General features: G+C 56.5%; 56 protein-coding genes and 1 pseudogene (2 of these 57 only partly in view). 32 read left to right on the plus strand and 25 right to left on the minus strand.

Features of this window, described 5'->3' with window-relative positions:
* Positions 1–80, minus strand: partial view of an accessory factor UbiK family protein gene (locus tag AACY26_RS10725; RefSeq protein ID WP_339513813.1) — the beginning only. Its footprint begins 187 nt before the window's first position; only the first 80 of its 267 coding nucleotides appear in the window; its start codon is at positions 78–80; its stop codon lies off the left edge, out of view.
* Between the two features lie 406 nt (positions 81–486).
* Here AACY26_RS10725 and glnK point away from each other — a divergent pair, with 406 nt between their 5' ends.
* The 4 genes from glnK to sutA all read left to right on the plus strand — a co-directional run bounded on the left by glnK (position 487) and on the right by sutA (position 4,225).
* Positions 487–825, plus strand: coding sequence for a P-II family nitrogen regulator (glnK, locus tag AACY26_RS10730; protein ID WP_003096476.1), 339 nt, complete (start codon positions 487–489; stop codon positions 823–825).
* A 38-nt stretch (positions 826–863) separates the two neighbouring features.
* Positions 864–2,180 (plus strand): ammonium transporter, encoded by a 1,317-nt coding sequence (locus AACY26_RS10735; protein ID WP_339513814.1) that lies wholly within the window; start codon positions 864–866, stop codon positions 2,178–2,180.
* Positions 2,181–2,255: 75 nt separating this feature from the next.
* On the plus strand, positions 2,256–3,506 hold the full coding sequence (locus tag AACY26_RS10740; protein WP_339513816.1) for an ammonium transporter: 1,251 nt from the start codon (positions 2,256–2,258) through the stop codon (positions 3,504–3,506).
* Between the two features lie 380 nt (positions 3,507–3,886).
* Complete coding sequence (sutA, locus tag AACY26_RS10745) at positions 3,887–4,225, plus strand: transcriptional regulator SutA (protein WP_339513818.1); 339 nt, start codon at positions 3,887–3,889, stop codon at positions 4,223–4,225.
* Positions 4,226–4,279: 54 nt separating this feature from the next.
* Here sutA and AACY26_RS10750 read toward each other — a convergent pair whose 3' ends face one another.
* From AACY26_RS10750 to lptM, 6 genes are read right to left on the minus strand one after another with little or no spacing between them, the layout of a single operon-like run.
* Positions 4,280–4,993, minus strand: coding sequence for an HAD family hydrolase (locus AACY26_RS10750; RefSeq protein WP_339513820.1), 714 nt, complete (start codon positions 4,991–4,993; stop codon positions 4,280–4,282).
* Positions 4,990–5,886, minus strand: a complete 897-nt coding sequence (gene xerC / locus AACY26_RS10755; RefSeq protein WP_339513821.1) for a tyrosine recombinase XerC — start codon at positions 5,884–5,886, stop codon at positions 4,990–4,992. The genes AACY26_RS10750 and xerC overlap by 4 nt, the downstream gene beginning before the upstream one ends.
* Before the next feature lie 41 nt (positions 5,887–5,927).
* Positions 5,928–6,626 (minus strand): DUF484 family protein, encoded by a 699-nt coding sequence (locus tag AACY26_RS10760; RefSeq protein ID WP_339513823.1) that lies wholly within the window; start codon positions 6,624–6,626, stop codon positions 5,928–5,930.
* Complete coding sequence (dapF, locus tag AACY26_RS10765; RefSeq protein WP_339513825.1) at positions 6,623–7,453, minus strand: diaminopimelate epimerase; 831 nt, start codon at positions 7,451–7,453, stop codon at positions 6,623–6,625. The genes AACY26_RS10760 and dapF overlap by 4 nt, the downstream gene beginning before the upstream one ends.
* A 4-nt stretch (positions 7,454–7,457) precedes the next feature.
* Positions 7,458–8,705: a diaminopimelate decarboxylase gene (gene lysA / locus AACY26_RS10770; RefSeq protein WP_339513827.1), complete on the minus strand. Its 1,248-nt coding sequence runs from the start codon at positions 8,703–8,705 to the stop codon at positions 7,458–7,460.
* Positions 8,706–8,714: 9 nt separating this feature from the next.
* On the minus strand, positions 8,715–8,840 hold the full coding sequence (lptM, locus tag AACY26_RS10775) for an LPS translocon maturation chaperone LptM (RefSeq protein WP_010489282.1): 126 nt from the start codon (positions 8,838–8,840) through the stop codon (positions 8,715–8,717).
* 180 nt (positions 8,841–9,020) lie between these two features.
* Between lptM and AACY26_RS10780 the strand changes: the two genes are divergently transcribed.
* The 4 genes from AACY26_RS10780 to rnk all read left to right on the plus strand — a co-directional run bounded on the left by AACY26_RS10780 (position 9,021) and on the right by rnk (position 11,383).
* Positions 9,021–10,064, plus strand: coding sequence for an AraC family transcriptional regulator (locus tag AACY26_RS10780; protein WP_339513830.1), 1,044 nt, complete (start codon positions 9,021–9,023; stop codon positions 10,062–10,064).
* A 198-nt stretch (positions 10,065–10,262) separates the two neighbouring features.
* The gene (gene cyaY / locus AACY26_RS10785; RefSeq protein ID WP_010489287.1) at positions 10,263–10,595 is read left to right on the plus strand and encodes an iron donor protein CyaY; all 333 of its coding nucleotides are present in this window, start codon (positions 10,263–10,265) and stop codon (positions 10,593–10,595) included.
* Entirely contained in the window at positions 10,585–10,785 is a 201-nt protein-coding gene (locus tag AACY26_RS10790) for a DUF1289 domain-containing protein (RefSeq protein WP_339513832.1), read from the plus strand. The genes cyaY and AACY26_RS10790 overlap by 11 nt, the downstream gene beginning before the upstream one ends.
* Before the next feature lie 190 nt (positions 10,786–10,975).
* Entirely contained in the window at positions 10,976–11,383 is a 408-nt protein-coding gene (gene rnk / locus AACY26_RS10795; RefSeq protein WP_010489291.1) for a nucleoside diphosphate kinase regulator, read from the plus strand.
* Between the two features lie 64 nt (positions 11,384–11,447).
* Here the strand turns inward: rnk and AACY26_RS10800 are convergent, their stop codons facing one another.
* From AACY26_RS10800 to AACY26_RS10820, 5 genes are all read right to left on the minus strand, one after another.
* The gene (locus AACY26_RS10800; protein ID WP_339513835.1) at positions 11,448–14,300 is read right to left on the minus strand and encodes a class I adenylate cyclase; all 2,853 of its coding nucleotides are present in this window, start codon (positions 14,298–14,300) and stop codon (positions 11,448–11,450) included.
* 95 nt (positions 14,301–14,395) lie between these two features.
* A complete protein-coding gene (locus AACY26_RS10805) occupies positions 14,396–16,414 on the minus strand; it encodes an EAL domain-containing protein (protein WP_339513837.1) in 2,019 nt (672 codons plus the stop codon).
* A gap of 283 nt (positions 16,415–16,697) precedes the next feature.
* Positions 16,698–16,943, minus strand: a complete 246-nt coding sequence (locus AACY26_RS10810; RefSeq protein WP_339513839.1) for a TIGR02647 family protein — start codon at positions 16,941–16,943, stop codon at positions 16,698–16,700.
* A 122-nt stretch (positions 16,944–17,065) separates the two neighbouring features.
* Complete coding sequence (locus tag AACY26_RS10815; protein WP_339513841.1) at positions 17,066–17,785, minus strand: substrate-binding periplasmic protein; 720 nt, start codon at positions 17,783–17,785, stop codon at positions 17,066–17,068.
* Between the two features lie 118 nt (positions 17,786–17,903).
* Positions 17,904–18,173, minus strand: a complete 270-nt coding sequence (locus tag AACY26_RS10820; RefSeq protein ID WP_339513843.1) for a hypothetical protein — start codon at positions 18,171–18,173, stop codon at positions 17,904–17,906.
* A 139-nt stretch (positions 18,174–18,312) separates the two neighbouring features.
* Between AACY26_RS10820 and AACY26_RS10825 the strand changes: the two genes are divergently transcribed.
* Entirely contained in the window at positions 18,313–18,984 is a 672-nt protein-coding gene (locus AACY26_RS10825) for a glutathione S-transferase family protein (protein WP_339513845.1), read from the plus strand.
* Between the two features lie 59 nt (positions 18,985–19,043).
* Here AACY26_RS10825 and argH read toward each other — a convergent pair whose 3' ends face one another.
* The gene (gene argH, locus AACY26_RS10830) at positions 19,044–20,438 is read right to left on the minus strand and encodes an argininosuccinate lyase (protein WP_339513847.1); all 1,395 of its coding nucleotides are present in this window, start codon (positions 20,436–20,438) and stop codon (positions 19,044–19,046) included.
* Between the two features lie 329 nt (positions 20,439–20,767).
* Here argH and AACY26_RS10835 point away from each other — a divergent pair, with 329 nt between their 5' ends.
* The 9 genes and pseudogenes from AACY26_RS10835 to AACY26_RS10875 all read left to right on the plus strand — a co-directional run bounded on the left by AACY26_RS10835 (position 20,768) and on the right by AACY26_RS10875 (position 29,858).
* Positions 20,768–21,847: a sensor histidine kinase gene (locus tag AACY26_RS10835; protein WP_339513849.1), complete on the plus strand. Its 1,080-nt coding sequence runs from the start codon at positions 20,768–20,770 to the stop codon at positions 21,845–21,847.
* Entirely contained in the window at positions 21,844–22,590 is a 747-nt protein-coding gene (locus AACY26_RS10840; RefSeq protein ID WP_339513851.1) for a LytR/AlgR family response regulator transcription factor, read from the plus strand. Before AACY26_RS10835 ends, AACY26_RS10840 begins: the two co-directional genes overlap by 4 nt.
* A gap of 95 nt (positions 22,591–22,685) precedes the next feature.
* Positions 22,686–23,624 (plus strand): hydroxymethylbilane synthase, encoded by a 939-nt coding sequence (gene hemC / locus AACY26_RS10845; RefSeq protein WP_339513853.1) that lies wholly within the window; start codon positions 22,686–22,688, stop codon positions 23,622–23,624.
* Positions 23,625–23,665: 41 nt separating this feature from the next.
* Positions 23,666–24,346, plus strand: a pseudogene (locus tag AACY26_RS10850) (uroporphyrinogen-III synthase); the annotation flags it as partial.
* Between the two features lie 63 nt (positions 24,347–24,409).
* On the plus strand, positions 24,410–25,549 hold the full coding sequence (locus tag AACY26_RS10855) for a uroporphyrinogen-III C-methyltransferase (protein ID WP_339514109.1): 1,140 nt from the start codon (positions 24,410–24,412) through the stop codon (positions 25,547–25,549).
* Positions 25,546–26,793, plus strand: a complete 1,248-nt coding sequence (locus tag AACY26_RS10860; RefSeq protein WP_339513855.1) for a heme biosynthesis HemY N-terminal domain-containing protein — start codon at positions 25,546–25,548, stop codon at positions 26,791–26,793. Before AACY26_RS10855 ends, AACY26_RS10860 begins: the two co-directional genes overlap by 4 nt.
* A 174-nt stretch (positions 26,794–26,967) precedes the next feature.
* On the plus strand, positions 26,968–27,459 hold the full coding sequence (locus AACY26_RS10865; protein WP_339513857.1) for a disulfide bond formation protein B: 492 nt from the start codon (positions 26,968–26,970) through the stop codon (positions 27,457–27,459).
* 378 nt (positions 27,460–27,837) lie between these two features.
* The gene (gene rsd / locus AACY26_RS10870; protein ID WP_339513859.1) at positions 27,838–28,311 is read left to right on the plus strand and encodes a sigma D regulator; all 474 of its coding nucleotides are present in this window, start codon (positions 27,838–27,840) and stop codon (positions 28,309–28,311) included.
* A gap of 419 nt (positions 28,312–28,730) precedes the next feature.
* Positions 28,731–29,858, plus strand: coding sequence for an AlgP family protein (locus tag AACY26_RS10875; RefSeq protein ID WP_339513861.1), 1,128 nt, complete (start codon positions 28,731–28,733; stop codon positions 29,856–29,858).
* A 4-nt stretch (positions 29,859–29,862) separates the two neighbouring features.
* On the opposite strand, the gene AACY26_RS10880 is transcribed toward AACY26_RS10875, so the two are convergent.
* Complete coding sequence (locus AACY26_RS10880) at positions 29,863–30,327, minus strand: TIGR02444 family protein (protein ID WP_339513863.1); 465 nt, start codon at positions 30,325–30,327, stop codon at positions 29,863–29,865.
* A 50-nt stretch (positions 30,328–30,377) separates the two neighbouring features.
* On the opposite strand from AACY26_RS10880, the gene AACY26_RS10885 reads away from it, so the two are divergent.
* The 5 genes from AACY26_RS10885 to AACY26_RS10905 all read left to right on the plus strand — a co-directional run bounded on the left by AACY26_RS10885 (position 30,378) and on the right by AACY26_RS10905 (position 36,152).
* Positions 30,378–32,294 carry an ATP-binding cassette domain-containing protein gene (locus AACY26_RS10885; RefSeq protein ID WP_339513865.1) on the plus strand — a complete coding sequence of 639 codons (1,917 nt, stop codon included), beginning with the start codon at positions 30,378–30,380 and terminating at the stop codon, positions 32,292–32,294.
* Positions 32,295–32,451: 157 nt separating this feature from the next.
* Complete coding sequence (gene rhtB, locus AACY26_RS10890; protein WP_339513867.1) at positions 32,452–33,084, plus strand: homoserine/homoserine lactone efflux protein; 633 nt, start codon at positions 32,452–32,454, stop codon at positions 33,082–33,084.
* An 80-nt stretch (positions 33,085–33,164) separates the two neighbouring features.
* Positions 33,165–33,503, plus strand: a complete 339-nt coding sequence (locus AACY26_RS10895; protein WP_339513869.1) for an enhanced serine sensitivity protein SseB C-terminal domain-containing protein — start codon at positions 33,165–33,167, stop codon at positions 33,501–33,503.
* 240 nt (positions 33,504–33,743) lie between these two features.
* Complete coding sequence (locus tag AACY26_RS10900; RefSeq protein WP_339513871.1) at positions 33,744–35,645, plus strand: FTR1 family protein; 1,902 nt, start codon at positions 33,744–33,746, stop codon at positions 35,643–35,645.
* A gap of 51 nt (positions 35,646–35,696) precedes the next feature.
* Positions 35,697–36,152 carry a YaiI/YqxD family protein gene (locus AACY26_RS10905; RefSeq protein ID WP_339513873.1) on the plus strand — a complete coding sequence of 152 codons (456 nt, stop codon included), beginning with the start codon at positions 35,697–35,699 and terminating at the stop codon, positions 36,150–36,152.
* A gap of 31 nt (positions 36,153–36,183) precedes the next feature.
* On the opposite strand, the gene AACY26_RS10910 is transcribed toward AACY26_RS10905, so the two are convergent.
* Both AACY26_RS10910 and elbB read right to left on the minus strand, forming a co-directional pair.
* Positions 36,184–36,654, minus strand: a complete 471-nt coding sequence (locus tag AACY26_RS10910; protein WP_339513875.1) for a thioesterase family protein — start codon at positions 36,652–36,654, stop codon at positions 36,184–36,186.
* Positions 36,655–36,770: 116 nt separating this feature from the next.
* Positions 36,771–37,430, minus strand: coding sequence for an isoprenoid biosynthesis glyoxalase ElbB (gene elbB / locus AACY26_RS10915; protein WP_339513877.1), 660 nt, complete (start codon positions 37,428–37,430; stop codon positions 36,771–36,773).
* A gap of 337 nt (positions 37,431–37,767) precedes the next feature.
* Between elbB and AACY26_RS10920 the strand changes: the two genes are divergently transcribed.
* Complete coding sequence (locus tag AACY26_RS10920) at positions 37,768–39,003, plus strand: sterol desaturase family protein (protein ID WP_339513879.1); 1,236 nt, start codon at positions 37,768–37,770, stop codon at positions 39,001–39,003.
* 13 nt (positions 39,004–39,016) lie between these two features.
* Here the strand turns inward: AACY26_RS10920 and AACY26_RS10925 are convergent, their stop codons facing one another.
* Positions 39,017–39,613, minus strand: a complete 597-nt coding sequence (locus tag AACY26_RS10925; RefSeq protein WP_339513881.1) for a DedA family protein — start codon at positions 39,611–39,613, stop codon at positions 39,017–39,019.
* Between the two features lie 272 nt (positions 39,614–39,885).
* Between AACY26_RS10925 and hemB the strand changes: the two genes are divergently transcribed.
* Both hemB and ppk1 read left to right on the plus strand, forming a co-directional pair.
* The gene (hemB, locus tag AACY26_RS10930) at positions 39,886–40,899 is read left to right on the plus strand and encodes a porphobilinogen synthase (RefSeq protein ID WP_339513883.1); all 1,014 of its coding nucleotides are present in this window, start codon (positions 39,886–39,888) and stop codon (positions 40,897–40,899) included.
* A gap of 18 nt (positions 40,900–40,917) precedes the next feature.
* Positions 40,918–43,119, plus strand: coding sequence for a polyphosphate kinase 1 (gene ppk1, locus AACY26_RS10935; RefSeq protein WP_339513885.1), 2,202 nt, complete (start codon positions 40,918–40,920; stop codon positions 43,117–43,119).
* Here the strand turns inward: ppk1 and ppx are convergent.
* From ppx to AACY26_RS10965, 6 genes are all read right to left on the minus strand, one after another.
* Positions 43,106–44,608, minus strand: coding sequence for an exopolyphosphatase (gene ppx, locus AACY26_RS10940; RefSeq protein ID WP_339514111.1), 1,503 nt, complete (start codon positions 44,606–44,608; stop codon positions 43,106–43,108). The two genes, ppk1 and ppx, sit on opposite strands and share 14 nt — an antisense overlap.
* 171 nt (positions 44,609–44,779) lie before the next feature.
* A complete protein-coding gene (locus tag AACY26_RS10945; RefSeq protein ID WP_339513887.1) occupies positions 44,780–45,277 on the minus strand; it encodes an ureidoglycolate lyase in 498 nt (165 codons plus the stop codon).
* A complete protein-coding gene (locus tag AACY26_RS10950; protein ID WP_339513889.1) occupies positions 45,274–46,005 on the minus strand; it encodes an amino acid ABC transporter ATP-binding protein in 732 nt (243 codons plus the stop codon). Before AACY26_RS10950 ends, AACY26_RS10945 begins: the two co-directional genes overlap by 4 nt.
* Positions 45,992–46,642 (minus strand): amino acid ABC transporter permease, encoded by a 651-nt coding sequence (locus AACY26_RS10955; RefSeq protein WP_339514113.1) that lies wholly within the window; start codon positions 46,640–46,642, stop codon positions 45,992–45,994. The genes AACY26_RS10950 and AACY26_RS10955 overlap by 14 nt, the downstream gene beginning before the upstream one ends.
* Entirely contained in the window at positions 46,639–47,304 is a 666-nt protein-coding gene (locus tag AACY26_RS10960; protein ID WP_339513891.1) for an amino acid ABC transporter permease, read from the minus strand. The genes AACY26_RS10955 and AACY26_RS10960 overlap by 4 nt, the downstream gene beginning before the upstream one ends.
* Before the next feature lie 30 nt (positions 47,305–47,334).
* Complete coding sequence (locus AACY26_RS10965; RefSeq protein WP_339513893.1) at positions 47,335–48,120, minus strand: transporter substrate-binding domain-containing protein; 786 nt, start codon at positions 48,118–48,120, stop codon at positions 47,335–47,337.
* 284 nt (positions 48,121–48,404) lie between these two features.
* Between AACY26_RS10965 and AACY26_RS10970 the strand changes: the two genes are divergently transcribed.
* From AACY26_RS10970 to AACY26_RS10990, 5 genes are all read left to right on the plus strand, one after another.
* Complete coding sequence (locus AACY26_RS10970; RefSeq protein ID WP_339513895.1) at positions 48,405–49,112, plus strand: FadR/GntR family transcriptional regulator; 708 nt, start codon at positions 48,405–48,407, stop codon at positions 49,110–49,112.
* 117 nt (positions 49,113–49,229) lie between these two features.
* Entirely contained in the window at positions 49,230–49,556 is a 327-nt protein-coding gene (trxA, locus tag AACY26_RS10975; RefSeq protein WP_010489350.1) for a thioredoxin TrxA, read from the plus strand.
* A 233-nt stretch (positions 49,557–49,789) separates the two neighbouring features.
* Positions 49,790–51,049: a transcription termination factor Rho gene (gene rho / locus AACY26_RS10980; protein WP_339513898.1), complete on the plus strand. Its 1,260-nt coding sequence runs from the start codon at positions 49,790–49,792 to the stop codon at positions 51,047–51,049.
* Positions 51,050–51,367: 318 nt separating this feature from the next.
* A complete protein-coding gene (gene ubiD, locus AACY26_RS10985; protein ID WP_339513900.1) occupies positions 51,368–52,834 on the plus strand; it encodes a 4-hydroxy-3-polyprenylbenzoate decarboxylase in 1,467 nt (488 codons plus the stop codon).
* Between the two features lie 25 nt (positions 52,835–52,859).
* Positions 52,860–53,828 carry a CDP-6-deoxy-delta-3,4-glucoseen reductase gene (locus tag AACY26_RS10990; protein ID WP_339513902.1) on the plus strand — a complete coding sequence of 323 codons (969 nt, stop codon included), beginning with the start codon at positions 52,860–52,862 and terminating at the stop codon, positions 53,826–53,828.
* A 68-nt stretch (positions 53,829–53,896) separates the two neighbouring features.
* Here the strand turns inward: AACY26_RS10990 and AACY26_RS10995 are convergent, their stop codons facing one another.
* Positions 53,897–54,874, minus strand: coding sequence for an NADPH:quinone oxidoreductase family protein (locus tag AACY26_RS10995; protein ID WP_339513904.1), 978 nt, complete (start codon positions 54,872–54,874; stop codon positions 53,897–53,899).
* A gap of 158 nt (positions 54,875–55,032) precedes the next feature.
* Here AACY26_RS10995 and AACY26_RS11000 point away from each other — a divergent pair, with 158 nt between their 5' ends.
* Positions 55,033–55,446 (plus strand): flagellar basal body-associated protein FliL, encoded by a 414-nt coding sequence (locus AACY26_RS11000; RefSeq protein ID WP_339513906.1) that lies wholly within the window; start codon positions 55,033–55,035, stop codon positions 55,444–55,446.
* A 25-nt stretch (positions 55,447–55,471) separates the two neighbouring features.
* Here AACY26_RS11000 and AACY26_RS11005 read toward each other — a convergent pair whose 3' ends face one another.
* Positions 55,472–56,260, minus strand: the 3' end of a protein-coding gene (locus tag AACY26_RS11005) for a sensor domain-containing diguanylate cyclase (RefSeq protein ID WP_339513908.1). The gene runs 1,047 nt beyond the window's last position; 789 of the gene's 1,836 nt are visible here — the last part of the coding sequence; its start codon lies beyond the right edge, outside the window; the stop codon is at positions 55,472–55,474.

Raw genomic sequence — 56,260 nt, forward strand, 5'->3', positions numbered from 1 at the left:
CGCGGCAACGGCGTATCACCATTGAACAGGCGCGAGGCCCCAGCGGTGAGAGCGTCGAGCAGAATTTTGGGTGGCAACATGATTAGCGTCCGGTAGCGATAGGCCGAAAGTGTAACACGCAGCGGCGAGCTTACAGTTTTTGCGACTTGCACGATTATTGCGCGCTGCGCTCAACGGTGGCGCACTGTTATTGTGCGTTAAATCGCTGGAAATCCCGGTGTTACGCCTGTGTAAGCACCTAAGTGCATGAAATTGATTGCATTTATGATGCTTGGCAAGGTTTCTGCTTAGCTCCAGATGAGAGATGCACTGATGCGGTTCCGGTGCGTGAGTCGGGGCACAGGAGTGTTTCGTCAGGAGCGGTTGGTGAGTATTGGTTTGCCGCGATAGAGCAGCCAATGCATTACAAAAGCCAGACACTGCGCTTAGACTTGGCTCGGGTTTGCAATTCCTGGGGCAAGTCCACCTTACACGGGAGAGAGTTACATGAAGCTAGTTACTGCCATCATCAAGCCGTTCAAGTTGGACGACGTCCGTGAGTCACTGTCGGAGATCGGCGTGCAGGGCATCACTGTCACTGAAGTCAAAGGCTTCGGTCGTCAGAAGGGCCACACCGAGCTTTACCGCGGTGCTGAATACGTTGTCGACTTTTTGCCAAAAGTGAAAATCGACGTGGCAATTGCTGACGATCAACTGGATCGCGTCATCGAAGCCATCACTAAAGCTGCCAACACCGGCAAGATCGGTGACGGCAAAATTTTCGTAGTTAACCTGGAACAGGCTATTCGTATTCGTACCGGCGAAACCGATACCGACGCGATTTAAGCCCCAAAAAAACCGAACCCCGCCCCAGGAGTTAAACCATGACTCTGCGAAGAATCGCAGGGCTAGGAGCCCTTTTGTCCCTCGTTTTGCCTAGCGTTGCGATGGCTGACGAGGTTGTACTGAACAGTGGCGATACCGCGTGGATGATTGTTGCCACTGCGCTCGTACTGTTTATGACCATTCCTGGCCTGGCACTGTTTTATGGCGGCATGGTGCGTTCCAAGAACGTGCTGTCCGTGATGATGCAGTGCTTTGCCGTCACCTGTTTAGTCAGTCTGTTGTGGGTCATCTATGGCTACAGCATGGCGTTTGACACCACAGGTATGGAAGAAGGTGTCGTTAACTTCAATTCCTTTGTGGGCGGCTTGTCCAGAGCATTCCTTAGCGGTTTGGGAACTGACAGCCTGGTCGCAGCGGTTCCTGAAAGTGTGTTCGTCACCTTTCAGATGACCTTTGCCATTATCACGCCTGCACTCATCGTCGGCGCTTTTGCCGAACGCATGAAATTCTCCTCAATGCTGGTCTTCATCACCGCTTGGTTCACCTTGGTCTATGCACCAATGGCGCACATGGTATGGGGCGGCGTGGGCGGCTTGCTGTGGGATTGGGGCGTGCTCGACTTTGCGGGCGGTACCGTGGTGCATATCAACGCCGGTGTGGCTGGCTTGGTGGCGTGCCTGGTACTGGGCAAGCGCAAGGGTTATCCAACCACGCCAATGGCTCCGCACAATCTGGGTTACACCCTGATTGGCGCGGCCATGCTCTGGGTCGGCTGGTTCGGTTTTAACGCAGGTTCTGCGCTTGCAGCGAATGGCACGGCGGGTATGGCCATGCTGGTTACGCAAATCGCTACGGCTGCCGCTGCACTGGGCTGGATGTTTGCCGAGTGGATTACACACGGTAAACCAAGCGCACTGGGGATTGCTTCGGGTGTGGTGGCAGGCTTGGTTGCAATTACGCCTGCCGCCGGAACTGCAGGCCCTATGGGCGGGCTGGTTATCGGTCTGGCGGCTGGGGTTATCTGCTTCTTCTGCGCCACGAGCCTGAAACGCAAGCTCGGTTACGACGACTCACTGGACGCCTTTGGTGTGCACGGTATCGGCGGGATAGTCGGTGCATTGCTCACGGGTGTATTTGCGGCACCTGCACTGGGTGGCTTTGGTGAAGTTGAAAATATCGCTGCGCAGGTCTGGATTCAGTTTGAAGGCGTGATCTTCACAGTGATCTACACCGCGGTTGTGACCTTTGTGATTCTCAAAGTGATCGACTTGGTAATGGGGCTGCGGGTCAGCGATGAGGAAGAGACAGTTGGTCTCGATCTCGCCCTGCACAACGAGCGTGGCTACAACCTGTAAGCACACAGAGTGCGCCCTTTGTGGGCGCCCTAACCGAATAGCGCTATTGATAAGGCGCACGGCACGAGGTGACATATGGACAACACAGCATTGACAGCATTGACATACGGTTTTGACACCTTTTACTTCTTGATATGCGGCGCATTGGTGATGTGGATGGCAGCGGGTTTCGCCATGCTCGAATCCGGTCTGGTACGCGCCAAGAACACCACCGAGATCTTGACCAAGAACATCGCGTTGTATGCGGTTGCCAGCGTCATGTATCTGGTTATCGGTTACCACATCATGTATTCCAGCCCGGAAGGCGGCATCTTGCCGAGCTTGGGTTTCCTGATTGGTAGCGAACACACCGCCGAAGCCGTGCTGGCAGGTGGCGATGACGCGCCTTACTACTCGCTGCGTTCGGACTTCTTCTTCCAGGTGGTATTTGCGGCTACCTGTATGTCGATTGTTTCCGGTGCGGTTGCCGAGCGCATGAAACTCTGGGCGTTTTTGGCCTTTGCGGTGGTGATGACCGGTTTCATCTACCCAGTACAGGGTTTCTGGAAATGGGGCGCAGGCTTCCTTAACTCGGCGGGCTTCCTCGACTTCGCAGGCTCGGGCGTAGTGCACATGGCGGGCGCCGCTGCGGCTCTGGCAGGTGTTCTGCTGCTGGGTGCACGCAAAGGCAAATATGGCGCTAACGGCCAGATCAACCCGATTCCGGGTGCCAACTTGCCGATGGCCACACTGGGCACATTCATCCTGTGGATGGGCTGGTTCGGTTTCAACGGCGGTTCGCAGCTGAAAATGAGCACCATTGAAGATGCCAACGCTGTTGCCCAAGTGTTTGTTAACACCAACATGGCCGCTGCCGGTGGCTTGATTGCAGCGCTGCTGGTTGCGCGCATTCTGTTCGGCAAGGCTGACCTGACCATGGCGCTGAACGGCGCACTGGCTGGCCTGGTTGCAATCACCGCTGAGCCGCTGACGCCTGGCGCCATGCAAGCCACGCTGATCGGTGCAGTTGGCGGCGTATTGGTGGTATTCGCCATCATCGGCCTCGACAAACTCAAGCTCGACGATCCGGTAGGTGCAATTTCGGTGCACGGCGTCTGCGGTATTTGGGGACTGTTGGCTGTTTGCCTGACCAACCCTGATGCAACCCTGGGTGCTCAGTTGCTGGGTATTGCTTCGATCTTCGCTTGGGTATTTGTTGCCAGCCTGATTGTTTGGGCCATCATCAAAGCCGTTATTGGCCTGCGTGTCAGCGAAGAAGAAGAGTATGAAGGTGTGGATATTGCTGAATGCGGTATGGAAGCTTATCCGGAATTCACCAAGTCTTGATTCGTCACGGTATCTGCGCGCCATTGCCCGTTAAATAACATGCAATAAATAACGGGGCGCGCAAGATCAGCAACCCATCAGCCCGGCTAGCGAATTTACCTTGAGTAGATAGCGCAGCTGGGCTTTTTTTGCGTTGAATTAAGGCCTGTTAAACAACGCTGTGAAATCTGCTACTTTTACTTTGCTTTTTCTGGAGTCACGCTAGAATGCGCGCCGTTGGGTACAGTCTTCTTGCAGTGACTGCACTCGGCCCGACAAACTGGCAAAAGGCGTGTTAGGCGATTTTGTCAGGCAAGGGCATTTGAATTTTTGCTGGCTGTGTACGAAATCTACGCAGCTGGGCTATAACTAATCTGCTTTCGCATTTCATGAGGCTGAACATGAGCGACGAAGATCTCGAACAAGAAGAGCTGGATACTGCTGACGAGGACGACGGTGAGGATCTTGCTGCGTCTGACGATGGTGATCCAAGTGTTGATGACGATAGCGATGACGATATCTCTTCGCCTTCCGGTAAAAGCAAAAGCAAGAAAGCCAAGGCCGCGATAGACCCGGAAGAGCTGCCGAGCGTCGAAGCCAAGCAAAAGGATCGTGATTCTTTGGCCCAGGCCATGGAAGAGTTCCTGGCTCGCGGCGGCAAAGTGCAAGAGGTCGAGCCGAATGTGGTTTCTGACCCGCCGAAAAAGCCGGACAGCAAATACGGCAGCCGCCCTATCTAAGCGGTCGCTGAAACAAAAAAACCTGCCTGGCGCAGGTTTTTTTGTAGCTGCAGGTCAATGCCCGGACGGTGGCTTTAACCAATGGTTAAGCAGTGCGGGCAATTGCGCCAGGCTGCCGATCTCGCCATCTGGAGCGGCTTGCTCGGGCCATGTCCGATTTAGCGGGTTGAACCAGATGGCGCGCATGCCAGCGGCTTGTGCACCGGCGATATCGTCGCTTGGGTGGTCGCCAATATGGACCGCGAACTCTGCGCTGACATTGGCGTGCCTGAGCGCTTCCTGGAAGGGTTTGGGATCGGGCTTGCCAATCCCCAGGTCTTCGGCGCACAAGGCAAACTGGAAGTAATCTGCCAAGCCCAGGCGCCGGACATCGGCATTGCCATTGGTAATCACCCCGAGCTGGAACTGGCTAGCCAGTGCTTCAAGCGTTGGATGCACTTCGGCAAACAACTCAACTTGATGGCGGGCGTCCAGAAACACTTGGAATCCTGCTTCGGCCAGCGCTGAAGCCTCTTTCTCGATATAGCCCGCACCTTGCAAGGCATTGAGCAGAATACGCCTGCGCAGCTCGCTCAGGCGGTGTTTCAGGGCGGGTTCCTGTGCCAGTAGTTGATTGCGAATTTCCCACAGGTGCTCAACCGGAACCGCACCCAACTTTGGCGCGTACATGGTCAGCCAGTTACGCAGGGCGGCTTCGGCGTCTTGCATGACCGGAGTGACATCCCAGAGGGTGTCGTCGAGGTCAAAAGTGATTAGCTTGATGGTCATTCACTACTGCCTTTGCGTTTGGCCCGAGGGTGGGCGCTGTCATACACCGTGGCCAAATGTTGAAAGTCCAGATGGGTATAGATTTGAGTGGTGGCGATATCGGCGTGGCCGAGTAATTCCTGTACCGCACGCAAGTCTTGCGATGACTCCAGCATGTGGCTGGCAAATGAGTGCCTTAGCATGTGCGGGTGGAGATTTTGCCCTAGCTCACGTACCCCGGCTTGTCGTACCCGCAACTGCACGGCGCGAGCACCAATGCGTCGACCTTTGTTGCTGACGAACACCGCGCCGTCAGCAGGGGAGCTCAAGGCGCGCATTGGCAGCCAGTTTTCCAAAGCCTGACGGGCCATGCGTCCCACTGGTAGCTCGCGGGTCTTGTTGCCTTTACCTTGTACGCGAACCAGCCCCGCAGCGAGGTCTAGCCCGTCCAGGTTGAGGCTGACCAGTTCGGACAGACGCAGGCCCGAGGAGTAGAACAGTTCGAGAATGGCTTGGTCGCGCAGGGCGATAAAGTCGTCCTCCACGGCACCGTCGAGCAGTTGCCCGGTGCGGTCGGCATCCAGAGTTTTCGGCAGGCGACGGTCGCCTTTGGGCGGCATCAGGCCGCTGGCGGGATCATGTTGGCAATGGCCTTCGCGAATCAGGTAGCGATACAGCCCACGTGTTGCTGAAAGCAGGCGTGCCAGGCTGCGGCTGGACTGGCCTTGCATATGCAGGTGGGCGACCAGACGGCGTAGTCGCGAGGTGTCGAGTTGGTTCCAGTCAGCCAATTGTTCACGCTGACAAAAGCTCAGCAGCTTGCTCAGGTCGCGGCCGTAGCCATCCAGCGTGTGCGCTGAGACCTGGCGTTCACTGCGCAAGTGTTCGAGGTAGGCGTCGATGCGAGCTTGCATGTTGACTCCTGATGCGCCGCGCGCGCCCTGCGTCCAGTCGTTCAGCGAACCGAGCGCAGTGGGGTGGCGAAGCGGGGTAGCACGCGCGCCAGTACTTCGGCGATGTAGCCAAGGAATAAGGTGCCCAGGGAGCTTTTGTAATGCTGCGGATCAGCGCTGCCAATGGCCAAAACGCCATGGGTGCCCTGATGAGTGATAGACACCACTGCCGCCGAGCCGACATTTCCAGCTTCGCTCTTGCCGAACAAAAAGGCCAACTCATGTTCGCGCAAGACGCCGCAAATGGTTTTTCCGCCTGCCAGCAAGCCGCCAATGGCTTGATGCGCCTCGTTGCTGCTCATTGAGCGGCCCACGGGAAGCGGGTTGTCGCTGAACAGGATCAGGCTGACGAAAGGCACCTGGAACTCGCTGCGCAGGCTGTCTTCAACACAACTGACGATCTCTTCAAGGCTGGACGCGTCGAGCATGTCGAGAACCAGGCGGCGGGTCTTTTCGAACAGGCGGTCGTTGTCGCGAGCCACATCCATCAGCTGGGACAAGCGATGGCGCATGTCGATATTGCGCTCACGCAGCAGGTTAACCTGACGTTCGACCAAGGAGACGGTGTCGCCACGTTGATGCGGAATGCGCAGTTCGGGAATCAAGTCATCGTGGTCGATGAAAAACTCCGGGTGCAGGCGCAGGTAAGCGGCCACGGTGGCTGAGTCGAGCGTTTTCGGGGAATCCTGCTGGTCACTCATAAGCGAACTTGTCCTTCGTATACGCGCACGGCGGGTCCGGTCATCATAACGGGCTGGCCGGGGCCTGCCCATTCAATCAGGAGCTTGCCGCCTGGCAGTTCTAGTTGCACGGGCGAATCCATCCAGCCTTGGCTGATGGCGGCTACTGCGGCGGCGCAGGCGCCTGTACCGCAGGCTTGGGTTTCGCCTGCACCCCGTTCCCAGACACGCAATTTACCGCGCTGGCGGTCAATCACCTGGAGGAAGCCAACGTTAACCTTTTGCGGGAAGCGTGGGTGATGCTCAAGCTTGGGACCCAAACCATGAACATCAGCGGTTTCTATGTTGTTGACGCGCAGCACTGCATGGGGGTTGCCCATGGAGATAGCCGCCAGTTCGACAGTTTGGCCATCGACTTCAACCGGGTAGCTGAGCGCCTGAGCGTCAGCCTGGAATGGGATCTGTTCAGGCGCCAGGCGCGGTGGCCCCATGTCCACGGTAATCTGGCCATCGTTGCGAACATTCAGCTCAATGATGCCGCCTTTGGTTTCGACCCGAATCTGCTTTTTAGCTGTCAGTCGCTTGTCCAGCACAAAGCGCGCGAAGCAGCGCGCACCGTTGCCACACTGTTCGACTTCGCTGCCGTCGGAATTGAAGATGCGGTAGCGGAAATCAACATCCGGATTGCTTGGCGGCTCGACGAGCAACAGTTGGTCAAAGCCCACGCCAGTGAAGCGGTCGCCCCACTGTTTGGCGTTCTTTGGCTGAATGTGCGCGTGCTGGCTGACCAGGTCGAGGACCATGAAGTCATTGCCGAGGCCGTGCATTTTGGTAAAGCGCAATAACATGGGGTTACTCCGGCAGGCGGCTTTCGCCTGCATAGAGTTCGCTGTACGTCTCGCGGGCACGGACTTCAATGGCGCGTTGATTATCCACCACAACTTCGGCGGCCCGACCGCGCGTGTTGTAGTTGGAACTCATTACGAAGCCATAGGCGCCGGCCGAGCAGACAGCGAGTAAGTCGCCCTCGGCCAGTGCCAGTTGGCGATCCTTGGCGAGAAAGTCACCAGTCTCGCAGATCGGTCCGACGATATCGTAGTTGCGGCCTTGGCCTTCGCGCGGCTTAACCGCGACAACATCCATCCACGCCTGGTAAAGCGCTGGGCGAATCAGGTCATTCATTGCCGCGTCGACGATGGCGAAGTCTTTGTGTTCGGTGTGCTTGAGGTATTCGACCTGCGTCAGCAACACACCTGCATTGGCCACAATCGAACGACCCGGCTCAAACAGCAGGGCCAGGTCGCGCCCGGCAATGCGCTCGCGCACAGCCTTGATGTAGTCACCCGCCAATGGCGGTTCTTCGTCACGGTATTGCACGCCGAGGCCGCCACCGAGATCCAGATGCTTGAGTGAGATGCCGCGTTCGGCGAGGCGATCAACCAGTACCAGCAGGCGATCCAGGGCGTCGAGGAACGGTGGCAGGGTGGTCAGCTGTGAGCCGATGTGGCAGTCGACACCAATAATCTTCAGGTTTGGCAAATCAGCGGCGCGGGCATAGACGCTCTCGGCGTCAGCAATGGCGATACCAAACTTGTTTTCTTTGAGGCCTGTCGAGATGTACGGGTGGGTGCCGGCATCAACGTCTGGGTTCACGCGCAGTGAAACGGGGGCGATGACATTCATTTGCGCGGCGACTTCTTGCAGGCGCTCCAGCTCGTCGGTGGACTCGACATTGAAGCAATGCACGCCAACGCTCAACGCGCGCTGCATGTCGCTTCGGGTTTTGCCGACGCCCGAGAAAACGATCTTGTCAGCGCTGCCGCCAGCTGCCAGGACACGTTCAAGCTCGCCGCGGGACACAATATCGAAGCCTGAGCCGAGGCGTGCCAATATATTAAGCACGCCCAGGTTGGAGTTGGCTTTTACGGCGAAGCAGACCAGATGCTCCATGCCCTGCAGGGCATCGGCATAGGCTTTATACTGCGCTTCAATGTGCGCACGCGAGTAAACGTAGGTCGGCGTACCGAACCGTTCGGCAATGGCGGACAGCGCCACGCCTTCCGCGAACAGCTCGCCGTCGCGGTAGTTGAAGGCGTTCATATAGCGTCCTTATTCAGTTTGCGCCGCAGGTTCTTGTGTTTCGTCTGGCAGGTATAGAGGGCCTTTTTGGCCGCAACCTGAAAGCACAGAACTGACAGCGACGATCGCGATAAGGGCAGTAAGCAGCCGCTTCATGTGGAAATCCTTGTAAAAAAACACTATTGAGCAGGAGTATACCGGCCCCCCGGCGGCTTGCCTATGCGCTAAAAATGCCAGCAGCACAAGGGGCTGGATGGCGGGCCTAGCGCTCGTCGGTTTTGCTCAAGCCCAGGCAAACCGGGCCAGGCAACCAATCGTTCAACCACAGGAGTCGTAATGGATACCCTTGCAGCGCTCACCAGCTCCGTCTCGGTCGCTTATCTACAAGGGCTGCTCGATTACCTTGAACGCCAGGGCCAGCCTGTGGACAAGTTGCTCGAACAGCTCAGGCTGAGCCCTCAGCTTTTGACCCAGCGCGACCAACGCATTGACGCGCAGCTGTATCTTCAGCTTCTTGAGTTCGGGGTTAACGCGACCGGCGATGACTGCCTTGGCCTGCATGTCGGCGAGTCGGTGCGCCCCGGCTATTATGGTGTGTTGGGTTATTTGATCATGAGCTGTGCGACCTTGTCTGATGCGCTGCATCGTCAGGCGCGTTACGCCACGCTGGTGGGTAACCTGGGCCAGGTTGACCTGGCCGACGAGCCTGCACGGGCAGGCCTCGAAGCACAGGTCGCGCACAGCTGGCGGCCGCATTTGAAGCAGCAGTCCCGGCAGTTGAGCGAGGAAACCCTGGCGGGCTGGATGACTTTCGGTCACTGGATCAGCGGTCTGCAGACGCCGCCGACCGAGGTGCGCTTTGAGCACAGCGCGCCGCTCGATACCCGGGAACATCAACGCATTTTCCGATGCCCGGTGCTGTTTGACCAAGCCGATAACGCGCTGGTATTTCCCAAACGGTTGCTTAGTACCCCGTTGAGCCAGGCAGATGTTCAAGTGCGCGGGATGTTTGATGCCTATGCCGATCGCCTGTTGGCAGATATAAAACTGGGCAATAGCGTGCTGGACCAGGCACGCTTGCAGTTGGTTAAACACTTGTCGCAAGGTGCGCCCGAACTGGCACAGATTGCCGAGCAGCTGGCCATGAGCCCGCGCACCTTGCAGCGGCGGCTCAGTGAAGCAGGATTGTCGTTTAACCAATTACTTGAGCAAACGCGTAAGCACATGGTGCTTGAGTATCTGGCCGATCCTGCGCTGGAGTTGAGTGAAATCGCCTACCTGGTTGGCTTCAGTGAAGCCGGCTCCCTGGCGCGAGCCTTTCGCCGATGGACGGGGCAAAGCCCCCATGAGTACCGTGCTTTACGCAGCGGACGTCATTAGAATGCCAGTAAAGCTGACAAGCAATTAAAACGGGCTCAACATTGGGCCTTTGGCACCGTACACTTGACTGTCTTAATGATTGCAGCGCCAGAATCAGCGAAGCCGGCTCGACATGCAGGACGCACGTTACGTCGAATTTTTCACCGAAGACTTCCCCTAGCCGTTCTGCACGCTCCGAATTTCCTGAGGTATTTTGCAATGAGTTTGACCGAAGCCCGCTTTCACGACCTGGTGGATGCCACCCAGCAAGCAATAGAAGATATTTTTGATGACAGCGACCTGGATGTTGATCTGGAAAACTCGGCCGGCGTTCTGACCGTGCGCTTCGAGAATGGCAGCCAGCTGATCCTGAGCCGCCAGGAGCCTATCCGCCAATTATGGGTTGCGGCTAAATCGGGTGGTTTCCACTTCGATTATGACCAGCCCAGCGAGCGTTGGATTTGCGATACCAGTGATGAGCTGCTCGGTGAGATGCTGGTGCGTATTACTCAGGAACAGTCGGGCGCTGACCTTGAGTTCGATGAGCTCTGAGGCGCACGCTGCCACGCCAGTGCGCATTGAATCGCCCTGCCAGCGCCGTTGCTGCCTGGATGATGAAGATACCTGTTTAGGCTGTGGTCGTACCCTGGATGAAATTCGAGCCTGGAATGAGTCTGATGCCCAGCAGCGCCTGGCCATCTGCGAGCGTGCCAGTCAACGCTTATTGCAGGCCAATACCTGATGGCTAGAGCCGTGAAGACTCGGCAAGCAGGCAGTTCGGTTTTCACATAGTCCCTTGGTGGTCTTGTTTATTTAATTGGCTGTGGTACGTTCAGCTTCATCACTTGTTAAAAACCCCGTCTTTCTGGCGGGGTTTTTGCTTTTTTGGCCTTCGGCTCACGACCCGTCCTTCAAGGAGAACAGCGTTCACCATGAGCAGCGCACCGGCAATCACCATTACCCGCCTCGACATGCAGCGTCTCGAACGTTTGCTCGATGGCCTCGACGACTTTGGCCCAGGTGCTGTCGCGTTGCAGGCTGAACTTGATCGTGCAGATGTCATCGGTCATGACGAAGTACCTGCGGGTCTAGTTACCATGAATTCGCGCGTGCATTGTCGCGAAGAGAGCAGTGGCAAGGATTACCACCTTACCCTGGTGTATCCGCAAGATGCTGGTGGGGAAGGCAAGGTTTCGATTCTTGCGCCGGTCGGCAGCGCTTTGCTGGGCCTGAGCGTTGGCCAGCATATCGACTGGACCAGCCCTAATGGCAAGGTTCTCAAGTTGACCTTGTTGGCGGTTGAGTATCAGCCGGAAGCTGCTGGCGAATACACGCGTTAAGCGCGCATCGACCTGGTACTGAAAGAGGCTCCCGCGTGGAGCCTCTTTGGTTTCCTAGGTCGGCTCAGGCGTTTTGCAGGGCCATGTTCAAGGCTGCTTCGAGCGTAGTCTTGTAACGCAGGTAGTGCAGGGTCTGGATGTTTTCTTCAGCGACAATGGCGGACAAGTCGACATCGGTGATGTAGCACGGATAGCGTTCGCCGCCGCGCCGATGAGCCAGGATGTGTTGCGCCACTGCGGCGTATAGGTCTCCGGCATATTGCAGCTGCGAAAACTCTTGGTGGTTGCAATACAGCGTCACACGTACGCGCTTGCCGCCCGCCGGGTTGATGATCGCCTGAACATCATAAAACGGATGGTTGATCGGTGACTGCGGCGGCTCACACTGGACCAAGGACTTGGCATTGCCCGGTGCATCCGGCAGCACTTGGTAATAGAACACCTCGGGCGGGGCCTGCAGTTGCTCGACCATGGTTTGCAGTGCGTTGCGGCGATACAGCAATGACTGCACAAAGCGTTGGATGGGCGTAAGCAGGCAATGTTCATCGGTAAACGGCAGGCGCTGGCGCCACAGTGAATTGCGTTCATCGAGGACGCTGAGTTCAGCCTCTTTGCCGTTGCCGACAATGCGGTAGAACACCTGAATACAATCTGGCCTCGCCTCAGGCAAGATCAGGCCGAGGTCGTCATCTTGCAGGGCACTGCGGTCAACATGCAGCGTGCTGGCCTGGTTGTGCGCGCTACCCAAGTGCTCTATCAGTTGGTTTATGCCGTCCAGGGTGCTGCGGCTGACTGGGCTGGCGCCCAGCTCGAGCACATGGAACAGTTGCTGGGTTTGGATAATGTAGCGCTGGCGCAGCGCGGTCCTGTGTATGTTCTGGACCTGGTTGAATAATTCCTCGACGCGTTCGGCGATGGTCATCGCTCTGTTACGGCAGTAGCAGCGTATCTGCAAGCTCGGTGGCGGTGCGTCTTTGGGCAGGCGATTGAGATAAGCGTGCAGGCAATCGATCAATGCGCTCTGGCCGCTGTAGCGGTGAACGCTCAACTCGTTCCAGCTATTGAGGCTGACTTGATCAATGCTCTGCACCAGGTTTTCCCGTACACCCGAGTAGCCAAGGGCGTCGATCCGCTCGGTGGTCATGTGTATATTCATCTGGCTGTGCTGCTTGAGCGGGTCGAGGCCTACATTGATCAGCAGCAAAACCATGCTTGACTGGCTCTTTATGCGCAACGCCGCTTCGTCAACCGGTGACAGCGGCAGTGTTACCGACTGGCGCAGGCTGAGCAGTAGGTTGGATAACTCAAATTCTGTCAGGTCACTGCTGCCAGGATGCAATGATATCCGGGTGCCGCTGTCTATGATTCCGTTGAAATGACTCCATGCCAGTAACTCAATCAAGTCACGGGTACGCTTGATCGGGGCGAAGTTGGGCCAGTCTTGTGCGCCCAGGCTGCCGCTGAATATGGCCCACTGTTGCTCATTGGGCGCTTCGGGGCTGGGTGAGTGAACCAGGGTAATGGTGTCTTCACCTAGGTCGGGGGCGATGCCGGGATTGATAAGCTCGACCTTGGCGGCCTTGCGCTCGAATGCGGCATACAGGCGCCGCCCAAGAATGGCCAAGTCCTGCTGACTGACTGTACTTGAACCACGCAGGTTGCGACTGAACTGCACCAGGAAGCGGTAGCTGTAGGTCAGCTCATTGACCAGCATGTGTCGCTCGGTCTTGACCTGACGTACTTTCCACTGGCTGCGGCTGTCGAGCAGTGCCAGTTTGCGCCGATCCCATTGCCACTCGTTGCTCAGGCGCTCGAGCAACAGGCGTTGCCAACTTTTGACGCCATTGCGTGGCGGGCGGCTGAGTTTTTTGTTGGCTTTCAGGTACACGCAGCGGCGAATCAACTCAAGGCGTTGATGTTCGTTGCGCTCCAGCAAATATTCTTCAAGCCGCCGGTAGACGACTATGTAGGGGTCGAGCTCATCAAGCTCCAGTCGATTGGCGTATACCGCGTGCTTGAAGCGCAGCGACAGGCACTCAACCCTTGGATGTTCGCTGGCATAAATTTCAGTGAGCAGCAGCTTGAGTACAGACTTGTAGGGCGATTTGATGCCTTTGAACAACTGCCATAACCCGGCGCCAATGAATTCGCCAGGAGGAATGTGCGCAAGACTGCCTAGGTCAAGGGTTTCATCGTGGCGAACAAAGCGCTTCTCAAGCAGGGTCTGGGTGTAGCTTTGATAGCGCGACTCCTCGAATGCAGGCACTAGCCACCACATGGGCGTGCGTCCGCCGAGCCAGATGGCAGTGCGATAAAACTCATCGAGCAACAAGTAATGCTGAGTCGTGCCGCAGTCATCAGAGGTGAGTTGTGAGTCGCGTTCACCGAGGCGGAACCGCGCGGGGTCAATCAGGAAGAAATGCACCTCACTGCCCTGGGTTGCCGCCCATGCTTCAAGCAGTGAGCACTTCTTGCGCAACTCCTCCAGCGCCTGCTCATTGAGTTCTGGAGCGTGGCACAGCCACAGGTCCATATCGCTCTGATCAGCCTGGGCTAGCGTGCCCAGGCTACCCATCAGGAACAGCCCAAGCAGCGGTGATTGTTGTTTGCCGCGCGGTGCTTTGTAGGTAAAGGCACGGGTCAGGCGCTGCGCTTGCGCGAGCACCTCATCATCGGGTTCAAAGCCGCAAAGGCCAGACGGAGTGCTGCCAGATACGTAGCCGGGAAGCATGGGGTGATTGACATGGAGCAGCAACGGCAGCAGTTTCAGCACAAATTGCTGGCGAGTTGAAAGCGCTTGGTTGGCGCGCAACAAACGACCCTGGTTGACCCGTATAAAACGTTTGCGTAGTTGCGTGAGTGCCTTGCGGTCGATGCCGTCGTCAAGGTCAGGACGAATTTCTTGATTACCGGGCATGCTGTCAATCTGCTAAGAGGGATCACTGGCAAAAGCGCGCAAACAGTATTTAAGCCTGTATCGGCTGTGTTGGGTTTTTCTGAAGCTGGCAGGCATCAAGCGCTTGGTTTACGGCTCATGGAAAAGGCTCTTGCTTCGGCAGCGGGCAATGCCTTGGCGTACAGCCAGCCTTGGACATATTGCACGCCACTGGCTTTGACAAAGTCGGCCTGCTCAACTGTTTCAATCCCTTCAGCAATTAAACTAAAGCCTAAACTGCGGCACAGGTAACAGGTTTGCCGGTAGAGAATCCGGCCTTTGAGCTCATTGGCATTTTCCAGAATGCTCCGGTCCAGCTTAATACCGTCAACTTTAATCCGGCTCAATAAGCTCAGGCTGGAAAACCCTGTGCCAAAGTCGTCCAGCAAAAAGCTAAAGCCCAGAGCTTTGAGTCTGGCCATGCTGTTTTCAACCCGATCAAGTTCGAGTATGAATGCCGACTCGAGGAGTTCAATCTCGATGCGCGGACCGTAACTGCCGAGGCGACTAATCAGCGTGTCGAGCAATTGCGGGTCAGTGATGTTATTGGGGTCAAGGTTGATACTGACTTTCGGGTTGAACCCTTCCTGCTCCCAGCTGGCGATGTCTTCGGCAACGGTGTCGATGACAAACCGGTCGATAATGTGCGAGTAGCCTGCGCGTTGAAAGGCCTCGACAAAGTAAGGGCCTTTGAGTGCTCCTGTTTGGTCGACGAGGCGCAGCAGGGCTTCGAAACCTACGACTTGGTTGGTTTCGAGTGACAACTTGGGTTGGTAATGCAGGTGCAGGTCGCCGGACAGTACATCCTTGATGGTTTTTTCCAAATCAATCTCGGCCTGTAAGGACTCCGATTGTTTTTGCAAATACCGATGCTCAATAACACGACCGATATCGTCATTGAGCTGAATGCGCTTAACCAACCCTTTATCGAAATCATGGCGTTCGGGCATTCGTGCGAGCCGCTTAACGAAGGGTAAATAGATGCAGGTGCTGAGTATGATCAAACCCATTTGAAGCAAGACCGTGCTTATATTGCCGCTGGCAATATAAGCATTGAGCAAAGGCGGTGTAATCCATGGAAATGCATGGTCGTTGAAGCTGAAATAACCGGTTGATATTGCCGCATAGGCAATCAAGAAGTTCACCAGGGGTGCAGCAATGAATGGCACCAGCAAGCGTGGATTGAATACGATGGGCAGGCCGTAGATCAGCATTTCATTAATGTTGAACAGGGCAAAGGGCGCTGCGATTTTTGCAAGACGTCGTGATGTTGGGTCTGATGTGCCTATAAAAATTGCAATGATCAGCGACAAGGTAGCGCCACTGCCGCCGAATATAATAAATACGTTTATAAACTGGCTGGTTGTCAGTTGGGGAGTGAGCAGCTGGTCGCCACTTTCCATGCCGGTCAACAACAAGTAGGCATTGTCACCATGAACCCCGATCGCCCAGAACAGGTGGGTCAACAAGGTGCGTATAAACAATTGTGCGCTGAGGTCTTCATTGCTGAAGGTTTCGATCAGGGGATCAAGGATCCAGTGCGCCACAAGCGTCATCAGTGCGCCAGCGGCGAGTAACAATATAAAGCAAACCAGTGTGGGTATAACGCTATTGAGGTGCTGTTTCAGGTAGCTACTCAGGAGCTTGCCTGTTACCAGTTTCCAAGCCTTTATTGCAGTTAGCGGGCGCAATAAATAAGCCGCCAGAATGGGCAGTATTACCGCTCGCGGATCGCCGAGCAGGGTCGCTATGTCGGCTGTATTCAAACCATCATTGAGAGTGGGTATGTGCAAGGCAAGCAAGCTGCTAAGTGCAAGCGTGCAGACGACCACCGGCGACAGGTGTAAATGCTTGGCAAAGTGGAACGACAGTGAGATCAGTGCCAGCAATGGAAACAGCAGTGAAAGTTGAAAGCTGAACAGCCCAAGCCAGTGGCTGCTTTGGATGAGCAGGTGAGCTTTAACGGGTGCGACTTCAAGCAGTGCAAGGATTAAAGAAATAAATGACGCGGCCAGAACAAAGGGCAAGAGTGCAATAAACGACTCTCGGATCGAGATTAGAAAGTTGCTGCCATGCGGCGTGCGATGGTGTGACATTATTTAGCCATGCCCCGATGCTGGCTTGCAGTCTACCCCATACTTTTGATTGCACATAATTGTGGTTGCGCGGCGTTTGAGTCTTTTAAGCAGGCTGGAGAAGTTTTGTGTTTTCCGCCTCAAATACGCCATGAAGCAGCTGCATGTATTGAAGATTTAAGACCGTGGACGTGCTGGCTTTATATTTGCAGGTTAATGCTCAAAGCCGTCGCGCTCGACTTTCGCTGGTGCATGCACAGCGTGCAAGCGGCGCCATTGAGGGCCCGCTTGCTTACGCTTTAGTCTAGGCAGGCTGTGGTTCGGAGAGAATGCCCAACAGCACCTGAGTGTGTTCGACCGCGTCGAGTCCGAGGCTGGTCAGGTAGCCGCCGTCATCAAGCGAGATCAAACCTTTCGCATGCAGGCGCTGAGCGGCTGCTATCGCGGCAGGCGATGCCGTGTGGTGTACTTTGAGCCCTTCTTTAGTGTTAGCCAGGTTGTACATCGAGAGGATTTCGAGTTCGGCAATAAGTTCGGGGGTAAAGGCCATAAGTACTCCAGCTATTGTTTTAGGGGACTGCTGAAAATGGTTTTGACTCGGGGTGATGCTGATAAACCTCTATCTGTGCGCTGTGAGGCTCGCTGATTGAATCCAGTGTAGCCAAGCGTTGCTCAGTTTGCTGCGGTCTGATGGCGCCAGTGGTCGAGTATCTGCTGATAGGTGCCGTTTGTGTGGATGATTTGCATGCCCTGATCAAAACGGCTGATCAAGTTAACTGCGCGTGGGTCTTTACGGGTAAAGCTCAGGAATACCTGTGCATGGGTCAGTGTTGCAACGGGGGTGAATGCGCCTTTGAGCTCAGCACGCTCGGCAAATAATGCCTCAGCCGTTCCACGATAGGCTGCGGCGTAGTCCACGCGACCGCGCTGTAGCATCAGGAAACCATTAAGGTCGCGCCTCACCGGAACGCGCTTGATATTCGTCATGGAGTCGAACTCGGGGCCGTACTCATAACCTATGGTGACCGCAACCGATTGTTTGGCTAACGCCGCCAGGCTGGGCATGGGTTTAGCTGTCTTGCTGTTAGCCCATAACAGGATGTCGTCGTTGAACAGCGGATAGTTCGGCAGCAGGTATTGGCTGGCGATCTGTTTGTTGGGCAAGGTATTGAAACAGCCCATTATCTCGCCGCGCTGTGCGGTATCCATGCAACGCGAGTAAGGATAGGGCACCAGTTCGATATCGACATCAGTGGCGGCAAACGCTGCGCGAACGATGTCTACCGACATGCCCTGAATCTTGCCATTGCGAAATGCGGTGTAGGGAAACCAGTCGTCCTCGGCACCTATGCGAAAGGTTTCCGCCTGCACCTTACTCGGGCCGAGGCTCAATACTAGGCATAATGTTGCGAGGCTTAGCCTGTAGCTCACTCGATTACGACCCCCAGTGTGATGAAGGTGGGTGATTGACTATGCCGAGTGTGATGGCGGCAACCACTGCGCACCGATATTACTCGGGCAGCTCTGGCAAGGCGCGCAAACCCAGTTCGTAGCGCTGCAGGTTAAATGGCTGGTCAGTTTCAAGCATGCTGTTGACTTCATAGGCCAGCACTTGGGCCATCAATTGCAGAATTTCTTCGCGCTCGTAGCCCACCAACGTCAGCTTGTTCAGGGTCGCCATGGCCGCTGCGGGTTCGCCTGCCGCAATCTGGTTTTCGACTGCTTCGATCAAGCGCTCTTCGGCGAATGCCTGATCTTCGTTATCTTCAGTGTCGCTCATATCAGTCTCATGGGCAGCTAGAGTTTGCAGTGTGCCAGTCTGTTGGGGCTTTCGCCATTCACTGTTCTGATAAGACTAGCTATCTGGCGCTGCGCGGGTCTATAAACTTGGCTTGGAAAACCCCTTGGAGTCTGCCGAAATGCTGAAACTTTATGGATTCGCCGTTAGCAACTACTACAACATGGTCAAGTTCGCGTTGCTGGAAAAGGGCATGGCGTTCGAGGAAGTGCCATTCCATCCTGATCAGAGTGAACAGAGCCTGAAAATTAGCCCGCGTGGAAAAGTCCCAGCATTGGGAACTGAACAGGGTTATATGAGTGAGACCAGCGTTATCCTCGAATACATCGAAGATACGGGCAGCGGTAAGTCGTTGCTGCCGAGCGAGCCTTTTGCACGGGCGCAGGTTCGTGCGTTGATGCGCGAGATCGAGTTGTATATCGAGTTGCCAGCGCGGCTGGGTTATCCACAGGCTTTTTTCGGCATGCAGATCGCGCCTGCGCTGCAAGAAAAGTGCAAAGTAGAGTTGTTGGCCGGAGTCGCCGCGTTGAAGCGCCACGGTAAATTCACGCCTTATGTGGCCGGTGACAACCTGACGCTGGCGGATGTGTACTTCTTGTACAGTTTCGACCTGGCTTGTGCCGTCGCGCAGAAGCTGTTTGATATCGATTTGCTAGCCGATTTTCCACAAGCGGGCAAACTGCTTGCGCAGTTGAACAAGCTGGAGCATGTACAGAAAATTGCGGCGGACAAAGATGCCAACATGCCCGAGTTTATGGCGATGATTAAGGCGCGGGCCCAGGCGAATGCCTAAGTAATATGCTCACTGAGTACTGGCGACAAGGTCGTGCTTGTCGCCAGTAACCAAAGCGCTTAACGGCTGGCCAGCAATGCCTCGCCGCGTTTAACCGCTGCCCTGACTTGCGCAGGTGCAGTGCCGCCAATGTGGTCGCGGGCATTGACCGACCCTTCGAGCGTCAGCACGTCAAATACATCGGCGTCGATCTGGTCGCTGAACACACGCAGCTCATCCAGAGTCATTTCGGCGAGATCCTTGCCGGTATCAACCCCGAATTTCACCGCGTGGCCGACAATCTCGTGGCAGTCACGGAATGGCAAGCCTTTGCGCACCAGGTAATCGGCCAAATCGGTCGCGGTGGAGAAACCACGCAAGGCCGCCTCACGCATGATGGCATGCTTGGGTTTGATCGCCGGGATCATGTCGGCAAATGCGCGCAGGCTGTCACGCAGCGTATCGGCGGCGTCGAACAGTGGCTCCTTGTCTTCCTGGTTGTCCTTGTTGTAGGCCAGCGGCTGGCCTTTCATCAACGTCAGCAGGCCGGTGAGGGCGCCAAATACACGACCGGTTTTGCCACGCACCAGTTCTGGCACGTCCGGGTTTTTCTTTTGCGGCATGATCGAGCTGCCGGTGCAGAAACGATCAGGCAACTCAATAAACTGGAACTGCGCACTCGTCCACAGCACCAACTCTTCAGAAAAGCGCGACAGATGCATCATCGCAATACTCGCCGCGGCGCAGAATTCGATGGCGAAGTCGCGATCGGAAACGCCATCTAGCGAGTTGCCGCCGACGCTGTCAAAACCCAGCAGTTCGGCGGTTATTTCGCGTTGAATCGGGTAGGTTGTCCCGGCCAGCGCGGCCGAGCCCAGTGGCATGCGGTTAGTGCGCTTGCGGCAATCTACCAGGCGCTCGTAGTCGCGCGAGAGCATTTCAAACCAGGCCAGCAAGTGGTGGCCAAAGGTGACTGGCTGAGCCGTTTGCAGGTGGGTGAAACCCGGCATGATGGTTTCGGCTTCGCGTTGTGCCTGCTCAAGCAAGCCCTGCTGCAGGCGCGTGATTTCACCGAGGATGATGTCGATCTCATCGCGCAGCCACAGGCGAATGTCGGTTGCGACCTGGTCATTCCGGCTGCGCCCGGTGTGCAGTTTTTTACCGGTGATGCCGATCAGGTCGGTCAGCCGGGCTTCGATATTCATGTGCACGTCTTCGCGCTCGATGCTCCAGTCGAACTGACCGGCTTCGATTTCGTGCTTTACCTTGTCCAGGCCCTCGATAATGGTGTCGCGCTCTGCTTCACTGAGCACACCGACTTTGGCGAGCATGGTCGCGTGGGCGATTGAGCCCATGATGTCGTGGCGGTAAAGGCGCTTGTCGAATTCGACAGAGGCGGTGAAACGGGCGACGAAGGCGTCGACTGGCTCGCTGAAGCGGCCGCCCCAGGATTGGTTGGTCTGTTCAGTGCTCATGAGTTCGCTCGGCTGGTGCGCTAGTTCGGCCAGAACGCAGCCACAGATGTTAAAAGTCATCAGACAGGCAACTTGAGGGCGCCTGAAAGCAGCTTGAAACAGCGGGTCGCGACGGGCGTGACGGATACTTGGGTCGATAATAACAGGGCTCACACGCAAAATCGCCGGGTGCGAGTTGTCTTTAGACAGTGCAATCTGTTCGTCGGGGCTCGGCTGACAATGTCGCATGCATCACAGTTTGTAGGGTTGCCCGGCTGTTCACGGCACTATTTCAACCGTACAGAGTTTGCCCACTTGCTGAGTCTTCGCGCCACACGGAAACTGCGCTGATGCGAAATAAACCATTTAAAACACAAGAGAAACGCACGTCGGTTGATGATTTTTTCGTCCCCGAACTCTGCCAGCCGGAAGCCCTGCTGAGCATCGTCTTGCTCGCGGAATTACTGGTGCTGGTCTTGGTTCTGGCTGAGCCGATGTTGCCAGGCTTCAATTGGGTACGCTTGGCGCTTACATCCTTATTTGTGCAGTGGATCGTGTTGCTTTCGGCGGCATTGCTATGCCGTTTGCGTCCGTTGATGGCGCGTTGGCGGGCAGAGGTGGCTGGACTGTTTTGCTGCACTATCGTGGTTGCACTGACTATGATTTGTACAGTGGTCGCCGATTTTTATGACCTTGGCGGACAATTGCCCCGTGCTGGTGAGGTCAATCTTTATCTGCGACATGCATTAATCAGCATGATTATGTCGGCACTGCTGCTACGCTATTTTTATCTGCAGAGCCAATGGCGCAAACAAGAACAGGCAGAGTTGCGTGCGCGGATCGAATCATTGCAAGCGCGTATCCGGCCACACTTCTTGTTCAACAGCTTGAACAGTATTGCCAGTTTGGTGGTTATTGATCCGAACAAGGCTGAGCAGGCGGTGCTGGATTTATCTGATTTGTTTCGCGCCAGTCTGGCCAAGCCCGGCAGCCTGGTGGCCTGGAGTGATGAGTTGGCGCTGGCACAACGATATTTATCGATTGAACACTATCGTCTCGGCGAGCGTCTACAGTTGCAGTGGGAGGTTGCAGATGTACCTGAGGATTTACCGATTCCTCAATTGACCCTGCAGCCACTTTTGGAGAACGCCCTGATTTACGGTATCCAGCCCTTGGTGCAGGGCGGCTTGGTTCGCGTCGAGGCACATTACCTCGAAGGAGTGTTTCAACTGACTGTGAGCAATCCGTATGTTGAGCAAGACATGCCTCCATCGCGCGGGACTCATCTCGCCTTGGAAAATATCGATGCACGTCTTGCGGCACTTTTTGGGTCTAACGCCAGTCTCAGCGTGGAGCGCCGTGACGGCCGCCATTACACCCGTCTACGCTATCCTTGTGCGAGACTCACGCAGGAAGCCAGAGCAATATGAATGTTCTTATCGTCGATGACGAACCCCTAGCTCGAGAGCGCCTAAGCCGAATGGTCGGCGAACTCGATGGTTACCGTGTCCTTGAGCCAGCCGCGAGCAATGGCGAAGAGGCACTGAGCCTAATTGACAGCCTCAAGCCTGATGTTGTGCTGTTGGATATCCGCATGCCCGGTCTGGATGGATTACAGGTTGCGGCCAAGTTGTGCGAGCGTGAAGCGCCGCCTGCGGTGATTTTCTGCACCGCCCACGATGAGTTTGCCGTGGAAGCATTTCAGGTAAGCGCCGTGGGTTACTTGGTCAAGCCCGTGCGCAGTGAGCATCTTGTCGAAGCCCTGAAAAAGGCCGAGCGGCCCAATCGCGTGCAATTGGCTGCGCTTACCCGGCCAGCGGTTGAAAGCGGTGGCGGGCCGCGCACCCACATCAGCGCACGTACGCGCAAGGGCATCGAACTGATTCCCCTGGACCAAGTGGTTTATTTCATTGCCGATCACAAATACGTAACCCTGCGCCACGAGCATGGTGAAGTACTGCTCGATGAGCCGCTAAAGGCACTTGAAGATGAATTCGGTGATCGGTTTGTGCGAATCCACCGCAATGCATTGGTCGCGCGTGATCGCATTGAGCGCTTGCAGCGCACGCCATTGGGCCACTTTCAATTATTCCTCAAAGGGCTTGATGGTGATGCGCTGGTGGTCAGTCGCCGGCATGTCGCGGGTGTGCGCAAGTTGATGAACAGCCTTTAGTGCGGCCAATCATAAGTATTGCTGCATCAGTGCCGGGAGGCTCGTAACGCCGTAGCCTGTTATCATCTGGGGCAGTTCGTATTCTGGAATTGCCCATGTCCCGTGAAATTCGCATCGCCACCCGTAAGAGTGCCCTGGCCCTGTGGCAGGCTGAGCACGTTAAAGCTCGCCTGGAACAAGCCCACCCAGGCTTGGTTGTCAGCTTGGTGCCCATGGTTAGTCGTGGCGACAAGCTGCTGGATGCGCCGCTGGCTAAAATTGGCGGCAAAGGCCTGTTCGTCAAGGAACTCGAAACCGCATTGCTGGAAAACCAGGCGGATATTGCCGTTCATTCGATGAAAGATGTGCCGATGGATTTCCCTGAAGGGCTCGGCCTGTATTGCATTTGCGAGCGTGAAGATCCACGCGATGCGTTCGTCTCCAATACCTTCGAAAGCCTCTCTGCGTTACCAGCCGGAAGTATTGTCGGTACATCCAGCCTGCGTCGTCAGGCGCAATTGCTGGCGCGTCGCCCTGATCTGACCATCAACTTCCTGCGTGGCAACGTCAATACGCGTCTGGCCAAACTCGATGCTGGCGAGTACGACGCAATTATTCTGGCCGCGGCGGGTTTGATCCGTCTCGGTTTCGGTGAGCGAATTCGCGACTCAATCAGTGTTGAAGACAGCTTGCCCGCAGGCGGGCAGGGCGCGGTCGGTATTGAGTGTCGTACTGCTGATGCAGAGATTCAGGCGTTGCTTGAGCCCTTGAATCACCGTGAAACATCGCTGCGCGTGACGGCTGAGCGGGCCTTGAACAAACGCCTCAATGGCGGATGCCAGGTGCCAATCGCCTGTTATGCGATTATCGAGGGTGAACAACTCTGGCTGCGCGGCTTGGTCGGTCAGCCCGATGGCGGCCTACTCCTGAGCGCCGAGAGCCGGGCACCCTTGGCCGATGCAGAAGCGCTCGGTATCGCGGTCGCTGAAGATTTGCTTGGCCAAGGTGCCGAAGCCATTCTTAAAGCCGTGTATGGTGAGGCTGGCCACGCGTGAATCAATGGCGGCTGCTGTTGACTCGCCCGCAGGATGAATGCGTGGCGCTGGCTGCGGCGTTGGCCGAGCATAGCGTTCATAGCAACAGTTTGCCGCTGCTCAATATCGTCGAGCTGGATGAAACCGACGAGCAGCGTGAAATGCTCAGCCAGCTTGGGCGCTACAGTGCGGTCATCGTTGTCAGCAAGCCCGCGGCACGCCTTGCATTGCAGCGGCTTGAGCGTAATCAGATGCAGGTTCCGCCGACGCAACCCTGGTTCAGCGTAGGCGCCGCGACGGGCGAAATTCTGTCTGACTCTGGTTTGGACGCACACTGGCCCGAGGTAGGCGATGACAGTGAGGCGCTGCTTGCCTTGCCCCGGCTCAAGCAGGCGTTGAGTGCAGATTCAGCGCCCCGGGTTTTGATCATTCGCGGTGAAGATGGCCGGGAGTTACTCGCCGATAGTTTGCGCAGTCAGGGCGTAGTAGTGGATTATCTAGGCTTGTACCGCCGAGAGCTGCCGCAATATCCTGCGGGAACCCTGCATGCGATTGTGCGCTCAAACCAGCTCAATGCTGTGGTGGTAAGTAGTGGCCAGGGGTTTAAACACTTGCTACAAATGGCGGGTGAGCAATGGTCCGCATTAAGCAAGCTAACCTTATTTGTGCCGAGCCTGCGAGTAGCTGAACAAGCACGTGCAGCGGGCGCTGAATCTGTAGTGAACTGTCGCGGTGCAAATGCTGCGGCGTTGTTGGCGGCGTTGCAGGCTGAGTCTGCAAGGCCCTCTGAGACAAAGGATGGATACGTGAGCGAAGCGACTTCCCCGAAAGAGCAGCCTGTGCAGGATGCACCCAAGCCAGTCACTAAAACACCAGCGCCAGAGAAATCCTCAAACGGTAGCGGCCTGGCGATAATCGCCCTGTTACTCGGCGCTGCTGGCGTTGCCATTGGTGGCTGGGGCGTGTGGCAGTTGCGCATGTTGCAAGCAGGCGAGCAGCAGCAAGTGGCACAACTTGAGCAAACCCAGGCTCAGGCCGCAGTGCTTTCACGACAGGCAAAAAGCCTGGATGCTCGTCTGCAATCGCTACCGCCACCCGATGAGTTGGATGAGCGTCGGCGCCTAGTGTTGCAACTTCAGGGCGATCAGCAACTGCTCAACAAACGGCTTGAGACTGTACTTGGCGCCAGTCGTCAGGAATGGCGCCTGGCTGAAGCCGAGCACTTGTTGCGCCTGGCTAGCTTGCGCCTCTCGGCCTTGCAGGATATTAACAGCGCCACAGCTTTGGTCCGTACCGCTGATGAAATTGTCCGTGACCAGGATGACCCGGCTGCCTACGCCGTTCGTGAGCAGCTGGCACAAAGTCTTGAGGCGCTGCTGACGACGCCGAACCCTGATCGCACCGGTTTGTTCTTGCAACTGGGCGCGTTGCGTGACCAGGGCATGCAGCTCAATGCCCTGAATCCATCGTTCAAGGATGACGGCGGTGTCTTAGGCCAATTGGCTGAGGAAAACTATGGGGAAGGCTGGTGGGCCAGTCTTTTGGAAACAGCTGGGCAGTATGTGCGCCTGGACTTCCATGCCGATCAGAATATTCGTCCATTGCTGGCTGGCCAGAGCCTAACCCAAGTGCGCCTGGCGTTGAGCCTGGCTCTGGAGCAGGCGCAGTGGGCGGCCTTGCACGGGCAGACGGCCGTGTACAAGCAAGCGCTGACGCAGGCGGCCGATGTGCTTGATGGCAACTTCAATAAAGACAATCCAAGCAGCCGTGCCTTGCGCGCTCGGGTGGGCGAGTTGATTGACCAGACCATCGAAGTCAAGGCGCCTGACCTGACTAATTCGATCAACGCCATGCAGGCCTATATCGAGAAAAAACAGTCGGCCCGTGAACGCTTGAAAAATGCACCGGTTGCAGACAAGCCGGCGGCGGAGGAGGCGACTCAATGAAGCGCGCTTCCCTGCTGATATTTATTCTGCTGGTCGCAGGTGGATTGGCTCTACTTGGCTACTCGATTGCCGAGCACAAAGGTTACGTGCTGTTGGCTTACAAGAGCTTCCGCTACGAGTCCAGCTTATGGATTTTTCTGGCGCTGATTGTTGCGCTCTGGCTGATCATCTACCTGTTGCGCTTGCTGTTGCGTCTGTTGGTGACCTCTGGCCGACTGGTAAATCCATGGTCGCGCTTGCACCACAATCGCCGCGTGCGCCTGGCTTCCGAGCAAGGGTTTGTTGACCTGGTTGAAGGGCGTTGGTCTGCTGCACTTCGCCATTTGCGTAAAGCTGCTGAAGCAGAACCGTTGCCCTTGATGTATTACCTTGGCGCTGCCCGTGCGGCGCATGAGTTGGGTCAAAAGGACGAGTGTGACGCGTTGTTGGAGCGAGCGCTGGAGCGTCAGCCGCAGGCTGAACTTGCAGTGGCGCTTAGCCATGCCGAGTTTCAGCAAGGCCGTGGTGAGTTCGAGGCTGCAATGGAAACCTTGCAGGTAATGCACGAGCGTCACCCGAACAATCAGCAGGTGCTCAAGCAGTTGCAGCAACTCTATGTGCGCAATCAGGATTGGTCGGCATTGCTTGGCATACTGTCTTCTGTGCGCAAAGAGAAAATGTTGAGCAGCGAGGCGTTGGCCGACCTTGAGTTGAAAGCGTGGCGCGGACGCCTGACAACGGCTGCGGCCCGAGAAAACGGCGGTTATGAAGCTGCACAGGCAACGCTCACCAACGCCTGGAAGCAACTGTCGTCTGCTCAACAACAAGAGCCTATGCTGGTTGCGACCTACGCGGAGCAGTTGCGTTTGCTGGGCAATGAGGACGAGGCAGAGGCTATGCTGCGCGCCGCGCTCAAGCGCAGCTACGACAGTCGCTTGGTCCGTCTCTATGGTTTGTTGCGCGGCAACGACGGCGCGCGTCAGCTGCAAACGGCAGAAAGCTGGCTGAAAGATCATCCGACCGATGCCGACTTGCTCCTGACTTTGGGGCGCATCTGCAGACACAACCAGCTGTGGGGCAAGGCGAAGGAGTATTTTGAAGCCAGCCTGCGCTTCCAGCGGCACCCGGAAACCTGCGCCGAGCTGGCACGTTTGCTTGCGCAACTGGGCGACACGGAGCGCAGCAATCAATTGTTCCAGGAAGGGTTGGGCCTGCTCGATCAAAGATTCAGCGCCTTGCCTGCGACCGCCGACGCCAGCAGTTAAGCGGGCAAGCCCCCAAAAGCCCATGCTCCATGGGCTTTTGGGGCATAGGCTCTTGGCGACCTGTGGTGGCTATTAGCTGACAGCCAGTTGCGCTATGGCGCGCTTTTACCTTGAAACGCCTGGGCGCTTTCTACTACCGTATGCGCCCTTGTCATCATCCTTTTCGGAGCCACCATGCAATTGGCTAGCCCACGCAGTCTATTTTTGCTCGCCTTCCTTGGCTGTGTCGCCTTGATGGGCGGTGCGCTCTATCTTGAGCATGTCGTTGGCCTGGAGCCTTGCCCGCTATGCATCCTGCAGCGTATCGCGGTGATCTTGTTTGGGCTGTTTTGTCTGGTCGCTGCGATACATGGGCCAGGGCGTGTCGGTCGGCGGATATATGCAGCACTCGCCTTGCTCAGTGCCTTGATCGGTGCTGGCACTGCAGCACGTCAGATTTGGTTGCAAAGCGTTCCTGCCGACCAGCTGCCGGCGTGTTTGCCCAGCCTTGAATACATGATGAACGCACTGCCGTTTCAAGAAATTATCCGCGTTGTATTGCATGGCTCCGCTGACTGCGCGGAGGTCAACTGGACATTGTTTGGCATGAGCATTCCTGAGTGGAGCCTGCTGGCCTTCATCGCCATGATCATTTTTGCCATGCTGCAATTATTCCGCCGCGTCTGAATTCGATAAACCCGTGCAGGGCAAGGATGCCAGTACGGCTGGCGCCACAACGCGGGTTTTGCTGACACCGTATCCTTGGGACCTTGATGCAATTGGCTTCGCGCTGTTGCAGTTGCGCAGTCTGTAGTAACAGACTGGCAAAATGCCCAGCCTCTGACTTCAAGCCCTATTCTGCTTGGGCCGCAGATTAAACGCTCGTATGAAATTTTCTCGACACAGTGCCTTGATGGCGATTGGCTGGAGGCATACTCTGGCTTCATAACAACAGTTGGCACCCGTTCACCAGGGTACCAGTGGTGTATTGAATAAGCCGATTGTTAGAAAAATGTCTCTAATCGGGCGTATAACAGAGAAACCGATAAGGGGAGTGAGGTCATCATGCTCGATAGTTGTCAGAACGCTCAGGAACGATGGGGTGGTGTTCACCTGCTGATTGATCGTTGGCTCAAGGAACGCGAGGAGTTGGTTCTGGCATATTCTGCCGCCAGCGCACCGACGACTGCGGTGAGTAGCAATGAACCTGCTGTACAGAAATTCTGTGAGGTTTTAGTCGATTACGTGTCGGCAGGCCACTTTGAAGTCTATGAGCAGCTCACCAGTGAAGCCAAAGCCTTTGGTGATGAACGAGGTCTTGAACTGGCCAAGCAGATCTACCCACGTATTGACTCGATTACCGAGGTTGCACTGTCGTTTAACGACCGTTGTGACAATGGTGACTGCCGGGATAATGCGTCACTGGTGGCAGAGCTGAACCAACTGGGCCGGTTGCTCCATGAGCGCTTCGAGCTCGAAGACTGCTTGATCGAAGTGCTGCATAACGCACATCAAGAACAATCGACTGCTGCTGTTTAAGCGCCTTTTGTGAATCAACAGTTAGCGTTTTATCGGTGCCAACTGCACCGGCGAAGCGCTGCCTGCAACTGACCGGCGTGTCACTTACATGCCCGCATTTGTCGGTGCTTCTTTCGCCAGGCATGCCTTTAGGTTTTACCCATTTTCATTGCTGATAGAAGACCTGCATGGGCGTACTGTGCCGGTTCTTTTTGCTGCCTGACATTGGGTGTTGTAACGACTTGAGTTTCGTCGCGGCACATTCTGCTCAATTGCAGGTCTGAATAATTCAGGTCCTGTTATTGGCGGCGCCGGCTCCTTGAATAGTTGAGTGCGGGTGCAGATATTCTCGTCAATACTTCAACAAATGAGCGGATAACTAGCGACTGTGCAGTCAGGCGTCTAGTATGGGCTCATCAACAACCGCCAGGAGGCGAGCCATGTCGGCGAAAAAGAGCGCAAACAAAAAATCGGTTTCGACCCCGTTGCACTTACTCCAGCAACTTTCCGGAAGCTTAATGGAGCTTTTGGAAGACGCTTGCAGCAAAGCCTTGGTTGACGCAGAAAAACTGCTCGCCAAACTAGAGAAGCAGCGCGGCAGTGCCCAGGAAAAACTGCACAAAGCGCGTGGCAAGTTAGAAGATGCTGCCAGCGCGGGTAAGAGCAAAGCGCAGAAGAAAGCCAAAGCCAGTGTCACTGAGCTTGAGGAGCTGCTTGATGCGTTAAAAGAGCGCCAGACAGAAACCCGCGGCTATATCGTCAAGCTCAAGCGGGACGCCCAGGAGAGCCTGAAGCTGGCTCAAGGTGTCGCCAAGGTTAAAGAGGCTGCCAGCAAAGCGATTACCAACCGCGATGCCAAGCCTGTCATGGTTAAGGCCGCGCCTGCCAAGTCAGCGGCGAAACCAGCTGCTCGCAAGCCCGCAACCAAACCAGCAGCGGCCCGTGCTGCGGCCAAGCCTGTGGCTAAAACCGCAGCGGCCAAGCCAGCAGCAACCAAAACCGCAGCGGCCAAGGCGCCTGCTAAAGCGCCTGCAGCGAAACCCGCCGCGCGCAAGCCGGCAGCCAAGCCAGCCCCTGCTGCTCGTGCTGCTGCCAAGCCAGCGGCTAAAACCACAGCCGCCAAGCCTGCAGCCCGCAAGCCAGCAGCGAGCAAAACTGCCGCCGCCAAGGCGCCGACTAAAACCACAGCAGCGAAACCAGCAGCGAAACCTGCCGCACGTTCAACGCCAGCAGCTAAACCCGCTGCGCCTGCAAAGCCCGCTGCTAAAACCACAGCAGCCAAGCCAGCGGCAAAACCAGCCGCGCGTAAACCTGCAGCAGCCAAGCCGGCGGCTACTAAAGCCCCTGCAGCCAAGGCACCAGCGGCGAAACCCGTTGCGGCAAAACCTGCAGCAAAACCAGCTGCCCGTAAGCCTGCAGCGCGCAAGCCAGCAGCCAAGCCTGCCACTGCGGCAACCAATGGCGCATCAGCACCAACGCCAGCCACACCAACTGGCGCCGCTTCCGCTGCGGCAAAACCGGCAGCCAGCGTGACCACACCGGCGGCGAAGCCTGCAACCGAGTCTTAAGCGGTTAGCGGTATAGGGCCGCGATGCGCAGTTGTTCCAGCGCATCGCGGCCTGTTTCGTTGAGCACGGGCGCTAAGCCTTGCAGCCAAGCCATTAACGTTTCTTCGGGACCATCCTGCCATCCCGTCGTCAAGGCGGCCAAACGTTGCAGCTGTATCCGTTCCGCCTCAATCTCCAGACGTTTGACTTGCTCACGCAGCAACGCCAATTCACTGTCGTGATTGGCAGCTGCACGCCAATCCTGTCGTAGCTGACGCAACGCGGTGACCACGCCATGTTGCCAAGGGCGCGCGAGCAAACGCATTTTTTCCGCATGGTCGGGGTTGTAGGCCACCCCGCGCTTACCCAGCCATGCTGCGCACAGCAGCAGGCATACGTCGCTGCCCAAGCCTTGCAGGGTCAGGCAAGCCTGCTCGACTTCGGGGCGCTGATAAAAGCCTTCGGCGAATCGCCACAGATCAGAGGACATAGTGCTTTCCGGGATTGTCGCGAAGGACTCTGATAGACTCCGCCGCCATTATGATTCGACTCTTGAACCTTACATTACAACGCGGCCCTCAACGTCTGCTAGAAGACGCTGAGATGACCCTGCACGCCGGTCACAAAGCCGGTCTGATCGGTGCCAATGGTGCCGGTAAATCCAGCCTGTTTGCCTTGCTGCGTGGCGAGCTTAGCGCCGACGCCGGTGACTGTCTGTTGCCGGCCGACTGGCGTATCGCCCATATGCGCCAAGAGGTCGATGTCCTTGAGCGCATCGCGGTCGATTATGTGCTCGACGGTGACGTACATCTGCGCCAGGTGCAAGCCGAATTGGCCAAGGCTGAGGCCGAGCATGACGGCGCGGTCGTTGCCCGTTTGCACACTGCACTCGATAGCCTCGATGGTTATACCGCCGAGGCCCGCGCACGCAAGCTGCTTGCCGGGCTGGGCTTTGACAACGCGCAGATGGATCGTCAGGTCGGTGATTTTTCCGGTGGCTGGCGTATGCGCCTGAACCTGGCGCAGGCATTGATGTGTCCCTCTGACCTGTTGCTGCTCGATGAGCCAACCAACCACCTAGATCTGGATGCAATTCTGTGGCTCGAAGGCTGGCTGAAAAGCTATCCGGGCACCATGCTGCTGATTTCCCACGACCGAGACTTTCTCGATGCGGTGGTCGATCACGTTGCGCATCTCGATCAACAAAAGCTAACTCTTTATCGCGGTGGTTATTCGGCCTTCGAGCGTACCCGTGCCGAGCGTTTGGCCCAACAGCAGCAAGCGTTCGAGAAGCAGCAAGCGCAGCGCGCGCACATGGAAAAGTACATTGCTCGCTTCAAGGCGCAAGCCACCAAGGCGCGCCAGGCACAGAGCCGAATCAAGGCTCTGGAGCGACTCGAAGAGCTGGCTCCGGCCCACGTTGACTCGCCTTTTGACTTCAGTTTCCGCGAAGCCGATAAGATTTCCAGCCCGCTGCTGGACCTCGACAACGCAGTGCTCGGCTACGGGCAAACTGTGATCCTGGAGAAGGTCAAGCTCAATCTTGCGCCCGGTGCGCGCATTGGCCTGCTCGGACCCAACGGTGCCGGTAAGTCGACCCTGATTAAAAACCTCGCCAATGAGTTGCAGCCGATCTCGGGGCATTTGCAGCGTGGCGAGAACCTGGTGGTTGGCTACTTCGCCCAGCATCAGCTTGATGCGTTAGATGACAAAGCCAGCCCGCTTTTGCATTTCCAGCGTTTGGCGCCTGCCGAGCGTGAACAAACCCTGCGCGACTTCCTGGGTGGTTTCGACTTCAGGGGGCCGCGTTGCGATGAGCCCGTGAAGAATTTCTCTGGTGGTGAAAAGGCACGCTTGGCCTTGGCCTTGATCGCCTGGGGCAAGCCCAACTTGCTGCTGCTCGATGAGCCCACCAACCACCTTGATCTGGAAATGCGCCTGGCGTTGACCATGGCGTTGCAGGAATTTTCCGGCGCCGTGGTTGTGGTCTCGCACGACCGGCATCTGCTGAAAAGCACCACCGATGAGTTCCTGCTGGTGGCTGACGGTGGCATGCGCGTATTTGACGGGGATCTGGAAGACTATACCCGTTGGCTGGTCGATTACCGTGCTCGCCAAGCGCCGCCGACTGCCACGCGAGGCGATGCGGGTGTGGATCGAACCGACAAGCGTGCGCAACGGCAAGCTGCCGCTGCATTGCGTCAGCAGTTGGCGCCGTACAAGCGCGAAGCTGACTCATTGGAAAAGCAATTAGGCCAGTTGCACGACAAACTTGCGCTGGTTGAAGGCAAACTCGGCGACGGGGCGATTTATGAAGCAGCCCGTAAAGATGAGTTGCGCGATCTGCTGGCAGAGCAAGCAAGGTTGAAAACTCAGGAAGCTGATCTTGAGGAACGCTGGATGGAAGCCCTGGAAACATTGGAGTCGTTGCAAAAGCAACTTGAAGACGCCAGTTAAGTCAGCGCTTTGCAAACGTTCATCTTGATAATGTGCCGCTGCGCCAACTTGATTGAGTGATCAATGGGATTCTACGATCATTGTCTGGCTGGGCGGTTTCCAAGGAAAGGGGTAGGCTGTCGGTCATCCCTTTATATCTGTGTGTGGAGACATGGCAATGGCACTGGAAACCTGGCTGGCTTTTTTTGTGGCGTGCTGGATCATCAGCCTTTCACCAGGCGCCGGTGCTATTGCCTCAATGTCAGCAGGCCTGCAATACGGTTTTTGGCGTGGTTACTGGAACGCGCTGGGCTTGCAAATTGGCTTGGCCCTGCAGATCGTTATCGTCGCAGCCGGGGTTGGGGCGATTCTTGCGACTTCAGCTCTGGCGTTCAGCCTGATCAAATGGTTTGGCGTGTTGTACCTGGTCTACCTTGCATACCGCCAATGGCAGGCGCTGCCCAGTGACCTGAACGCCGAGTCTTCAGAGCGTCCAATCGGGCGGCCCCTGACCCTGGTCTTGCGGGGTTTTCTGGTCAACTTCAGCAACCCTAAAGCAATTGTCTTCATGCTTGCCGTGTTGCCACAGTTTTTGAACCCGCACCAACCGCTGCTCGGCCAATATATGGTGATGGGCGTGACCATGATTTGTGTCGATCTGATCGTCATGGCGGGCTACACGGGGCTGGCCTCTCGGGTCCTGCGCATGCTGCGTTCACCCCGCCAGCAACGGCTCATGAATCGTAGTTTTGCGGTGCTTTTTGTAGGGGCGGCAGGCTTGTTGGCAACGGTGCGTCGCGCAGCAGTTTGATGTGGTACGATCGTGCGTAAAGGTTGGGGTCTAACCGCTCCTGAAGGCTTTGGTCTGTATTTCTTTTACTGAGTAACAGCATGTCGTCGACATTGGTTCAGCCCGATTGCTCTGCAGAAAAAACGCGCCCCACCGTTGTTGCATTAAGCTTACCCCCGTTAGAAAAAGCGCTGATTCCGGTCTGTGCAGAACTGGCAATCGCCCAGGCCTATTTCGCAGCATTGCGCCAGCCGGGCGATGCTCAGCCGCCGCGTTTGTTGCTTGCCATCAGCGGTGCCGAAATCGCCAAGCAACGCCGCTTGGCCGCGGCAGTTGCCGAGATGTTGCCGGATGATGTCGAGCTGGACTTGATTGAACTGGCAGAGGATGAGTTTTCCGAGTCGTTGCGCAAAGCCTGCACCCCATTCTATAGCCGCTGATTCTGCATTCGCTTAAGCATGGCGTTGGGCACCCGCTCAAGAACGCCATGCAGGCTTGGCACTTCCCGACTCAGGCGTGCCACGGTCGCGTAGCGCTAAACCCATTGCGCAATACAACTCATGCCAGTGGTCGATGGTTTGCGACAAATAGTCGCCCGCCAATATGCATTCATCGGTTGAGGAAGGTCGTTAGGAGGATAACAATATAACGACACATTCGTATTTGGTATTGAGTCCCATATGCACGTTCAACGCCGTATTTTGAGTTGGCTATTGTTGCCGTTGATGGCGCTTTGCTCCCTGTCGGTCTTGGCCGAACCTGTCGACGGGGCTGCGCAAGCCCTGCACATGCTGGGCTACCTGGGAGCTGATTACCCAGCCACAGTTGCCAATGGCGAAGTTGTAGATGCGGGTGAATACCGTGAGCAACTGGAGTTTCTTGGTGTGCTTCAGGGTTTGATCCTGGCATTGCCCGCCAATGACAGCCGCGAGCAACTGCAGGCGGGCGTTGCCAGCTTGCGCACAAAGGTTGAGCAACGCGACGAAGGCACTGAGGTGTCGCTCCAAGCGCGGCAGTTGGCAGCCTTGTTGGCAAGCGCTTATGAGGTGAGCCAGACGCCATCGATTACGCCTGATCCGGCACGTGGCGCGCCGCTGTTCGCACAGAACTGCTCGGTATGTCACGGTGCTACAGGTGCTGGCGATGGCCCCGCTGGGGTTGGCCTTGAGCCGCCACCGGCAAACCTGCGTGACGCTGCACGTCTTGATCACCTGAGCCTCTACGATATCTACAACACCATTGGTTTGGGTGTCGAGGGCACCGACATGGTGGGTTTTGCAGATCAACTCGATGATCGCCAGCGTTGGGACCTGGCCAGCTACATTGCCAGTTTTACCGCCGATACATCGCTCAAGGGCGGGTCGTTTGGTATCGCCAGCCTGGCCGCGCAAACCCCTGCCGAAATTAAATCCGCCCAGGGCAAAGAGGCCGCTGCATTGTTCCGTGCACAGCGCGCTGCGCCTACGATTGAACAGCGGGGTGCGGCGCAGCTGATCGCCCATACCGCGCAAACCCTGGAAAAAAGCCTCAAAGCCTATCGCGATGGTGATAAGGAACAGGCCTATGACCTTTCCGTAGGCGCCTACCTCGAAGGCTTCGAGCTGGTCGAGAGTGCCCTGGACAATATTGATTCCGTGCAGCGCAAGACGACCGAGCGTTCGCTGATGGCCTATCGTCAGGCGCTGCAGGACAACCTGTCCGTAGGTCAGGCGGCGCAGCGTCTCGAACAAGCCAAGGTTGAGCTGGACAAGTCCGCGGCATTGCTCGATAGCGACCATGGCATGTCGGCCTCGCTGACCTTTATCTCCAGCTTGCTCATCTTGCTGCGTGAAGGTCTCGAGGCCATCTTGGTGCTGGCCGCGATCCTGGCATTCTTGCGTAATACCGGGCAGGAGAAGGCCGTGCGTAGCGTTCACCTCGGCTGGGGGCTGGCGATCCTGGCGGGTATCGGTACCTGGGCCTTGGCGGCCTACTTGATTGATGTCAGTGGCGCGCAGCGTGAGTTGCTCGAAGGTGCGACGGCGCTGTTCGCCAGTGTCATGGTGCTGTGGTTGGGAGTGTGGATGCATGATCGTCGGCATGCCGCTGCGTGGCAGAACTACATCAGCAGTAGCCTGGTTAGCGGCGGTGGTCGTTTCGGTTTTGCCTTGCTGGCGTTTTTCTCGGTTTACCGCGAGTTGTTTGAAGTGATTCTGTTCTACGAAACCCTGTGGCTGCAGGCCGGCCCGGAAGGCCACAACATGGTCTTTGCCGGGGCCGGTGTTGCCCTGGTGCTGCTGTTGGGAGTGGCCTGGATCATCCTGCGCGGCTCACGCAAACTGCCGTTGGCGACCTTCTTCACCCTCAATGCGATACTGCTGTGCGTGCTTTCTGTGGTATTCGCTGGTCACGGTGTTGCCGCCTTGCAGGAAGCCGGTGTGTTGGGTACGCGTCCAGTCAGTTTCTTCGAGTTTGATTGGCTGGGTATCCATCCAGACGCTTATAGCCTCGGTGCGCAAGCATTTGCACTGATTGCGATCATTGTGCTCTACGGTCGCAGCTGGTTGGCTGAGCGTCAGCGTGCAGCGCTTGGTGCTAAGTAACGAAACCTGGCTTGCCATTGTGCTCGCCGCTAACCCAACAGGACGCCCGGCATGACCCGTGTATGGATAGATGCAGATGCTTGCCCACGCGCCGCGCGCGACCAAGTCGTCAAGTTTGCCTTGAAGCGCGGTTTCGAGCTGGTGTTGGTTGCCGGGCAAGCGCAGCCGCGACCGAACTTTGCCTGTGTGCGCCTGATCGTGGTGCCAAGTGGTCCGGATGCGGCGGATGATCACCTGGTGGAGCATGCCGTGCCCGGCGAGCTTGTGATCTGCAGTGATGTGCCCCTGGCCGATCGACTGGTCAAGAAAGGCGTTGCTGCACTCGACCCGCGCGGCAAGGAGTTTGACGAGCGCAACATGGGCGAGCGCCTGGCGGTGCGTAATCTGTTCACCGACCTGCGTGAGCAAGGCCAGGTGGGCGGCGGGCAGGGGGCTTATTCGGAGAAGGACCGCCAGCAGTTTGCAAACAGTCTCGATCGCATCCTGACGCGTTTATCTCGTACCTGAATAATCTGAGGCTGTCGTGGTCGAGTCAGGTTCAGCCGCAGAGGTAGGTGCCAGTGCCGACTGCAATCAAGGTGCCGTCATCGCTGTGCAGTTCACTGCGCACCACGGCGACCTTGTTGCCGGAGCGCAGCAAGACCGCGCTGGCGACAAAGCGTTGACCCCGGCCAGGGCGAAGGTAGTCAACCCGCAAGTCGATGGTTCCCAGTTTTGAAAGACGAGCCATGCGCTCGCTGCTTGATAGGTGTTGGTGCCGCTCAAAGGCGCCGATCAACGCCATTGCGCCACCTGCGACATCCAGCACTGAAGAAATAACACCGCCATGCAGGATGCCGTGGATGAAGTTGCCGATCAGTTCATCCTTCATGGCAAAGCTCATTAGCACCTGATCAGGCGCAAGCTGATCAATCTCAATGCCAATCACATTGTTGAAGGGAATGCGCTGGAAGAAGCTTTTGACCGCTTGCTGCAGCTCATCGGTCATTTCAAAGGTGGTTGCGGGCATTGGCGGCTCACGTAAGCGAATATATCGCTTACGCTGCCGCACTATCTTTGCGCTGGCTAGAGGCTCGGCGGGTGTGCGGTGACTATTGGCATAAAAGGCCTGCGCTCGTCACCGCTTTAGGCTTGAGCCATCTCCAGCACCCGGTCGACCAGCTTGTAGATGCCGGATGCGGCTTCACTAATCGATTGGGCAAGCATATAGGCTGGCGTTGTCACCAGTTTGCGCTCGGAGTCTTCAAACACCTCGCTGACCTCGCATTCGTGGTGTATGGCGCCCATGGCTGTCAGCGCGCTGGCGGTGTCCGGGTCGTTGCCTATGGTGCAGTTGACACCTTCGCCGAAAAACCGCGCGGCCATGGCTGGGGCAATACACATCAGGCCAATGGGTTTTTTCGCCGCGACAAAGCTTTGCACGGCTTTTAATACATCGGGCTGCACTTTGCAGTTGGCGCCTGCAACGGCAAAGTCGGAAAGGTTTTTTGCCGCGCCAAAACCACCAGGAATGATCAGCGCGTCGAAGTTGTCAGCGCTGAGCTCATGGACATTCTTGATTTCGCCACGGGCAATGCGCGCCGACTCAACCAGCACGTTACGGGTTTCACTGGTTTCATCCCCGGTCAGGTGATCAACCACATGCAGTTGCGGGATGTCCGGGGCGAAGCATTGAACCTGCGCGCCGCGCTGATCGAGGCGCAACAAGGTGATTACGCTTTCGTGGATTTCCGCGCCGTCATACACGCCGCAACCGGAAAGAATCACTGCCACTTTTTTATTCATTGAGTACTCCTAATTGCGCTATGCCGGCTGGCATCATGGACTTTGTGTCTCAATGCAGGCCGGGGCCCCAAGTATTGATATTGATTGTATGGCGGGTGTTGCGGCGCCAAACAAGCGCGCTTGCTAACTTTGACTCTGGTTCAGTCCAATTGTTGCATTTGGCCATGCTCGTCTCAATTGGCTCAATGGCAGTTCAGCAGGCGTCGTGGCGCGGTTTGGCTGGCGTCATCTGCCACTGAATTTGGCTTGTTCGGCCGCGAATCAGGGGCGTGCCTGAACTATGCTTAAACGTGCTCTGAGAGTAGCGCCAGAATAACCATAACGATACGGCTGAGATATGAATTACATCCTCTATGCGGTGCCATTTTTCTTTGTGCTGATTGCCTTGGAGCTATTGGCGGATAAGTGGCGAGGCGTCAGGACCTACAACCTTTCTGACTCAATCAACAGCATGAGCGCTGGGGTACTGTCGACCACGGTCGGGCTGGTGACCAAAGTGGTTGGCCTGCTCACCTACACCCTTGCCTGGGAGCATTTTGGCCAGTTTGAATTAGCAGCAGACAGCCTTTGGGTGTGGCTGTTTGCGTTTGTGATGTATGACTTTTGCTACTACTGGAACCACCGTCTAGGCCATGAACGCAGCGTGCTCTGGGCGGCGCATTCGGTGCATCACCAGAGCGAGGAGTACAACCTCACCACCGCTTTGCGCCAGACCAGCACGGGTTTTATCTTTGGCTGGATTTTTTACCTGCCGATGGCACTGATCGGGGTGCCGCCACTGGTGTTCCTGGCGGTGGCTTCGTTGAATTTGCTTTATCAGTTTTGGGTGCACACCCGGCACATCCCCAAGCTGGGCTGGTTTGAGTGGGTGTTTATCACGCCATCCAACCACCGGGTGCACCACGCGCAAAACCAGATTTACATGGACCGTAATTACGGCGGGGTATTTATTCTCTGGGATCGTTTGTTTGGTTCCTTCCAGGAAGAGCTTGACGAGCATCCAGTTGTATTTGGGGTTACCACGCCGCTGGCCAGCTGGAATCCGCTGTGGGCCAATCTGCAGGTGTATGCGGCGCTGTGGCAAGACGCCAAGCGCACCTCATCGAATTGGGACAAGCTGCGCATATGGTTTATGCGCACTGGCTGGCGCCCGGCCGATGTAGCCGCCGCATATCCGCAAGCCAAGCCTGACCTGAGCCAGTTTGTGAAGTTTGATGTGCCGCTGAGCCTTTATCGCAAGGTCTATGCCGTGCTGCAATTTAGCCTTTATGTGCTCGGCGGCAGCTACCTCATGGCCAATGCCGGGCAACTGAGTGTGCCGGTGTTGCTGGTGGGCTGCCTCTGGGTTGGCTTTGGCCTTTATTGCATTGGCATGTGGCTGGAGAACCGTGACTGGGCGGCGCGCATAGAGCTGCTGCGGCTAGCGATCAACCTGCCTTTGCTGTGGTTGGCGGATCTGCAAGGGGTACTCAACATGAGTGGCCCGGCCTGGTTGCTCTTGGTTGTCTACAGCGTCTTGAGCTGCGTCGCGTTGGTGGCTGAGCGGCGGGGCGATCAACCGGTTGCCGCCTGAGGTGTGCAGCTGGTCAGTTGGTCGAGTGATCTTCGCCAGTAGCCTGTGCTGATGTCGGCGTATTACGTGCTTTGCGCAGCTTGTACAGCCACAGGCTCAGGCCAAGCACCGCGAGCCCTCCCAGCACATAGAATTCATAGCGGCGCAGGTCGCCAAGCACTGACTGCAACGCACTGCCCAGGTGATACGCCGCGTAGCTGATACCGATCGACCAGACCGCAACGGCAATGCTGTCTAGCAATAGATAGCGACGCCATGAGTAGCCAGTCATGCCGATGGCGATCGGCATGACCATGCGCATGCCGTAGATAAAGCGAAAACACAGGACCCACAGGTCCGTGTTGCGTTTTAAGTGATGCAGCGCTTTGTCGCCCGCTTTTTGCCAGCTGGGCTTTTTCGCAAGTAATCTGCGGCCGTGCCGACGGCCCAGGAAGTACCACCATTGGTCGGTCGCCAGGGTGCCGCAGAACGCAAAAAACGCCACCCACTCGATCTTCAGGTAGCCTTGCAGGGCAAAGTACGCGCCGAGCAATACCGAGGCTTCGCCTTCGATGAAGGTACCCAAGACCAGCGCGAGATAACCGAATTGATGAAGCAGGTTTTCAAACATCAAGGTGCCTCAGGCATGAAGGTGTATAGATTACTCCTTCCATCGTTCGGGAAGTACTGGGCTGCGCTCGACGGCGCGTTGCTGGAGGGTCACAATAATCCGCTCGGTTTGATCTCCGGGTTCTGTCAGGCCCGGTTTGACAGGCTCAATACAGCTGTTGTGTCGCCAGCTGCGACGCGCAGTCGCAGCTGGCTGAAGACTGTCATTAATTGGTCATAATGTTCGTTTATAACTGTCACACTCGCCCGTTGCTACGGGCTATGGAGTCTGTCGTGAGCTTTACCCCTGCCAACCGTCTGTTTCCCGCCACACGCCTGCGCCGTAACCGTCGTGATGATTTTTCCAGACGTCTGGTACGCGAGAATCGCCTGAGTGTTGACGACCTGATCCTGCCGGTATTTGTGCTCGATGGTGACAATCGCCGCGAAGCGATTCCATCCATGCCGGGTGTCGAGCGCCTGAGTATCGATTTGTTGCTGCAAGCAGCTGAAAAATGGGTTGAGCTGGGTATTCCAGCCCTGGCTTTATTTCCCGTCACGCCGCTTGAGAAAAAGTCGCTGGATGGCAGCGAAGCCTGGAACCCTGAAGGTATTGCCCAGCGTGCGATTCGTGCATTGCGTGCACGATTCCCGGAACTGGGCGTGATCAGCGATGTGGCGCTAGACCCGTTCACCATCCATGGCCAAGACGGCATTCTCGATGAAAACGGCTATGTGCAAAATGACATTACCGTTGATGCGCTAGTCAAGCAGGCACTGTCGCACGCCGAAGCCGGTGCTCAGGTTGTGGCACCTTCGGACATGATGGACGGTCGTATCCAGGCGATCCGCGAGGCATTGGAGCTGGCTGATCACACCAATGTGCGCATCATGGCTTACTCGGCCAAATACGCCAGTGCCTATTACGGCCCCTTCCGTGATGCCGTCGGCTCAGCGGCCAACTTGGGTAAAGGCAGCAAGAATACCTACCAGATGGACCCTGCCAACGGCGACGAGGCGCTCCATGAAGTGGCCGCTGACCTGGCAGAGGGCGCGGACATGGTCATGGTTAAGCCGGGCATGCCGTATCTCGATATCGTCTGGCGCGTCAAACAGGAATTCAAGGTGCCAACCTTTGTCTACCAAGTCAGCGGCGAGTACGCCATGCACATGGCCGCCATCCAGAATGGCTGGCTCAGCGAGGCGGTCATTCTTGAGTCGCTGACTGGCTTCAAACGTGCAGGTGCTGACGGTATCCTGACTTACTTTGCCGTGCGTGCGGCCGAACTGCTAAAACAAGGGCAATAGTCCCCAGGAACCCCGCTAATGAACACCGAAGGATTGACTGAATTGCAAACTGTAGAGCCGGTCGTTGTTGAGGCTCCAGTCGTCGTTGCCGAGGTCGCAGCCACTGCAGCCGAGGCACCTCCTGCGCCGCCAATGGTGGTGCCGAGCCTGGATGACAGCAGCCTCTATATCCACCGCGAGCTGTCGCAGCTGCAATTCAATATCCGCGTGCTTGAGCAGGCGCTGGATGAGTCATATCCCTTGCTGGAGCGCCTGAAGTTCTTGTTGATCTTCTCCAGCAACCTGGATGAATTCTTCGAGATTCGCGTGGCGGGCCTGAAAAAACAGATCACCTTCGCCCGTGAGCAAGCGGCGGCCGATGGTTTGCAGCCGCATCAGGCCCTGGCCCGTATTTCTGAACTGGTGCATGAGCAGGTCACGCGCCAGTACAGCATCCTGAATGAAACCCTGTTGCCGGCACTGGAAAAGCACAATGTTCGCTTCATCCGCCGGCGGCATTGGAACACCAAGATCAAGGCCTGGGTGCGGCGCTATTTCCGCGATGAAATTGCGCCGATTATTACCCCGATCGGTCTTGACCCAACGCACCCCTTCCCATTGTTGGTCAACAAGAGCCTGAACTTTATCGTTGAGCTTGAGGGCGTTGACGCCTTTGGCCGTGACTCGGGCCTGGCGATTATCCCGGCGCCACGCCTGCTGCCGCGGATTATCCGCGTGCCGGAAGAAGTGGGCGGGGCGGGTGATAACTATGTGTTCTTGTCGTCCATGATCCACGCCCACGCCGATGACTTGTTCGTGGGCATGAAGGTCAAGGGTTGCTATCAGTTCCGTCTCACGCGTAACGCTGACCTGTCGGTGGATACCGAGGATGTGGAAGACCTGGCGCGTGCCCTGCGCGGGGAGTTGTTCTCGCGTCGCTATGGGGACGCGGTGCGCCTTGAGGTGGTCGATACCTGCCCGAAAAACCTCAGCGACTATTTGCTAAAACAGTTCGGCCTGGCCGAGAGCGAGCTGTACCGTGTCGGCGGCCCGGTAAACCTGACGCGACTGTTCAGCGTCACAGGCCTGGAAAGCCACCCGGAGCTGCAATACACACCCTTTACCCCGGTTATTCCCAAGCTGCTGCAGAACAGCGACAACATCTTCAACGTAATTAGCAAGCAAGACGTTCTGCTGCTGCACCCGTTTGAATCATTTACCCCGGTCGTGGATTTTCTGCGCCAGGCAGCCAAAGATCCGCACGTTTTGGCGATCAAGCAAACCCTGTATCGCTCGGGCGCTAACTCGGAAATTGTCGATGCGCTGGTCGAAGCGGCACGTAACGGTAAAGAGGTGACTGCGGTCATCGAGCTGCGTGCCCGCTTTGATGAGGAGTCCAACCTGCAGCTGGCGAGTCGTTTGCAGGCTGCTGGTGCTGTGGTTATCTACGGCGTTGTTGGTTTTAAAACCCACGCCAAGATGATGCTGATCCTGCGCCGTGAAAGTGGCGATATCGTGCGCTATGCGCACCTGGGTACCGGTAACTATCACGCGGGTAACGCACGTCTTTACACCGATTACAGCCTGCTGACCGCAGACGTTGCCCTCTGTGAAGACGTCTCGAAAATGTTCAGCCAGTTGATCGGCATGGGTAAAACCCTGCGCATGAAGAAGTTGCTGCATGCGCCCTTTACCCTGAAAAAAACCTTGCTCGACATGATCGCCAAAGAGACTTTGCTGGCTACTGAAGGCAAGCCTGCTCACATCATGGCCAAGTTCAACTCACTGACTGATCCGAAGATTATTCGTGCCTTGTACAAAGCCAGTCAGAGCGGGGTCAAAATTGATCTGGTGGTGCGCGGCATGTGCTGCCTGCGTCCGGGTATTCCGGGTGTTTCGCACAACATCCAGGTGCGCTCGATCATTGGCCGCTTCCTTGAGCACACGCGGGTGTTCTACTTCCTCAATGAGGGCGAAGAGAAAATCTACCTGTCGAGTGCCGACTGGATGGAGCGCAACCTCGATAAGCGCGTGGAAACAGCGTTCCCGGTCGAGGGCAAGAAGCTGATTATGCGGGTCAAGAAAGAGTTGGAGATGTACCTCAGCGATAATACCCATAGCTGGGTATTGCAGCCTGATGGTCGCTATCTGCAAAGCAGCCCGACGGGCAACCAGAACCCGCGCAGTGCGCAGGCCGGGTTGCTTGATAAGCTAACGGTACCGCTGGTTAGCGCACGCTAAGTTCGATGCCGACGCGCTTGAGCCATTCTGCTTCCTGGGTGAAGTCAGCCTGAGTCAATGGGTTGGCTTCCAGCCAGCCGTCAGGGAAGCGGTATTCAAGGCGCTGCCCAGAGGCATTGAGTTCCACTTTGGGCATTTCCTGGGTGCTGCGGATGTGGTGGAACAGAATCGCAAAACGCAGCAGTACGCACAGGCGAATCAGCTTGATGCCTTCCTTGCCGAACTCAGCGAGTTTGTCCTTGGGAATATTGCGTCGGTGGCCGCGTATCAGCAAAGCCAGCATCTGTTGGTCGATGCGTGAAAAACCGGCTAAATCCGAGTGCTCAACCAGATAGGCGCCATGCTTGTGGTACTGGTAGTGGGCGATATCCAGGCCCAGTTCATGGACGCGTGCGGCCCAGACCAGCAGCTCCTTGTGCCAATCCTCATCGAGCGACCAGGTCTTTTCAACCTGAGCAAGCGCCTCAAGGGCTTTGGATTCAACACGGGCAGCTTGATCAAGGTCAACGTGATAACGCTCCATCAGCGCGCTCAGGGTGCGCTCGCGGACGTCTTCATGTTGATGGCGGCCGAGCAGGTCATAGAGCACGCCTTCACGCAGCGCGCCTTCTGAATGCGTCATGCGGCTCAGTTCGCAAGCATCGAAAATGGCTTCCATGATCGCCAGTCCCGCTGGGAAGATGCCGCGACGGTCTGTCTTGATTCCATCGAGGTCGAGTTTTTCAACGTCGCCCAGCTTGAGCACCTTGCGCTTGAGCCAGGCCAGCCCTGCACTGTTGACTTCACCTTTACCCAAGCCTGCGGCTTGGATGGTCAGGCCAATTGCCTTGATGGTGCCAGAGGCGCCAACGGCTTCCTCCCAGCCCATGCGGCGCAGTGCATGCTCGATACCCATTATTTCGAGGCGTGCAGCCGTGTAAGCCTGAGCGTAACGCGCCTGGGTAATCTTGCCGTCCTTGAAAAAGCGTTGGGTATAGCTTACGCAACCCATTTGCAGGCTTTCGCGTAGCAGGGGTTCAAAGCGTTTACCGATAATGAATTCGGTGCTGCCACCGCCAATGTCTGCAACGAGGCGCTTTCCAGGTGTGTCGGCAATGCTGTGCGATACGCCTAAATAGATCAGTCGGGCCTCTTCGCGCCCGGAAATCACTTCAACCGGATGGCCCAACACCTCTTCTGCGCGTTGGATGAACTCCGCGCGATTACGCGCTTCACGCAAGGCATTGGTGGCGACTACGCGTACCGCGCCTTGGGGCAGGTTTGCGGTCAGTTGAGCAAAGCGGCGCAAGCAGTCGATGCCGCGCTGCATGGCTTCTTCGTTGAGAACCCGCTCGTCATTGATGCCTGCAGCGAGTTGCACCTTGTCTCCGAGGCGCTCAAGGATCCTAATCTCACCGTGATCGGCTTTGGCTAACACCATGTGAAAGCTATTTGAGCCAAGGTCGATGGCGGCAATCAATGGGTATGGCTCGATAGAGTTTTCTGGCATGGCGTGTGAGGTCTCGATGCATAACTCAGTCATCGTGCCACGATCAACCGACCACGCCAACGCCTAGCGATCTGGTAGCAGATCTTTTTGCTAGTCAACAATAGCTCCAGCACTGACAAGCTGGCGCCTGTTGAGGTGTTTGCTAAGTCTGAATAAATCTTCCAAAGTTTTTTATAACGACACCAGCAGCGGGTGTTGCAGGTCTTGTTCGTCACAATTGTGGCCTTCGCCGCCCCGGTCGATCACCACAAAGCGCCCGGCCCGACCAACGCTCAGTAACGGATGGTGCCATGTGCCCGGTGCGTAATTCACACCTTGATCGCCACGGCTTATAAAGGCACGGATTGACCCCTCATCGAGATCGCCAGCTGGGGCGACGACGATCAGCATGCGTGCGTCGTCAACTGGGTAAAACGCCTGACTGCCAAGCGGGTGGCGTTCCAGCCTATTGATCTGCAGCGGTGAGTGCGCAGCTAAGCCGTCGAACAGGTTGAACAGGACGCGTGGCATTGGGCCGCAGGCCTGGACTTGAGCCAGGTCGTGATAGCGCGTGGTGCTGCCTGCATTGATTAGAAAGTGCTCGGCGCCATCGCTTTCAAGCACATCACCAAAAGGCGCAAATGACTCGCGGGTTAAAGGTTCCGCACCTAAAACCAAGGGCTTGCTCACAGATGAACCGAGCTGATGAAGTTGCGTAGCTCTGCGGTTTGCGGTTCGGCAAAGAGTACTTTGGGGTCGCCGACTTCATGCACTTTGCCCTGGTGCATGAACACCAGCTTGTCGCCGACCTCTCGGGCAAAGCGCATCTCGTGGGTCACCATGATCAATGTCATGCCTTCGCTGGCCAGTTGCTTGACGACAGCGAGAACCTCATTGACCAATTCCGGGTCGAGTGCCGAGGTAATTTCATCACACAGCAGCACCTTGGGTGACATGGCCAAGGCCCGGGCAATGGCAACACGTTGCTGCTGGCCACCGGAGAGCTGCTCAGGGAAGGCGGAAAATTTTTCACCTAAACCGACTCGCTCGAGCATTTGCTGAGCCAGCTTAGTCGCCTCGGCGCGGGTTACTTTTTTCACAACCTGGGGTGCGAGCATCACGTTCTCGCCCACCGTCAGGTGAGGGAACAGATTGAACTGTTGAAACACCATGCCGACCTTTTGCCGCAAGCTGCGTAAGTCGGCACGGGCTGCGTCGAGGTATTCGCCATCGACTTCAATCACCCCGTCATTGATCGATTCCAGGCCATTGAGGGTGCGCAGCAGCGTGCTTTTGCCTGAGCCACTGCGGCCGATGATGGCCACGACCTCGCCTTCGGCAACCTCAAGGTCGATGCCCTTGAGCACATGGTTGTCACCGAAGTATTTGTGCAGGGCGCTGACATTAAGCAGTGACATTGAGCCTCCTTTCCAGGCGGTGTGCAGCAAACGAGAGGGGATAACAGAGTAGGAAGTAGCCCAGTGCCACAAAGCCATAAACCATGAAGGGTTCAAAGGTGGCATTTGCCAGCATGCCGCCGGTTTTGGTCAGTTCGGTAAAGCCGATGATTGATGTCACCGCAGTGCCTTTGACGACCTGCACCGAGAAGCCGACGGTGGGCGCGATGGCGATGCGCAAGGCTTGCGGTAGCACCACATGGCGCAATACTTCGAGGCGCGACAAGGCCAAGCTTTCAGACGCCTCCCACTGGCCGCGCGGGATTGACTCAACGCAGCCGCGCCAGATTTCGGCGAGAAAGGCGCTGGTGAACAGCGTCAGCGCGATAGCTGCGGCTAGCCAAGGTGAAACGTCGATACCAAGCAGGGCTACGCCGAAAAACACCATGAATAACTGCATCAGCAACGGTGTGCCCTGGAAGAGCTCGATGTAGCCGTGAGCCAGAGCCCGCAGAGCCTGCAACGGAGCGATTCGCGCCAGTAAAACCAGCAACCCGGCAATGCCGCCGCAGACAAATGCCACCAATGACAGCAGTAGCGTCCACTGCAAGCCAGTGAGCAGGTTGCGCAGAATGTCCCAAAGGGTGAAATCCATCAGCGAGCTCCTGCGATAAAGCGCCGGCCAACCCAGGCCAGCAGTTGGCGAATGATGATTGCCATCACCAAATACAGCAGGGTGGTTACCAAGTAGGTTTCAAAGGCTCGGAAGTTGCGCGACTGAATAAAGTTGGCGGCGAACGACAACTCTTCGGTCGATATCTGCGAGCACACCGACGAGCCCAGCATGACGATGATTATCTGGCTCGATAATGCAGGCCAGACTTTGCTCAATGCCGGGCGCAAGACTACATAGCGGAAGGTCTCAAAACGGCTCATGGCCAATGCCGAAGCGGCTTCGAGCTGACCGGCCGGGACGGCCTGAATCCCTGCGCGAATAATTTCCGTGGAATAGGCACCGAGGTTGATCACCATTGCCAGCACGGCAGCCTCCCATTCATTCATCCGTACGCCAAGGGCGGGCAGGCCGAAGAAAATGAAAAACAGCTGAACAATAAATGGCGTGTTGCGTATCAGCTCAACATAGACCGCAAAGACCCGATTGAAGGGTTTGATCTGCCAGGCGCGCAATACCGCGCCAATAATCCCTAAACCGACGCCGAATACCGTGCCAACGAAAGTCAGGCCCAGCGTGAACATTGCGCCTTGCAGCAGCAGATCAGCATTTTCAAGTACGGGAACAAAGTTGAACTGGTACGCCATCGAGTCAGGCCTCCAACTGGGTGTGAAGGCTTATAGGTCGGCAGGCAGTGGTTGCTTCAACCATTTTTCGCTGATGCTATTGAGGCTGCCGTCGGTCTTGGCGACGGTGATGATCTGGTTAACCTTGTCGAGCAAGGCGGGCTCGTTCTTGTTCACGCCCACATAAGTGGGGGAGTTCTTAAGGTTGAGCTTCATCGCCGGTACCCGCTTTGGGTTGCGCTCAGCAATGGCTGACATTACGACGTTGCCACTGGCGATTAGATCAACCTGGCCAGAAAGGTAGGCAGCGATGGTCGAGTTGTTGTCTTCGAAGCGTTTGATCGTTGCATCTTTAGGCGCAACCTTGCTCAACTCGATGTCTTCGATGGCGCCACGGGTGACGCTAATGGTTTTGCCGGACAGATCAGCCAGTGATTTCACCGTGTCGTCCTCTGGACCAAACACGCCCAGATAAAACGGCGCATAAGCCTCGGAGAAATCAATTACCGATTCGCGCTCAGGGTTTTTACCCAGGCTGGAGATGACCAGGTCAACTTTGCCAGTGGTCAGGAATGGAATGCGGTTGGTGCTGTTAACCGGCGTGAGCTCCAGTTTGACCGAGAGTTTGTCAGCCAGCAGTTGTGCGGTGTCGATATCCAGGCCGCGAGGTTTTAGATCAGGCCCCACCGAACCAAAGGGCGGAAAATCTTGTGGCACTGCAACTTTCAACACGCCTCGCTCGCTAATGTCACTGAGGCCATCAGCACTGGCTGTAGTCATGCTGAACATCAAACTAGCGAACAGGATGCCGAGTAGGCTGCGGTTGGCGTGGGTCATGGCTGTCTCCCGACTGGGTAATTAAATTCGAACAATTTCGATAAGTGCTCGATTGCATCAGCTGTGCCAATAGTCATTAGATTCATGCACTTAGGATTATTGCTTATGCAAAACAAGGTCTTACTGGTCTGAACAGTTAGGAATCTGACTGATTGGTCGGGAACTTTTTTGCGCCATCTCAGTGCGCTAGTTCCAGGGCTGAGCAATGACGGGGCGTAACTTGCCAGTGGGTGCGAAATGGCCTTACAAAGACAGTCTCACTGGACTGACCGGCCCGAACAGTTATGCAAGCATCTACGCCTCGCGCGGTACCTGAATATGCGCTGCAAGCAATCCGCGACCTGATCGAGCAAGAGGATTACCGCGCTGGTGATGCGCTGCCCTCGCAGCGTGATTTGGCCGAGCGGCTTGGTGTCAGTCGTACTTCATTGCGTGAGGCGCTTTCATCGCTGAGCGCGCTGGGGCTGGTCAGCGTGCAGCCCGGTAAAGGCGTGTTTGTGCAAGCGCCGACAACCCAACTGGCGGTTAATAATGGGTTCGCCTGGCCGTTTGCTGCGCAAATCTCTGCGGCCGATACCTTTCAGTTACGTTTCGCATTAGAGGGCTTTGCTTGCGGGCTGGCGGCGGTGACCTTGAGCGCGCAAGAGTTGGATGCGCTGCAAGATAACGTCGAGCAAATGCGCATAGAGCTGCGAGCCAGTGATTTTGAGCGCGCAGCCCAACTGGATTTTGATTTTCATCGACGCATTTTGCAGGCCAGCGGCAATCAGGCGATGCTGGGGATCGTCACTTCAAGCGCCGATATTTTCCTCGAAAGCCAGAAGTTGCCCTTCATTCGTCCGGAGCGGGCGATGGAAACCTGGAAGGAACATACTAAGATACTCAGGGCGCTTGGGCGTCGTGCAAAAGCACCGGCGCAGAAGGCAATGCAGCAGCACATCCGCGCTGCAGCATTGCGCACAGGCATTGCTTTCGTGACACTGGGCGACTAGTACGATACGGAAATTGTATTGAGTTATTGAAAAACGCAATTGTGCTTTTCTAGCTGTGATCGCAAAGCCGCGTTATGATGTCCGCCAATTTTGTTGCTTCCGAACACGGAGATTTCCATGAGCGAATTCATCACCAACGTCAGCGACGCAAGCTTTGACCAGGAAGTTATCCAGGCCGAAGGCGCTATTCTGGTCGATTACTGGGCTGAATGGTGTGGCCCGTGCAAAATGATTGCGCCGGTTCTTGACGAGATTGCCCAGACTTACCAGGGCAAGCTGAAAGTCTGCAAACTGAACATCGATGAGAACCAAGAAACCCCGCCTAAGTACGGTGTTCGTGGTATCCCAACGCTGATGCTGTTCAAGAACGGCAACGTTGAGGCAACCAAGGTTGGTGCCCTGTCGAAGTCGCAACTCACAGCATTTCTAGACAGCAATATCTAAGCTGTTTTGTGAGCAAGCCCCGAAATATCGGGGCTTTTTTATGTTTTAAGGCTAGACGTGCGCATTTGCACGATGTTACATTCGGCCTCGCTGTATTTCCTATACAGCCCCCTGCATAGCCGTCGCCGACGCATTCCTTTTTGAATCATTTCGCGATCCAGTCGCCTTCAGTGCGGCGCGGCCTCCCAAGCTAATAGCTTATTTTCCCTCCTCACAATGATTACGTCATTCCTATGAATCTGACCGAACTCAAGCAAAAGCCGATCACTGAACTGCTCGAAATGGCCGAACAGATGGGCATAGACAACATGGCCCGCTCGCGCAAGCAGGACGTGATTTTCTCGCTACTGAAACGACATTCCAAAGGCGGTGAAGAAATTTCCGGTGATGGCGTGCTGGAGATTCTCCAGGACGGTTTCGGCTTTCTCCGCTCTGCTGATGCCTCGTATCTCGCTGGTCCAGACGACATTTACGTCTCACCAAGCCAGATTCGCCGCTTCAACTTGCGCACTGGCGATACCATCGTCGGTAAAATCCGCCCGCCTAAAGAGGGCGAGCGTTACTTCGCACTGCTCAAGGTCGATACGATCAACTACGATCGTCCTGAGAACGCGAAGAACAAAATTCTGTTCGAAAACCTGACGCCGCTGTTTCCCAACAAGCGCCTGGTCATGGAAGCCGGTAACGGTTCCACTGAGGACATCACCGGTCGCGTTATCGACTTGTGTGCTCCTATTGGTAAAGGCCAGCGTGGCCTGATTGTCGCACCGCCAAAAGCGGGCAAGACCATCATGCTGCAGAACATTGCCAGCAACATCACGCGTAACAATCCTGAGTGCCACCTGATCGTTCTGCTGATCGACGAGCGCCCGGAAGAAGTGACTGAAATGCAGCGCACGGTGCGCGGCGAAGTAGTTGCTTCGACTTTCGATGAGCCACCAACGCGCCACGTGCAGGTTGCTGAAATGGTAATCGAGAAGGCCAAGCGTCTGGTTGAGCACAAGAAAGACGTGGTGATCCTGCTCGACTCCATCACCCGTCTGGCGCGTGCCTACAACACCGTAATCCCTAGCTCCGGCAAGGTATTGACCGGTGGTGTCGATGCCCATGCCCTGGAGAAGCCTAAGCGTTTCTTCGGCGCTGCACGTAATATCGAAGAAGGCGGCTCGCTGACCATCCTCGCCACCGCGCTGGTTGAAACCGGCTCGAAGATGGATGAAGTGATTTACGAAGAATTCAAAGGTACCGGCAACATGGAGTTGCCTTTGGATCGTCGTATTGCTGAGAAGCGTGTGTTCCCTGCGATCAACATCAACCGTTCCGGCACCCGCCGTGAAGAGTTGCTGACCGCCGAAGACGAGCTTCAGCGCATCTGGATTCTGCGTAAATTGCTGCACCCAATGGATGAGATTGCCGCCATTGAGTTCTTGATCGACAAGCTTAAAGCGACCAAGACCAATGAAGAGTTCTTCATGTCCATGAAACGTAAGTGATTGGGATTGGCTTGCGGCCGTGTTTGCTGCGGTGATGCTGCGTTGAAAGCCGGCTCAGAATGCTCATGTACAGACGTACACTGCGCTTCTTCGCCGACTTTCGCCTTGCCTGACCTTTGCACACGCGACCTCGGACCTCAATAAAGCGTACAAACGAGTTGTTGAGGTCTTTAAGCGCTGTAAGATTTCACAAAAGCCGGGTAATCAGTACTGATCCCGGCTTTTGTGTTTGTGTGAATTGGCTTTTGGCCTTCTGAATAACCCAGTGGGGCGTTAAACTTTGCGCTTCGATGGCTCTGCCTGACACGAGGCTCCTGCATGCAGTATCGCGACCTGCGCGACTTTATCAGCGGCTTGGAAAAGCGCGGCGAACTCAAGCGTATCCAGACCCCGGTTTCCCCGGTGCTGGAAATGACTGAAATCTGTGACCGTACTCTGCGCAAGGCCGGGCCTGCGTTGCTGTTCGAGAATCCGACCGGGTTCGATATGCCGGTGCTCGGCAACCTGTTTGGCACGCCGCAGCGCGTGGCGCTGGGCATGGGCGCTGAAGCAGTCAGTGAGCTGCGTGAAATTGGCAAGCTGCTCGCGTTCCTCAAGGAGCCCGAGCCACCCAAAGGCCTGAAAGATGCCTGGGACAAGCTGCCGATCTACCGCAAGGTGCTTTCGATGGCGCCCAAGGTGCTCAAGGATGCACCGTGCCAGGAAGTGATCGAAGAAGGTGATGATGTCGACTTGACCAAGCTGCCGGTGCAGACCTGCTGGCCGGGCGATGTTGGCCCGCTCATCACCTGGGGGCTGACCATCACCAAGGGACCAAATAAAGAGCGCCAGAACCTAGGGATTTATCGCCAGCAGGTGATTGGCCGCAACAAGGTCATCATGCGCTGGCTTAGCCATCGCGGCGGTGCTTTGGATTTTCGCGAATGGTGCCAGAAATACCCGGATCGTCCCTATCCGGTGGCGGTTGCCTTGGGGGCTGACCCGGCGACTATTCTTGGCGCTGTCACACCGGTGCCTGACAGTTTGTCCGAGTACGCCTTTGCCGGCTTATTGCGGGGCAACAAGACTGAACTGATCAAGGCCCGCGGCAGCGACCTGCAGGTGCCGGCCAGTGCTGAAATCGTCCTTGAAGGGGTGATTCACCCTGGCGAGATGGCCGATGAAGGCCCTTATGGCGATCACACCGGCTATTACAACGAAGTGGATCGTTTCCCGGTGTTCACGGTGGAGCGCATTACCCGCCGGCAGAAGCCGATTTATCACAGCACCTACACCGGACGGCCGCCCGATGAACCGGCGATCTTGGGTGTGGCGCTCAATGAAGTGTTTGTCCCTATTCTGCAAAAGCAGTTTCCGGAGATTACCGACTTCTACCTGCCGCCTGAAGGCTGTTCCTACCGCATGGCGGTGGTAACCATGAAGAAACAGTATCCGGGCCATGCCAAGCGCGTAATGCTCGGTGTCTGGTCGTTTTTACGCCAGTTCATGTACACCAAGTTCGTTATCGTCACCGATGATGACGTCAATGCCCGTGATTGGAATGATGTGATCTGGGCGATAACCACGCGCATGGACCCGGCACGCGATACGGTGATGATCGAGAATACGCCGATCGACTACCTGGATTTTGCCTCACCCGTTTCGGGCTTGGGCTCGAAGATGGGCCTGGATGCAACCAACAAGTGGCCGGGCGAGACCACGCGTGAGTGGGGGCGGGCGATTGTTCAGGATGATGCCGTCAAACGCAGGATCGATGATATGTGGGCGGAGCTAGGGATCGATTGATGCTGGATTTGAGTCGGAAAGCGTTATGAGAGTCATCTTGCAACCCTCAGGCGCCGAGGTTGAAGTACAGCCGGGCGAGCCTATTCTTGATGCGGCGCGACGTCAGGGCTTCGACTGCCCGCAGAGCTGCCGCAACGGTAACTGCCATATTTGTGCGGCGTTGCTGGTTGAGGGCCGGGTTAGCCAGAATGGCAGCGAAATCGATCACGGCGAGTTATTCACCTGCCTGGCCGAGCCGTTGGAAGACTGCGTGCTGCATTGGGATGGCGTGCTGGCACCGGGCGAGTTGCCGGTGCGCGAACTGTCTTGCCAGATTGTCAGCTGTACAGAGGTGGGCGGCGACGTTTACCGCCTGTGCCTGCGCGCGCCTGCGGGCAAGTTGCCGCGTTATCACGCCGGCCAGTACTTGCTGTTGCAGCGCGCGGAAGATGACTACACCGCTTTCTCCCTGGCCTCTGCGCCACATGCCGGGCGCGATCTTGAGTTGCACATCCTGGCGCGGGACGATGACACCCTGGCGCTGATCAAGCGCTTGCAGAATCAGGGATTTGTTCGCGTGCAACTGCCGTTTGGTGATACTCATCTGGCCGAGCTGCCTGACGGGCCCTTGGTGTTGATCGCAGCAGGTACTGGCATGGCGCAGATGCACAGTTTGATCGAGCATTGTCGCCAGGCAGGCTTCAAATACCCCGTGCATTTGTACTGGGGCGCGCGTAGTCCAGACGATTTTTATGATTTACCGCACTGGGCCGACTGGCAACAGCTGGAAAACCTGACCCTGCACAAGGTGGTCAGTGATCAATGTGGCTGGAAGGGCCGCTGTGGCTTGCTGCATGAGGCGGTCAGTGAAGATTTCAGCGACCTCAAGTCGCTGCACGTCTATGCCAGCGGCTCGCCGCCAATGGTTTATGGAACGCTCGATGCTTTGGTTGAGGCAGGCATGGATGCGCACCAGATGCGCGCCGATGTCTTCGCCTATGCCCCGCGGGACTAGCCGCGTAGCGCGCATTGATCAAATAAGCTCGTGCAGCCTTCACTAAAGGGTGAAGGCTGCAGCGATGCTTAGCGAACCTGAACCACGACCTTGCCAACAGCTTTGCGCTGGCCTAGCAAGTTGATCGCATCGGCGGCTTTTTCCAGGGGGAAGGTTTCCGATACCAGTGGCTTGAGCTTGCCTTCGGCGTGCCAGGCGAAGAGTTGCTGGAAGTTGGCCAGGTTGTCTTGTGGCTGGCGCTGGGCGAATGAGCCCCAGAATACGCCGACCACTGAAGCGCCCTTGAGCAGCATCAGGTTGACTGGCACTTCTGGGATACGTCCGCTGGCAAAGCCAACCACCAGCAAGCGACCATTCCAGGCAATGCTGCGCACCGCCAGATCAAACAAATCGCCGCCAACCGGGTCATAGATGACATCAGCACCTTGGCCGCCAGTAAGGCGTTTCACTTCTTCCTTGAGATTGCTATCGCTGTAGTTGATCAGCTCATCAGCGCCCGCTGCCTTAGCCACTTCAAGCTTTTCAGCGCTGCTGGCTGCGGCAATCACCTTGGCGCCCATGGCCTTGCCGATTTCGACGGCCGCCAGGCCGACCCCGCCCGATGCGCCGAGAACCAGCAGGGTCTCGCCCGGCTGTAGATTGGCGCGTTGCTTAAGTGCATGCATCGAGGTGCCGTAGGTCATGCCGAAAGCCGCTGCACTTGGGAAATCCATCGATTTGGGCACCGGCATCACGTTATAGCTGGGCACTGCCACTTGCTCGGCAAAGCTGCCCCAGCCGGTAAGCGCCATGACCCGGTCACCAACTTTCAGGTGGCTGACTTTTTCGCCAACTGAACTGACAACACCTGCGGCTTCCCCGCCCGGAGAGAATGGAAAGGGCGGCTTGAACTGGTATTTGCCTTCGATGATCAGCGTATCCGGGAAGTTGACGCCCGCGCAGTGAACATTAATGATCACTTCGTTTTTCTTTGCCTGCGGGTTGGCGGTCTCTTCCACAACCAGCGTCTCGGCTGGGCCAAAGGCTTTGCATAACACTGCTTTCATCGGGCGAATCCTTATTCAAGTTATGAGCCGCAGTGTAGAGCGCTGGTGAAGTGGGTCAACAAGCATGGTTGCTTGTAATGGTGCTGCATAAGCATTGTGCTTGGGGGCTGGCGTGGTAGTCGCTATGCTTGGCACAACCCTTACGGAGAGTGAGTCCTGTGAAAGTCATCCTCGCATTATTGATTGCCCTGATCTTGCCGCTGCACGCCGTGGCTGAAGAAGCTGAAGCCGACGGCGAGGCCGTAGCGCCTGCAGTTGCTTACATCAACCTGACGCCAGCGCTGGTGGGTAACTTTGGCTCCGGGCCCAAGTTGAAATTCTACAAGGCGGATGTGTCGCTTCGGGTCGCGGGGCCAGAGGCCGAGGCCAAGGTTGCCCATCATCAGCCGTTGATTCGCAATCAACTGGTGATGTTGTTTTCCCAGCAAAGCGAGCAGGACTTGAGTGCGCCCGATGCAAAAGAGAAGTTGCGTCAAGAAGCGTTGAAGCAAGTCCAGCAAGTGCTGACTCAGGAGGAAGGAGAGCCATTGGTTGAGGATTTGCTGTTCAATAACCTGATCTTGCAGCAGTAGTCTTGGCGCGAATGCCTGCGCCTGCTCACTCCACTGGGCGCGCCGTGCAAGTGCGGTTGCGTCCATCGCGCTTGGCTTGATAGAGCGCCCGGTCACTGCGCTCGATGAGGCTGTCTGGCAGGTCTTCGTCGTCAGCGGTGATGCTGGCAATGCCAATGCTCAGGGTCAGCCTGCCAAAGGGGCTGCGCAGGTGCTTGATGCGAGCTTCATCCAATTTTTGGTGAAGTTGGGCGGCAATGTGGCTGGCGCCTTCCGCATCTGTGTTGGCCAGGATGATCGCGAACTCTTCGCCGCCGTAGCGACAGGCCGAATCTCCTTCACGTTGCAGGCAGTCCTGCATGATCTCGGCAACATGGCGCAATGCGTCATCTCCCGCCAAGTGGCCGCGCTGATCGTTGTAGGCCTTGAAGTAGTCGATATCGAGCATCATCAAGGTCAGCGGCGCGCCAGTGCGTTGAAGGCGACGCCATTCGCTCGCCAACTGGCTGTCAAAGTAGCGCCGGTTAAACAGGCCGGTTAATCCATCCTGCTGCGACAGGGTTTGCAGTTGTGCTTCAAATTTCAGGCGCTCACTGTTGTCGCGCGAGACGCAGATTAAATATTCGTGCTCATTGATCACCACTATCTGCGCGCTGATTTCAGCCGGTTGGCTGCTGCCATCGCGCTTGATCAATTGGTGCTGCGACACATTTCCGCCTTCGGATTTACCCACCTTGTCGAGCCAGTTCTCATAGTCAGGCAGCAAGCGGTCCGGACTCTCTTTGAATAACTGGCTGAACATCTGCGCGTCGTAGCCAAGTGAGCGATAGGTCGC

The organism is Pseudomonas sp. RL_15y_Pfl2_60 (assembly GCF_963970595.1).
Lineage (GTDB): Bacteria > Pseudomonadota > Gammaproteobacteria > Pseudomonadales > Pseudomonadaceae > Aquipseudomonas.

Bases quoted from the DNA above. Each gene is read 5' to 3' on its own strand.
- cyaY (WP_010489287.1), top strand. From the start codon at position 10,263: ATGAGTTTGACCGAAGCCCGCTTTCACGACCTGGTGGATGCCACCCAG.
- AACY26_RS10895 (WP_339513869.1), top strand. From the start codon at position 33,165: ATGTCGTCGACATTGGTTCAGCCCGATTGCTCTGCAGAAAAAACGCGC.
- AACY26_RS10835 (WP_339513849.1), top strand. From the start codon at position 20,768: ATGCGAAATAAACCATTTAAAACACAAGAGAAACGCACGTCGGTTGAT.
- AACY26_RS10820 (WP_339513843.1), bottom strand. From the start codon at position 18,173: ATGAGCGACACTGAAGATAACGAAGATCAGGCATTCGCCGAAGAGCGC.
- AACY26_RS10865 (WP_339513857.1), top strand. From the start codon at position 26,968: ATGCAATTGGCTAGCCCACGCAGTCTATTTTTGCTCGCCTTCCTTGGC.
- elbB (WP_339513877.1), bottom strand. From the start codon at position 37,430: ATGAATAAAAAAGTGGCAGTGATTCTTTCCGGTTGCGGCGTGTATGAC.
- AACY26_RS10805 (WP_339513837.1), bottom strand. From the start codon at position 16,414: ATGTCACACCATCGCACGCCGCATGGCAGCAACTTTCTAATCTCGATC.
- xerC (WP_339513821.1), bottom strand. From the start codon at position 5,886: ATGCAAGCTCGCATCGACGCCTACCTCGAACACTTGCGCAGTGAACGC.
- lptM (WP_010489282.1), bottom strand. From the start codon at position 8,840: ATGAAGCGGCTGCTTACTGCCCTTATCGCGATCGTCGCTGTCAGTTCT.
- AACY26_RS10965 (WP_339513893.1), bottom strand. From the start codon at position 48,120: ATGACCCACGCCAACCGCAGCCTACTCGGCATCCTGTTCGCTAGTTTG.
- argH (WP_339513847.1), bottom strand. From the start codon at position 20,438: ATGAGCACTGAACAGACCAACCAATCCTGGGGCGGCCGCTTCAGCGAG.
- AACY26_RS10880 (WP_339513863.1), bottom strand. From the start codon at position 30,327: ATGTCCTCTGATCTGTGGCGATTCGCCGAAGGCTTTTATCAGCGCCCC.
- AACY26_RS10925 (WP_339513881.1), bottom strand. From the start codon at position 39,613: ATGTTTGAAAACCTGCTTCATCAATTCGGTTATCTCGCGCTGGTCTTG.
- rnk (WP_010489291.1), top strand. From the start codon at position 10,976: ATGAGCAGCGCACCGGCAATCACCATTACCCGCCTCGACATGCAGCGT.
- AACY26_RS10920 (WP_339513879.1), top strand. From the start codon at position 37,768: ATGAATTACATCCTCTATGCGGTGCCATTTTTCTTTGTGCTGATTGCC.
- AACY26_RS10875 (WP_339513861.1), top strand. From the start codon at position 28,731: ATGTCGGCGAAAAAGAGCGCAAACAAAAAATCGGTTTCGACCCCGTTG.
- AACY26_RS10840 (WP_339513851.1), top strand. From the start codon at position 21,844: ATGAATGTTCTTATCGTCGATGACGAACCCCTAGCTCGAGAGCGCCTA.
- AACY26_RS10750 (WP_339513820.1), bottom strand. From the start codon at position 4,993: ATGACCATCAAGCTAATCACTTTTGACCTCGACGACACCCTCTGGGAT.
- AACY26_RS10995 (WP_339513904.1), bottom strand. From the start codon at position 54,874: ATGAAAGCAGTGTTATGCAAAGCCTTTGGCCCAGCCGAGACGCTGGTT.
- AACY26_RS10760 (WP_339513823.1), bottom strand. From the start codon at position 6,626: ATGAGTGACCAGCAGGATTCCCCGAAAACGCTCGACTCAGCCACCGTG.
- AACY26_RS10740 (WP_339513816.1), top strand. From the start codon at position 2,256: ATGGACAACACAGCATTGACAGCATTGACATACGGTTTTGACACCTTT.
- AACY26_RS10990 (WP_339513902.1), top strand. From the start codon at position 52,860: ATGAGAGTCATCTTGCAACCCTCAGGCGCCGAGGTTGAAGTACAGCCG.
- rsd (WP_339513859.1), top strand. From the start codon at position 27,838: ATGCTCGATAGTTGTCAGAACGCTCAGGAACGATGGGGTGGTGTTCAC.
- lysA (WP_339513827.1), bottom strand. From the start codon at position 8,705: ATGAACGCCTTCAACTACCGCGACGGCGAGCTGTTCGCGGAAGGCGTG.
- AACY26_RS10800 (WP_339513835.1), bottom strand. From the start codon at position 14,300: ATGCCCGGTAATCAAGAAATTCGTCCTGACCTTGACGACGGCATCGAC.
- AACY26_RS10900 (WP_339513871.1), top strand. From the start codon at position 33,744: ATGCACGTTCAACGCCGTATTTTGAGTTGGCTATTGTTGCCGTTGATG.
- AACY26_RS10905 (WP_339513873.1), top strand. From the start codon at position 35,697: ATGACCCGTGTATGGATAGATGCAGATGCTTGCCCACGCGCCGCGCGC.
- AACY26_RS10790 (WP_339513832.1), top strand. From the start codon at position 10,585: ATGAGCTCTGAGGCGCACGCTGCCACGCCAGTGCGCATTGAATCGCCC.
- AACY26_RS10825 (WP_339513845.1), top strand. From the start codon at position 18,313: ATGCTGAAACTTTATGGATTCGCCGTTAGCAACTACTACAACATGGTC.
- hemC (WP_339513853.1), top strand. From the start codon at position 22,686: ATGTCCCGTGAAATTCGCATCGCCACCCGTAAGAGTGCCCTGGCCCTG.
- rho (WP_339513898.1), top strand. From the start codon at position 49,790: ATGAATCTGACCGAACTCAAGCAAAAGCCGATCACTGAACTGCTCGAA.
- dapF (WP_339513825.1), bottom strand. From the start codon at position 7,453: ATGTTATTGCGCTTTACCAAAATGCACGGCCTCGGCAATGACTTCATG.
- AACY26_RS10810 (WP_339513839.1), bottom strand. From the start codon at position 16,943: ATGGCCTTTACCCCCGAACTTATTGCCGAACTCGAAATCCTCTCGATG.
- AACY26_RS10970 (WP_339513895.1), top strand. From the start codon at position 48,405: ATGCAAGCATCTACGCCTCGCGCGGTACCTGAATATGCGCTGCAAGCA.
- AACY26_RS10780 (WP_339513830.1), top strand. From the start codon at position 9,021: ATGGATACCCTTGCAGCGCTCACCAGCTCCGTCTCGGTCGCTTATCTA.
- sutA (WP_339513818.1), top strand. From the start codon at position 3,887: ATGAGCGACGAAGATCTCGAACAAGAAGAGCTGGATACTGCTGACGAG.
- AACY26_RS10950 (WP_339513889.1), bottom strand. From the start codon at position 46,005: ATGTCACTGCTTAATGTCAGCGCCCTGCACAAATACTTCGGTGACAAC.
- AACY26_RS10960 (WP_339513891.1), bottom strand. From the start codon at position 47,304: ATGGCGTACCAGTTCAACTTTGTTCCCGTACTTGAAAATGCTGATCTG.
- trxA (WP_010489350.1), top strand. From the start codon at position 49,230: ATGAGCGAATTCATCACCAACGTCAGCGACGCAAGCTTTGACCAGGAA.
- rhtB (WP_339513867.1), top strand. From the start codon at position 32,452: ATGGCACTGGAAACCTGGCTGGCTTTTTTTGTGGCGTGCTGGATCATC.
- AACY26_RS10860 (WP_339513855.1), top strand. From the start codon at position 25,546: ATGAAGCGCGCTTCCCTGCTGATATTTATTCTGCTGGTCGCAGGTGGA.
- ubiD (WP_339513900.1), top strand. From the start codon at position 51,368: ATGCAGTATCGCGACCTGCGCGACTTTATCAGCGGCTTGGAAAAGCGC.
- ppk1 (WP_339513885.1), top strand. From the start codon at position 40,918: ATGAACACCGAAGGATTGACTGAATTGCAAACTGTAGAGCCGGTCGTT.
- AACY26_RS10735 (WP_339513814.1), top strand. From the start codon at position 864: ATGACTCTGCGAAGAATCGCAGGGCTAGGAGCCCTTTTGTCCCTCGTT.
- ppx (WP_339514111.1), bottom strand. From the start codon at position 44,608: ATGCCAGAAAACTCTATCGAGCCATACCCATTGATTGCCGCCATCGAC.
- AACY26_RS10910 (WP_339513875.1), bottom strand. From the start codon at position 36,654: ATGCCCGCAACCACCTTTGAAATGACCGATGAGCTGCAGCAAGCGGTC.
- AACY26_RS10885 (WP_339513865.1), top strand. From the start codon at position 30,378: ATGATTCGACTCTTGAACCTTACATTACAACGCGGCCCTCAACGTCTG.
- glnK (WP_003096476.1), top strand. From the start codon at position 487: ATGAAGCTAGTTACTGCCATCATCAAGCCGTTCAAGTTGGACGACGTC.